Raw genomic sequence first — 56,821 nt, 5'->3', positions numbered from 1 at the left:
GTTAAGCCGCTTCGAACAACCCAGGAAACGAACTCCAGTATAAGGTAATTCATTGTGTAAATCACTCTGTAGTCTCATTCGTTTTCTGCACTGTATGAAGAAAATTCGTGTTCTGCGCTTGCAATCAAAAAAGTAGATCAAAGAATAAACCACAAGTGATTATTCATTAACCAACTTTGTTTGATGTGTTAATGCTGCATCGAGCTGCGACGTCAGCTCTCGCAACTGTTGCTCGTTAGAGCGTGCGTATTTTTGATTAGAAAGCATATCGTGAGTAATATTCAATGCTGCAAGTACAGCAATTTTTTCAAGTCCGACGATTTTCCCACCGGCCTTAATTTCGCGCATTTGATTATTCAAATACTCCGCCGCTTCTTTCAAATCAGCTTCGTGCCCTTTAGGGCAATTTATCTTATAAGTTTGTCCCAGTATGGCGACTGAAACGGTTGGCTTATCCATATTGACTCCATTTGATAGCAAGGCCCACAAAAAATGGTCTGTTTTTCCATCATTGGGTAGCGAATGGCATTTTATGCTGCGAGTAAATTCGTTACAATTCCGAATCACCTTTATCCACACTGTTTATAGCAAATTGACGCCAATATGGAAATAAACCCGATAGTTTCAAAGATAAAAGACCTTTCTTCTCGTGCTTTAACCCTACGGGGGTTTCTTTGACTACGAGTCAAAGAAAGAACGTCTAGAAGAAGTTAACCGTGAACTGGAAGATCCAGAGGTCTGGAACGATCCAGACTATGCCCAAAAACTAGGTAAAGAACGTGCCTCATTAGAAGCCGTTGTAGAAACGCTAGACAGTATGGAATCAGGTGTAAATGATTCCAAAGAGCTGTTGGACATTGCGGTCGAAGATAACGACGAAGATTCCGTGGAAGCGGTTCGACTTGAGCTGGAAGAGCTTGATGCTCTGTTGGCTAAGTTGGAGTTCCGTCGCATGTTTTCCAAAGAGATGGACGAAAGCAGCGCTTTCTTAGACATTCAGTCTGGCTCCGGTGGTACCGAAGCGCAAGACTGGGCCAATATCCTATTGCGCATGTATTTACGCTGGGGAGAAGACAAAGGCTTTAATGTCGAACTGATGGAAGTGTCCGCTGGCGATGTGGCAGGTATTAAATCTGCGACCATTCGCTTTGAAGGCGACTACGCTTTTGGTTGGTTACGCACTGAGACGGGTGTACATCGTTTAGTACGTAAATCACCTTTTGACTCAGGTAATCGTCGTCATACGTCTTTTGCGTCTGTTTTCGTATCGCCTGAGATCGATGATAACGTCGAGATTGATATCAATCCGGCTGATATTCGTACCGACACTTACCGCTCATCTGGTGCAGGTGGTCAGCACGTAAACACCACCGACTCGGCGGTACGTATTACTCACATACCAACAAACATCGTTGTGCAATGTCAAAACCAGCGTTCACAGCACGCTAACCGTGACTTTGCGATGAAGCAGCTTCGCGCTAAATTGTACGAATTTGAAATGATGAAACGTAACGAAGCCGCCAAAGCGGTAGAAGACAGCAAATCCGATATCGGTTGGGGCAGTCAGATTCGCTCCTATGTATTGGATGCATCGCGTATCAAAGATTTGCGTACTGGTGTAGAAAGCTCCAACACGGGTGCCGTGCTGGATGGCAACTTAGACCAGTTTATCGTTGCAAGTTTAAAGCAGGGCCTATAAAGCGCCGTCCCATTTTGAAAAATTTATAAGAGCAGATAGCAAAATCATGGCTAACGAAAATAACACAGAATCTACCGTACAATCTGATGACAACCGTTTAGTAGCGGAGCGCCGCGCTAAATTGGCGGCCATTCGTACAGAGCGCAATGCGTACCCAAATGACTTCCGTCCCAATGCTTACGCAGCGGATTTACAAGCGGAATTTGGTGACATTGAAAAGCCAGCATTGGAAGAAAAAGATCATAAAGTCAGCATCGCCGGTCGTATTGTACGTAACCGTGGCGCGTTCATGTTGCTACAAGACATGACAGGACAAATTCAAGCCTACGTAAACCGTAAAGCCTTGTCTCCTGAATTACTTGCGGATCAAAAAACATGGGATTTGGGCGATATCATTGGTATTTCTGGTCCTGTGCATAAATCTGGCAAAGGCGATTTGTATGTAGACATGCAAGAAGCACAACTACTAACCAAATCACTGCGTCCGCTGCCAGACAAGCATCACGGTTTGTCTGATATGGAAATGCGTTATCGCCAGCGTTACGTTGATTTGATTGTAAACGAAGAGTCTCGCGCTACGTTTCAGATGCGTTCAAAAATCATTTCTACCATTCGTCGCTTCTTAGAAGATCGACGTTTCATGGAAGTGGAAACGCCAATGCTACAAACGATCCCAGGTGGTGCCACGGCGCGTCCTTTCGTGACGCATCATAATGCCATGGACATGAACATGTACTTGCGTATCGCGCCTGAGCTTTATTTAAAACGTTTAGTTGTGGGTGGTTTTGAGCGTGTGTTCGAGATTAATCGTAATTTCCGTAACGAAGGAACGTCGACTCGCCATAACCCAGAATTCACCATGATCGAGTTCTATCAAGCATACGCGGATTACAACGATCTAATGGACCTGACAGAAGCCATGTTGCGTGATGTTGCTGAAAAAGTATTGAGCACAACAATCGTGACGTACCAAGGGTCTGAATACGACTTTGGCGTACCATTTGTTCGCATGACCATGCTGGAGTCTATTCTTCATTACAACCCAGAATTAACTGCGGCAGATCTTGAATCATTAGAAAGTGCAACAGCGGTCGCGAAGAATCTAAAAATCGACGTCAAACCGATTTGGGGCTTGGGCAAACTTTGGACAGAGATTTTCGAAGAAACGGCTGAAAGCAAACTGGATCAACCAACCTTCATTACAGAGTACCCAGCGGAAGTTTCTCCATTGGCGCGTCGTAATGACCATAATGATTTCATTACAGACCGTTTTGAATTCTTCGTGGGCGGACGTGAAATTGCTAACGGTTTCTCGGAGCTAAATGATCCAGAAGACCAAGCTGAACGTTTCAAGCGTCAGGTTGCTGAAAAAGACGCCGGTGATGATGAAGCAATGCATTACGATGCAGACTACATTAATGCGCTTGAGTACGGCTTACCACCAACGGCTGGTGAAGGTATTGGTATCGATCGCTTGGTGATGTTGTTTACTGATGCACCTTCGATACGTGACGTATTGTTATTCCCTCATATGCGCCCTCAAGATTAACCTTAGGCCATATAGGAAAACGTAAAGAAGGCCTCAATTGAGGCCTTCTTTTGTTTGAACTCTCTCTTTTATGAAGAATAATGGAGCACTCCATGAGTCGTTTTTGGACAGATAAAATCGCTTCTCTTGACCCTTACGTGCCAGGCGAGCAACCGCAAGATAAAAAATACATCAAACTAAATACCAACGAAAGTCCTTACGCGCCGTCATCTAAAGCATTAGCTGCTATGGCGGCTGAAGTCAGTGAGCGTTTACGTCTTTATCCAGATCCAAACGGCAGCGCACTGAAAAATGCGTTGGCAAAAAGCTACCAGCTAGAAGCGAATCAAGTATTTATCGGCAACGGCTCAGACGAAGTATTGGCGTTAGCCTTTATGGGGTATTTTGCTGGTGGTAAACCATTGGCGTTTGCCGACGTTACTTATAGCTTCTATAAAGTCTATGCGGGTTTATATGGTATTGAACCGAAGCTAATTTCACTCAACGATAATTTCGACATTGTACCAGCGGATTACCAAAATCTAGATGTATCGGGTGTGGTTGTGACCAATCCAAATGCACCAACAGGCAAAGCCCTTTCTTTGGCAGACATTGAATTCATTTTAAAAGCCAACTCAGATGTGGTGGTGTTGGTAGACGAGGCTTACGTCGATTTCGGCGCTCAAAGTGCTTCGACCTTGATCAACCAATACCCAAATCTATTGGTTGTGCAAACCTTGTCTAAGTCTCGCGCCTTGGCAGGTATTCGCGTTGGTTACGCATTGGGTCATCCAGAGTTGATCGAAGGGCTAGAGCGCTTGAAGAACTCTTTCAACTCCTACCCTGTGGATCGTATCGCCTTGGCTGGTGCTACTGCTGCGGTCGAAGATGAAGCCTATTTAAAAGAGATTTGCGACAAAACCATCGCCACCCGTGAGCAATCTGTCAAAGATCTCGAAGCGCTTGGTTTTAACGTACTGCCATCGGCTACTAATTTTGTCTTCGTTACGCATCCAGAAAAAGACGCCGAGAAAATTTACCTTGCGCTAAAAGACCAAGGTATTCTCGTTCGATACTTTGGTAACAAACCACGCATTGGTAACTACTTGCGGATTACCATAGGTACGAATGAAGAAATGGCGGCATTAACCGCAGCGCTAAAAACATTGTAAAAGTCGCCTTCCTTCACCACGCCTTGTGGGACATGGTGAAGGAGGCACGACCGTAACCTGGCGAAGAAAGCGAAGCTTTCATTGTGGGGTTCGGCTTTAGCGCGACGCTGAATTTATGCTCCATTCAAACGCTTTGTATCCCCGACCTTTTTTCCGCTTTTTAATTCAGAAAAAAGCTAAGCGTGTAACTTTTGCCCAGAGCCGCAAAAACTTAGGTTTAAAGGAAAGCAAAAATTCGCTTTAAGATCTTTAATGCCTGATTTTCTTCATCGATAAATAGCATTGCGACGCTCTGGGGCAGTAAGGCATAGATTGGCCTTGCTGTTCGAGAGATTCTTTCTGTTAATGACTCTGAAACGCCATAAAGTCGCGCAACTTCGTCGCGTCGAACTGACTATATCTGGGACACAGTGCAGAAAGTGATAATACCGAGGCTCTAAGTTTCTTCCCCTTTCTTCAAGGGGAAGACGGAAGATGGGGTTATTGCTCTTCTGTGTTCTGCTTTGTTTAGGGTAGGTCGAGGCTTTAGCCCGACGTGGAATTTAGGTTCCATTCAAACGCTTTGTATCCCTGACCTTTTTTACGCTTTTTTAATTCAGAAAAAAGCTAAGCGTGTAAATTTTTCCCAGAGCCGCAAAAACTTAGGTTTAAAGGAAAGCAAAAATTCGCTTTAAGATCTTTAATGCCTCCTTTTCTTCATAAGAGCATGATTGCTTCCTACGCTCCTTTTATCGTAAGGCATAGATTGTTTATTTGGTGAGAGATAGATCGCCAAACAATAACTTTGAAATGCCATAAAGTCGCGCAACTTCGTTGCGTCGAACTGATTTCTTCGGGATGAAAATCAAAACGCAATTAATGGGTAGATATACAGTCTACTTTTGAAATGATCGCATTTTTGCACGTTTAACTATTTTTAATAAACCAGTTGTATGTGTTTTGTACTGGTGAAAAATTAAAAAATCCTTTAGTGTCAATGGATAAGAATATTTTCAGCTTTGGCTTCTGCTTGTGCCTGTATTTATAGCTTTAAAATCAGTGACTTACAGGCATAAAAAGAGAGTTCTTAAATTGTCTAAACGCGCATGCGCATTAACAAAATGTTAGGCGTACACAGGAGCAATATGTCAGATTCAGGAGTCAATTATATAGCATGGTGGGGTGCGATTTTATCAACTTTACTTGCTTGTATAAAAGTTTGGGAAATTTGGAGTAATCGCTTCCGTATAGATATCGGTCATAACTTTACTTCTGATCCGATTCAAGGAAACGACATCCTTATTAGAAATTTATCTTCGAAACCGATCATTCTAGAATATTGGGAGCTTCATTATTGTTCAAGATGGTGGCCATTTCGTAAGTTTGAAGAATTCGAATCACCAGGTCCTGATGCATGTGACTCTAGGATTGATGCGCATTCAAGTAAAACACTACCCTTTAGAGGACAATATCATTTCAATTGGAGTAATACGTTTTTGAAAGGCAGAAGCATTTATATAAAAATATATATTGCAGGGCGAAAACCTTTTTATAGAAAAGTATTTCGGTAATGTACGCCTAACAAGTCATTGCAGCAGGACAAATAAAAGTGGGCTATCGCTCGTGCCTCACTCATTTTGGCCCACAATTTTTAGCCTGTTATTATGGGCGTTATAGCTAAGGAGGCTGTGTGCCTTTTAATTTATCGGAAGAGCAGCTGGCTCATGCGGAAAAAGAAATTGGGTTAAAACTGCCGCACGAATACCGTGAGGCTATGAAGCTTGATAATGGTGGCGAAGCGTCTATAGAAGAAGATGATTGGGAGTTCTACCCAATTAAAGATGCCTCAGATAGAAAGCGCTTGTCTCGTACCTGTAATCACATCATTAGCGAAACAAAGTCCTGTGGAGGTTTTGGCAATTTCCCTGAAAATGCACTGGCCATTGCTAGTAACGGGCTAGGTGATCAAATGGTGTTCATTAAAGAGTCGGGCAGGTTTCTGGATGAGATCTTCTTATGGCTACATGAAACAGGGGAGTTGCATAAGCTAGCAGACTCTTTTAGTAAAATTGAAAAGCTATAACAATGCCAGTAACGGCGAGCAACTTTTCCGTCGCTTTTTTGTGGCGAAAAAGACTGCCACAAAAAATCAACTACAAAGCGGCGCGTGTTGGCGGCATTGGTCTTCAAAGGAGTTATCATGCAGGCATTAGAGTTAAAAATTCCACCAGTTGTTCAGGTGTTTGTGACGGCAAGCCTTATGTGGGCATTGGCGGTTGCTGTGCCGAGTTTTGGCTTCACTTTGTCCGTGTCTTCGCTTGTTGCAATAGTGTTTGCGGCAATTGGTGTTGCTTTTGCGTTACGTGGCGTATTGGAGTTTCGGTCAGCGGGCACAACCGTCGACCCGCGAGTACCAGAGCAATCCGTTAGCCTTGTAGTTCGCGGAGTCTATCGAATAAGTCGAAACCCGATGTACGCTGGGTTCTTGCTTGTTCTGATTGCTTGGGGAATGTTTCTGAGCAATTTGGCAAGTTTTGTGCTGCTTCCAGCATTCGTTATTTATATGAACCGGTTTCAAATCGCTCCAGAGGAGCGGCATATGCGAGAGAAGTTTGGTGAGGCTTACCGCGAGTATGAAGCAGAGGTGCGCAGATGGTTTTGATGCTCAACAATTTTTTAAGTTCGTTTTCGACATAGTACATTAAGGTTGTTTTATGTCCGCTGGACTCAATGTGCGTAACGATAAGCTGATGGGGTAGTGGTCTGAAGAATGTATTTGCGTATGCACATGCGCATCGACAGTTTCTAATCCGCGACAGTAAATATGGTCAAGGTGCTGAAATAAATGGTTTAGTCTTGGCTGACGTGTCATTTCCACTTCTTCCAGCAAAAACGAGGTGGCGAGTTCATTAAAATATTTTAACCTTTTCCCATTCCACGTATTAAAATCCCCGGCTAATAATATGGGCCCATTATGATGTTCCAGCGTTAGAGAAATTTGATCCATATGTGCTTTGAACTTTTCGAAAGAAACAAAGTTGATCGCGTGGACATTGATAACAAGTAATGATTGTTTAAGGTGATCTAATGGATACACGGTTGCCAGCAACATTTTTTTTGTTTTTGTAATGGGTTCGCCGTGAGCTGACGCTGAAAAATAATGTTCTACTGCCGCAACAGTTGATCCGGTTTTAACGCCTGTTTCGATGCTGGTTTTGACGCTCATGAAGCTGCTCGCCATAATCCACTGATGCTCTGATGACGCATTAAAAAGGTTGTCGAAAGAGGAATTTAAAATGGCTTCCTGCAAGATAACTAAATTTTTATCATGAATGAGCGTTGTAAAATCCTTCAACCAGCCTTTTTTTCGACATTTAAAAACATTCCACACTAATATTTCGATGTTTGGCCCTAGCGCCTGATTTGGCGCGCTGCCCATGATTTTAAGCGACTCAACTTTGCTATATCGACTTTTAATCATGAGAATATGGGCCTTTATTAAAAATTATGATGGCAAGGTGCTACGCATTGCATTACAGGTAGGGTGAGAATAAACGAAACAAGTTATTACGAATTTTTTTGTAGATGGGCAATTTATCCATTTCATCCTCAATAACGAGGCTTGCGTTGCGTTTCTTTAAAGTAAACAGTTCGGTTAGTTGTGTATTAAGACCCGTATCAAAACATTCTAGGTTAATTTCAAAATTGAATTCAAGGCTTCTGGCGTCCCAGTTGGTGGAACCTATAAAGGACCAAATATCATCGATAATGACCACTTTACTGTGGTCAAAAGGCCGCTTGTTTTTGTATATCTGTATACCGTGTTCCATTATTCTTGAAAAATTGGCTTCCATCACCCAGTCGACAAAAGGAATGTTGCTGTGTTCAGGTACTATGATTTCGACTGACACTCCTCGTAATGCGGCGGCATGAAGCGACGTCATTAAAGTTTGGTCCGGGATAAAGTAGGGCGTTATGATTTTTACGCTTGTTTGTGCGCAAACTAATGCGTTGATTAATGTCCATCGTATTCTATTATGGTGTTCATCAGGACCATCTTGAATGACTCGGGCAACGACGGAGTGATTGTTTTTTTGTTCGAGTGTATTTGGGTTAAAATGGGGGAATTGAATTAATTCACCTGTCGCAAACCCCCAATCTTCTGTAAATACTTGACTGATCTGGTCAATCACGGGACCTGTGACTTTAAAATGCACATCATCTATGGGATGTGTTGCAGATTTTACCAGATTATTCTTACTGACGTTCAATCCTCCAATGTAAGCGACTTCACCATCAATACTGAGTATTTTTCTATGGTTTCTTAGATTGATAAAGCGAATGCCTGTCAACGAAATGGCGGGTAAAAAGCGGGCAGTATTAACCCCGAGTTTTTTTAACGCTCGGTCTGACTTGTGCCAGCTGTAGCCAATGCCAATGCCATCCAGCAAAACATTCACAATAACGCCTCGTTGATGAGCTTCTGCTAACGCGTTAACAAATTGGCGTCCAAGTGAATCGTAATCAAATATATAACTTGATAAGACAACATGAAGTTTTGCGTTTTTAATTGATTCAATCATTGAAGGGTAGGCTACATCTCCATTAATGAGCGGTTCAACTCGGTTATCAGCGACGTAATTTATAGGATGAATGTTATATCCTGCAATGATAGCTGAATTCCAATGTTTGGGTAGCTGATTGAATTTATTGATTTTTTTCGAGAGTCGGCAATATTGTTTAGACGCTTTAGGGTGTTTTTTTTGCGCTAAACGCTTGATGCGATTTATTCCAAACAACCAATAAAAAAGACTTCCGATAACGGGCGAAAATATGACAAGGCCAATCCAAGCCAGTGAGGTACGTTCATTTTCTTTAAATAATAGTACATGTAACGATGTGAAAAACGATAAGGAAACGTGCAAAATAACGATGATGGTGACCCAATGGAGGTAGACCCATTCAACCAATACTTCAATTATTTGCATAAAACTCACTCAAATGATGGATGACTAAATCCATTACGAAAAACAAACGATGTTAATAACGATATAGGCCACTAACGCTTATTTTATGATGTTAGGTTGTATCATTACACAAACGGATAAACCATGACATGATGCCCATAGAAAATTGGGACAGATAGAGAGCAATAAGGCTAAGCAGTTATAAAGTAGAGAGTATAAATGAATAATAACCGAGACATCATAGTGCGCCTGCGCGAGCATATACCATCGTTCGAATGTACACCGGGTTGCCACGATTGCTGCGGTCCAGTAACGACGTCTTCAGAAGAAATCTCGAATCTCCCAGTGAAAACAGACGCTGAACATGATGCAGCATTAGAGGATTTTACCTGCGTGCATTTGGGGCCTAATGGTTGTGAGGTATATGACGATCGTCCATTAATCTGTCGATTGTTTGGCACAACCCCGAATATGGCTTGCCCTAACAGTTGTCGTCCAAAAACCATGGTTGACCCTGATATTGAGGATCAGGTTCATAACTACATTGCTAACACACGACAAGTGTTGGTATAGATTATCATTTAGACGCTAGACCGATTCAACCAACCAATAGTATGTGTATCCTGCCATTAAGGCGGGAACAGTGGAATACACCGTGGCGATTAACGCCGCTTTTGGTGCCAGAGCGATGGCGGGAAAGAGTGCGTCGCCGTCGTTACTGATTGCATTGGCTATTTGTGCCGACAAGGGAATTGCGCCTTGTAGGTAAAGGCCAGTCACCATGATTTGTGGACCACAGCCGGGTAATAGGCCAACCATGGTCGCAAAGAATACAGTCGTGCTGCCCAATAGTTTTAATGAGTTGAGTAGGCCATCACCAACAAAAAGGAGGATGAGTTCGAACAGGATAAACGCGACGACAACCCAACTTGTTACAAATTGTGTGTCTTGAGCGACTTTTCGAATCCAATGTTTGGGAAGCGTATTATCATTTTCTTTTGTTAATTCAGAATAGCGATCATTTTTAGCGGACAACGCCCACAGCAATAAGCATATAAAACCGGCAATGGCGCCAAGGTATTTTATCGATTTATCTGGTAGCCCCAGTAAATCATTGACGTTGTATTGCATGGCAAGAAGCAGGGCGATGGCGCTGGCAGGAATAATGAGTAGGCACCAAAATACGATGCTTATACGGCTGACCCAGATGCCAAAAAGACTTGGATGTGGCAGTGATATTGTGCCTCTTTGACTGGCTGAGTGAACAAGTTCTTGTTTTGGTGCGGGCAAAAAAGAATCCGTCACAAGACCTGACACGATTCCGACCACGATGCTAATTGACAACACGATGACCGCGTCTTTTGGTTGTTGACTGATCAATAAGAATGCCGCGTCTCCCATTGTGCTAGTGAGGACAGCGACCACCGCGCCGAAGCTTATTTTCCCTTGGGTATATTGAGTAATCACGACAATCGCGCCACCACATCCAGGTAAAACGCCCATAAGGCCGGCAAAAACGATCTCGCGATAAGGTTTCTTCCGCATCCAATGCTGTAGAGGCGTGGCGTTTAAGTTGTGGCTTATTCCGTAATAGAGCGCGAGTGTTAGTGCTACGAAAGCAGAGACTTGCAAAAAGGCGTCAGCCAATACGGAGTAGACGATGTCACGTAAACTCGGAATAAGCCAAAGCATGACAAGTGCCATTGGAATTATCATCCGTTTACTGGTGAGTCCTTGTTGAAGGGTATGGTTTTGTTTTAGGGGGATTTCGGCTTCAGTTAGCATAAAAAGTGAGATGTAATTTAGTTGCAAATGATTATCGTTTATATGTATTGGGTTGTGCAAGAGGGAATAAAAAAATAGATAAGTGGATTTACTCATTTTTACTGAACTGAAAAGTATTTATTGACGTAAGAGCTCTCTATAACGATAAAGTTTAGGGAAGCGGTATGCAGTTTAGTGTAGACGAACAATCAAGAATATTAGAGATGGCTTGGGAAGATAGAACGCCATTTGAAGCGATTGAACACCAGTTTGGTTTGAATGAGCAAGCGGTTATCAAACTCATGCGAAAGAGCTTAAAACTCAGTAGTTTTAAATTGTGGCGAGAGCGTGCCAGCGGGCGAAAAACGAAGCATTTACTGCTTAGATCGTCTAGTGTGAGCAGAGGCTACTGCCCAACTCAATATAAGCAACGCTAGGCTTTGCACGTCTTGCGGTTGTTGATGAAGTTTAAGGGTTGGTATTTTTATAACCTTCAAACGTCAATGCAAGCAACGCCCGTTAAAATATTAACTAATGGATATTTCATTGCTATTTTCTTATGAATGAATCTTCTTTGTCAGAACAACACACGACAGAATCACTGGCGCACTTGCTCAGTAGAGTAGCTCAAGAAGACCGTCACGCTTTTTCTGAATTATATCAAGCCACTCACCGGAAACTTTTTGGTATTGTTTACCGTATCTTAAAGCGTCAGTCCTTATCCGAAGAAGTATTACAGGAGGTTTATCTAAGGATATGGGAAAAGGCATCGGCGTATGATACCCGTGTTGCCTCACCAATTACTTGGATGGCGACGATTGCACGCAATCGTACTATTGATGAAGTGCGAAAAAATCAACTCCCCGATAGCGATATCGATGTGGACTTTGACTTGATAGCCGATGATTCTATGACGCCAGACGACTCTTTTGCTAAGAGTCGAGAACTATTAACATTAGAGGCTTGTTTAGCTGGGCTCGAATCGCCTAGATCAGAGATGATTAAGGCGGCTTATTTAGACGGAGATTCTCGTCAGGAGCTTGCCGAGCGTTTTAATCAACCGTTAGGGACGATTAAAACTTGGCTGCATCGCGGCATTAAACAGCTGCAAGGTTGTATGAATCTATGAATAACGATGAAGAAACCTCTATCCACACGTTGGCAGCAGAATATGTGCTTGGTACTTTAGAAAAGACTGAGCGCGACGCAGTAGAAGTGCGCCGAGAAAGTGATCCATTGCTTGACCAAGCGATTGTCAGATGGCAGGCGCATCTTGCTGGATTAAACGAATATGTACAGGATGCAGAGCCAAGAGAAGGCTTGTTCGACGAGATTTTGATCAAGCTTGATCAAAGTGCCGAGAAAAGTACCGAGAAAAATACTGAGAAAAAAATCGCGAGTGAAAAGAGCGAATCTGCAAAGGCGTCGCCTGTTGTGGTTGAGATGGATGCTATGAGAGTGAAATTGAAACGCTGGCGTTTTACGGCGTTTGGTGCATCGGCCATTGCCGCATGTCTTGCTGTCTTTATGGTTGTGAATCCGACTATTGAGCCGACAGTTCAAGCGAATGCGCCTTTTGTTGCTGTTTTTCAAGCGGATGATAGCCAGCCAGCTTTTATTATGTCGCTCGATATTAATACTCGCCAGCTTACGGTTCGTCCTGTGATGGCTCAAGGCCAAGCTGGCAAAACCTATCAGTTGTGGATTAAATCTGATGACATTGGCCCAGCACCGCGTTCTTTAGGGTTGCTAGCGAATGTTGCCAATCCGATACAGAAGAAAATTGACTATGATCCTGCGATCATTCGTCATGCAACGTTTGGTATTAGTGTCGAACCAATGGGCGGGTCACCGACAGGGGTGCCAACGGGTCCTGCTATTCATGGCAGATTGTATCCAACGTCTTTGTGATCTGAGTAGATCATTGCCTGAGTAATACAAAGAAAATGTTAAATCTCTATTTTCTGAAACTTTTTCAGAGTGCTCCCGTAGCTAAAGATGTGAAACAAAATCATGCTATTTCAACGAGACACAATTTAGAGGTTTATTATGAAAAACACACTTGCACGCATTACTCTTGTTTTCGGTATTTTAGCAATGACTGGCGCGGTATTGGCTAGTGGAATGAATGGCAAACTAGCGGTTAAAGGCAGTGATCAGGATGTGTCTGGTGGAACAGTCAGTGCCGATATGATAATGGCGGAAAGCAACGGCTGGTTGGTTGTTCACCGTACTGACAAGTCTAAAAAACCAGGTCCTGTTGTTGCGTATGCGCCACTTAAAAAAGGCAAAAACCATGATGTTGCCGCCATTCTGACTGAACCAGTTAAGTCCGGAGATATGCTAATGTTGATGTTACATGGCGAAGCTGGTGGTATGAAAACCGGTATTTTTGAATACACCTTGGGTGCGAAAGAAGATGGCCCAATCAAAGTAGACGGTAAGCTAGTGATGGACGTGATCACGGCAAGATAAGGCAGAAGAAAAATTGCAGAGGCTGATACCTTGTGTGTCCGCCTCTTTTTTATGTTGTCGGTTGGGGGCGTTTACCCCAATACGGATCAGAATGACCAAAAAATTCGGACATAAATTCCAGAAAATACAGAACCTTTGACGACTTCATTCGATTGCCAGGGTATAGCGCATAAATACTTTGCGGTGTGTCCCGTTCCGATCCTTCCCAGCTTTCTAGCAAGGTAACTAACTCCCCTGTAGCCAAATATTGAAACACCAACCAGCGTGGAAATAAAATAATCCCCTGGCCAGCCAACGCCGCTTGTACCAATATATCGGCATTATTACTGCATAGGTTGCCAGTGACTTCGATGCATTCAAATGCTGGTTTGCCTTCTTGTCGAAAGAACCAGTTGCGACGCCCGTTATTACCCTTATACACCAAACAATTAAAGTCGAGCAATTGCTTAGGCTGGGATAGATTCTTAGTGTGTTCTTTTATGGTTTCTAAATAGCTTGGTGCAGCGCAGAGTACGAATTGTTCGTCAGCAATGGTTTGGTAATTCAGACTAGAGTCTTCAAAGCCACCAATGCGAATAACAATGTCAGAACCATTAGCGACAGGATCAACGTAGGCATCGGTAAGCATCAATTCAACATTAATGTCAGGGTAGCGTTGTTGGAACTGGCAGATTAATTGGGATAAGTGCAATCGGCCAAATGACACAGGCGCATTGATGTTTAAGTTGCCTTGAGGTGTAAGAAGGGAGCCTTTTACCTGCTCCGTAGCTAGATCTAAACTGGTTAATGCTTCTCTGACTTCGGCGAAGTAATAGTCGCCCACTTCGGTCAGTTTTACGGCCCGAGTGTGTCGATAAAATAGGCGTTGGCCGAGCTCTTCTTCCAGGCTGGAAATGTACCGAGAAACCGAGGAGGGCGGTAACTCCAACTCCCGTGCTGCCGCAACGAAGCTGCCGGTTTTAGCAACGGAAAGAAACACCCTAAGAGGTTTGATGCTCATAATGCAATTATCACTTGTCATCTATGTTATTGATTTAATTTAAGCATCAATCAACAATGTTCGCAACGAAAACGAGCGGAATAAAAGTATGCAAATTGTGGTGTATCTCTTGGTGTTGGCGGCGGGCATGGGGTTGTCAGTTGAGGCTGGTCTTTTGGGGCCATTAGGTGAGTTAGCCGGACATTTTTCAGCGACATTGGCTATTTTTATGATTGGTTCAATATTGCTGTCCTTGATTATGATTTTCTTTGCTAAGCCAAATTTACCTGAGCTATTTAAGCAGCCTAAATGGTTGCTTACTGGCGGTGTATTAGGACCTATTTATGTGGTTTTTCTGACTATAGCCACACCGATTATCGGTGTCGGTATGACGATGACGAGTGTTTTGTTAGGACAAATCGGCATGAGTCTGGTGATTGATCATTATGGTTTGTTGGGCAGTGAAAAGCGCGGGATTGACCCGTATCGAGCTTTGGCGTTAGTAATGATTTTAGCCGCCCTTTGGTTGTTGAGTCAGGAGTAGAATGATGACCGTATTTTTTGCAATTTTTATGTTGGTATTGGGTGGCATTGCTCTGTCTGTGCAATCTTCCATTAATGGACGTCTTGGTCATAATGTTGGTGTGATTGCCAGCGCTTGGCTGACTTTTGTAATTGGCTTTGCGATTTCGTTCTTGTTGTTTTTCTTCTTTGAATCGAATCATGAAGTCTCTCTTTTTAGTGCGCCTAAGTGGCAACTTAGCGGCGCTTTATTTGGCGTAATGTACATGTTAATTGTGGTCTTTGCTGTGCCTAAAATTGGTATTGCTGCCGCGACAGTGTGTACCATTTCCGGTCAGTTAATCATGAGCTTGTTGATAGACCATTTTGGTTGGTTAGAGAATAAAATCATTCCTTTGGATGATTACCGATACTTTGCGATTTTGTTATTAGTCGCTGCGGTTACAATGATTTATTTAAGTAATAAACGCATCGACAAAAAAGAGCAGCAAGTCCTTTCTGATTAGAACGCGAAGAGAGGGTATGATGGCGGGAGTCATGTTATTACCCTGGCACGTTTGCTAACGTGTTGGCGATGTCGTTTGTCAATATGAATGGGAATCTTCTTTTGCCTGAGTTAAAAACAGTGGGTCTTTTTATGGTGACAGCACTGGCAGAAATTGTCGGTTGTTACTTGCCTTATCTTTGGTTGCGTGAAGGCAAACCCATTTGGTTATTGGTGCCAGCGGCCTTAAGTTTGGCTGTATTTGCTTGGTTGCTGACATTGCATCCAACCGCTTCTGGAAGAGTGTATGCAGCCTACGGTGGCGTTTATATTTTCATGGCTGTTTTATGGTTGTGGGTTGTAGACGGTATTCGCCCAACGACGTGGGATATGATTGGGTCTGGTGTGGCACTGTTAGGAATGGCGATCATTATGTTTGCGCCACGCGGCGCCTAAATAAAAAGTAGAGCTTGATGAGTTCCATGTCATCGAGCTCTTGTAGTGTTCTATTTAGTAAGCGCCTTCACTGTATATAAGCTCATAGCTGTGGCTGTAGATTTCTAGAATATTACCGAATGGGTCTTCCATGTAAATCATGCGGTAAGGCTTAGTGCCAGGATAGTAATAACGAGGTTTTTCCATACGCTTTTTACCGCCCGCAGCAACAATACGTTCTGCCAGTTCTTCGACATTTGGATCTTGAACGCAAAAATGAAAGATGCCTGTTTTCCAATACTCAAAATTATTTTCTGGGTTAACTTGGTTTTTAAATTCAAATATTTCGACGCCTACTCGGTCGCCTGTTGATAAGTGGGCGATACGAAATTTCTCCCAGCCTCCACCAAAAACCTCAGTACACATTTCACCAATAGGGCTTTTGTCTTCTGTGATGTCTGTGGGTTTCATAATTAAATACCATCCCATGACTTGCGTGTAAAACTCGACGGCTTTGTCTAGGTCCGGTACAGAAATACCAATATGTGAAAAATTGCGTGGGTAAACATTGCTCATGATTTTTTCCTTTGTTGAGATTTTCTGTAGGTTACAAATCCATAAGCATTAAGTAAAATTATCGTTTGAAATGTCTATGAGTATATTTTGTAATGATCAATCCACTTTGGTTGCGTAGTTTTTGTACTTTGGTTGACGTTTCGCACTTTACTCGTACTGCTGAGCAGTTAAATATGACGCAATCTGGTGTCAGTCAGCATGTTCGTAAACTAGAAGAACAACTTGGGCGGCCGTTATTAATTCGTCATGGTAAACAGTTTACCTTGACGGATGCTGGCGAGCGTTTATATCAAGAGGGACGAATCGTTCTGAGTGGTTTAGCCGAGCTTGAAAAGCATGTTGGAGATGATCCTGCCTTTGAAGGATTGGTGCGTGTGGTATCGCCGGGCAGTGTTGGCCTTAAGTTGTATCAACAATTGCTGCTTCTGCAAAAGAAACACCCCAAGTTGGTCATAGATTATCGTTTCGCGCCAAATCGAGAAGTCGAACGATTGATTTCTGAACACAAAGTAGATATTGGTTTCATGACCAGTTCATCGATGATGAATGAGGTTCACATTCAGCCGATAGGAGAGGAGGAGTTGCTTTTGGTGACGCCTCACACTGTTCAATCACCAAGTTGGGCGCAATTACAAGCATTAGGTTTTATTGATCATCCTGATGGGGCTTATCACGCTGGTTTACTGCTGGGAGCAAATTACCCTGAATTTGAGGAAGGGCAAACTTTCGAGCGATCGGGTTTTTGTAATCAAATTAGCTTAATTCTTGAACCTGTTGCCATGGGATTAGGCTTTACCGTTTTACCTCGTCATGCCATTGCGGCCTTTAATAAGCCCTACAGTATTTGTGTCAATCAATTACCCAAATCGGTTACCGAGACACTTTATCTTGGCGTGCATCGAAACAAGCTGTTACCAAGTCGAGTTCACACGGTGTTAGATGAAGCGAAACGCTGTTTGAAATAAAAAAGCCACGCTTATCGTCAATACAAGCGTGGCCTTATGGTGAGAAGAGTAGGTTAATTGTTTTTTAGTTTGTCTTGGATACTGAGCAAAATACCGTCAGCATCCAGTCCGACGCGTTTTAACATGGACGCATGACTGGCGTGCTCTTCATATTGATCCGGTAAACCAAGTTGAAGCGTTGGAATGGTAATGTTGTTCGCCAGTAAAAACTCACTTACTGCAGAGCCTGCACCACCCATGATAGCGTTCTCTTCCACTGTCACGATGAGCTTGGCATCGCGTTGCGCCAATAAGGCGGCTTCATCGATGGGTTTCACAAAGCGCATGTCTAATAACGTGGCATCTAGGCTTTCGGCGGCGTTTAGTGCGTCGTAAGTTGGACGACCAAAACCACAGATGACAATGCCAGACTGGCCTGTTCGTAAGGTACGAGACTTACCAATAGCCAGCGTCGACAGCGTTGGCTCAATTGTTACCCCTTGGCCGGTTCCACGAGGGTAGCGAACCGCCGCAGGACCTTGGTACTCATACCCTGTTTGCAGCATTTTACGGCATTCGTCTTCGTCAGACGGCGCCATCACAACCATGTTTGGAATACAGCGTAGGTACGTTAAGTCGTAAACGCCAGCATGAGTCGGACCGTCTTCGCCCACTAATCCTGCACGATCAATGGCAAACAGTACGTCAAGGTTTTGCAAGGCTACATCGTGAATAAGTTGGTCATAAGCGCGCTGTAAAAAGGTTGAGTAGATAGCAACGACCGGTTTTACACCATCACAAGCCATTCCAGCCGCTAAAGTTACAGCATGCTGTTCTGCGATGGCGACGTCGAAGTATCGGTCAGGGAAGCGCTCTGCGAATTCAATAAGGTCGGAACCTTCTTTCATTGCTGGTGTGATCGCGACAAGCCTGTTGTCTTGCTCGGCGGCATCACACACCCAAGTTCCGAAGACATTACAGTACTTTGGTAGTTTGCTTTTTTCGTTGTTAGGCTTTGGGTCAGGTTCTATTTTATTGATGGCATGATAGCCAATCGGATCGCCTTCTGCTGGTTCAAAGCCTTTGCCTTTTTTTGTGATAACGTGCAAAAACTGAGGGCCAGAACGGTCTTTTAAATTGGCGATGGTTGTCAATAAATGGTCCATATCATGACCATCAATAGGGCCAATATAATTAAAACCTAGTTCTTCAAACATCATGCCCGGCGATACCATGCCTTTCATGTGTTCTTCAGCTTTGCGAGCTAGCTCAAGAGCGGAGGGAAGCCCAGAGAAAACTTTTTGACCACTTTTACGGATGTTGTCGTAGGTTTTACTCGCCCAAATGCGAGCGAAATAGCTAGATAACGCGCCGACTGGTTTCGAAATCGACATCTCGTTGTCATTTAAAATGACCAACATGTCCGCTTTGACATCGCCAGCGTGATTGAGTGCTTCGAACGCCATACCTGCAGACATGGCGCCATCGCCAATGATGGCTACCGCTTTGCGTCCGGTGTTGAGTTGTCGAGCGGCTAGAGACATACCAAGTGCGGCACCGATAGAGGTGCTGGAATGACCAACACCAAAGGTGTCGTATTCGCTTTCGTCACGTTTTGGAAAACCGGATATACCGCTTTCTTGACGAATATTCAGTAGCGCGTCTCGGCGACCGGTAAGGATTTTATGTGGATAAGCTTGATGGCCGACGTCCCAAACAATCCGGTCGTTTGGTGTGTTGTAAAGGTAATGCAGTGCAACGGTCAATTCTACAACGCCAAGTCCAGCGCCAAAATGCCCACCAGTTTGCCCTACACTATAGAGCATGAACTCGCGTAATTCGCGGACAAGCGCCGGCAACTGCTCTTTTTTAAAGGCACGCAAGTCAGCTGGTGAGTCGACTTGATCAAGTAGCGGTGTGTCGGGTCTGGCAGTAGGTATCTCTTCGAACATGGGCACAGGTTTGGTCACATTTAGTTAATCAAAAATAGCGGGTAAGTATATCAGTGGTTACGACCAATAATATAGTTCGCAAGCTCAACTAAAGGTTGAGCGGCATCCCCGAAGGGTGAAATTGATGTGATTGCTTGGTCATGCAAACTCAAGGCAAGTGCCTGAGCACCTTCTAAACCAAGCAGTTTAGGGTACGTCGGTTTGTTTGCTTCTTCATCGGAGAATTGAGTTTTACCCAGCGTCGTTGTGTCACTGGTGATATCAATAATGTCGTCTTGAACTTGAAAGGCCAATCCGATCGCGCTGGCATAGGCGTCTAATGCAGCGAAATCTTTTTCGTTTTGAGCGCCGGTACTTATGGCTCCCATGCGGATACTGGCTCGAATCAATGCTCCGGTTTTATGCTGGTGCATTTGTTCCAGTGCTTTGATATCAATGTTTTTCCCAACATTTGATAAATCAATCATTTGCCCCGTCACCATACCGTGTCGACCGGATGCGTGAACAAGTTCTTGTATCAACTTTAGTTGAGTTTTCGTGTTTTTGTGTGTTGTCAGACTCAATAGCTCGAAGGCAAACGTCTGTAACGCGTCGCCGGCGAGGATGGCGGTCGCTTCATCAAATTGTATATGGCAAGTGGGTTTGCCTCTGCGCAGATCATCATCGTCCATTGCAGGAAGGTCATCATGAATTAAAGAGTAGGCGTGAATGGATTCGATCGCGGCAGCGCTAGCGTCGGTTAAGTCGTTGGCTTCACCGAACAGTGATGCCGCCGCATAAGTGAGCATAGGTCGTACACGCTTGCCGCCATTAAATAAGCTGTAAGACATAGCGCTTTGTAAGTGTGCTGCGGGAGCGTATTGGCTTAAATTTTGCGTTAAATAGTTGTCTACTCGACGACGAGCATAAAGAGAAAAATCGTCTAAAGTCACGAATTAAGTTCCGGATCAAAAGGTTCTAGATGCTCACCATCTTGTTTTTCAAGTAAGATTTGAACTTTTTGTTCAGCTTGGGTGAGAACTAACTGACATTCTTGGCTTAGTTTAACACCTTTTTCGAATGCTTTTAGCGCCTCTTCTAGAGAAAGTTGATTCGACTCCAGCTGAACGACGAGCGTATCTAATTCACCGAGGTTTTCTTCAAAATGGCGAACACTTGTTTTTCGGGACATGGGGGTTACTCTTATTTTGAATCTATGTTTTGTAACAGAAAAAAGCTTACTGTTCGAGGACGTGTTAATGAAAATTACAAATATCTCGCAAGAAGATGTGATTCTTGGTCTTTCTTTCGTATAGAATCATACGCATGTATCGGTTGATTATAGCTTTTTGTTAGGAGACGTGTGTGGATATCGCAACGTTAATAGGACTTGTTGGATCTTTTATAGTTATTATCTCCGCCATTTTTGTCGGTGGATCAGCTGGGATGTTTGTGAATGTCCCATCAATACTGATCGTGTTGGTTGGTTCTATCTTTGTCGTGTTGATGCAATACCCTTTGGCTAAGTTTCTTAGTGCAGGGAAAGTAGCAGCGAAAGCTTTTATGTTTAAGAGTATCCCGCTGGATACCTTGATTGATGAAATCTACGGATTAGCGGATGAGGCACGTAAAGGCGGCTTGCTCTCGTTAGAAGGTAAAGAGGTAAGTCATCCTTTTTTATCGAAAGGCATTCAAATGCTGGTGGATGGCCATGATGGCACCGTAGTGAAGAACCAGTTGTCCCAAGATATGAATCAGTCTTATTATCGTCACATCTCTGGCGCTAAGGTATTCAAGGCTTTTGGTGATGTGGGCCCTGCGATGGGAATGATAGGAACATTGGTCGGCTTGGTGCAAATGCTGGCGAACATGGACGACCCTAAAGCCATTGGCCCTGCCATGGCCGTTGCGCTCTTGACAACATTATATGGTGCTATGATGGCGAACATGGTGTTCTTACCTATTCAGGTAAAATTAAATGTTCGAGCCGATGAAGAGCTGATATGCCAAAAATTAATTTTAGATGCTTTGCTTGCGATTCAGTCCGGCCAAAACCCTCGTGTCTTGGATGGCGCCCTTAAGTCTTATATGGCTGAAGGTAAGCGAATTGAGCGTGAATAATATGTTAGTTGTAAACGGATTCGACCATGAGTGATGAAGAAGAGCAAGATTGTCCCGAATGTGTAGAGGGGTTGCCTGCTTACATGGCAACCTTTGCCGATCTCATGTCTTTGTTGATGTGCTTTTTCGTGCTTTTACTGTCATTCGCTGAAATGGATGTCATCAAGTTTAAGCAGTTGGCAGGCTCGTTGAAGTTGGCATTTGGTGTACAGCGCGAAGTTCAAGCTGACTCTATTCCGATGGGAACGTCGGTAATTGCTCAAGAATTCAGTCCTGGTCGGCCAGAGCCCACGCCGATTAATGAAGTGAAGCAAAAAGCGGATAATACCCCCGAAAATACATTAGAAGTAATTTGTAAGCCTGGTGATGCCGAATTGAAAGAGCAAAGTGACTCAGGGGCTCCTGCTCCCGTTATCTTCGTGGATAAGTCTCATGCAGACCTTGAAAGAGAGAAAAAAATTCAAGAAACGGAAGGCGATGCACAAATGATTGCGTCTGTGATGCGTGAAGAAATTTCGAAAGGTACGGTGGAGATTGAAACACAAGAAGAGACGATTACGATTCGAATTAAAGATCAAGGATCCTTTGAGTCTGGTTCTGCTGAGCTGAATTACGATTTTATTCCCGTTATTGATTTAATTCGAGATGTACTTGTGGGTATTCAAGGTACCATTTCTGTTGAAGGGCATACGGATAATGTGCCTATTGATAGCCGCCGATTCCGTTCTAACTGGCAACTGTCTTCAGCTCGGGCTATTTCAGTGGCAGAAGAATTGTTTTCTACTGGGCAGCTTAATCAAGGCCGATTTGCTGTGACGGGGTACGCCGATACACGACCTTTGGTCGCAAATGATACTCCGTTTAATCGTGCAACCAATCGACGAGTTGAAATCGTTATTAAGCAAAATGATACATCACGTCCGAAAATGCGCAGTAGTGTTGACGGCTTTCCGACAGATGGTGTGATTGAATTTGACCTAGATAGTGTCGATGAATTGAGGCCGAACGAGATTTTTTAATCTGGATTTAATTTAGGTTTAGTAAGGAGCTTCGGCTCCTTTTTTGTGCCTGCTTGGTGGTTTTGTTAATTTTTAATGCTGAGATTAGAGTGTTTTTTTGCTATGGTTTGCGCAGATAAAATTGAGGAAGAAAATAAAATGCGAGTAGCCGTCATTGGCGCCTCTGGGCGCATGGGAAAAAATTTAATCACAGCCATCAATGACGCCGATGGCGTTTCTTTGGGTGCAGCGGTGTTAAAGCCAGGTAGCAGTTTAATTGGTGCTGACGCTGGGGAAATCGCCGGCATTGGAAAACTGGGCGTTGCTGCGGTTGCTTCATTGTCTGATTGTGTTAATGATTTTGATGTTCTGATTGATTTCACCACGCCGGCTTTAACCTTAGAGAATGCCGCTTTTTGTGCTCAACATCAAAAAGCCATCGTTGTGGGAACAACCGGATTAAATGATGACGAAAAAGGCAAGCTAAACGAAGCGGCTGAAAAATCTCCTGTCGTTTTTGCTCCGAACATGAGTGTCGGTGTGAATTTAACGCTTAAGTTGCTTGCGACAGCGGCACAAATTTTGGGTGATGATTATGATGTGGAGATTATCGAAGCCCATCATCGTCATAAAGTAGACTCTCCTTCAGGTACCGCGTTGCGAATGGGTGAAGTCGTTGCCGACGCACTAGGTCGCGATCTTAAAGAGTGTGCGGTCTATGGTCGAGAGGGCCAAACAGGCGCTCGTACGCAAAAAGAGATTGGTTTTGAAACGATTCGTGCTGGCGATGTCGTAGGTGAACACAGTGTTTGGTTTGCCACAGAAGGTGAGCGCATTGAAATTACTCATAAAGCCAGTAGCCGTATGACATTTGCTAAAGGTGCGGTACGTGCCGCTAGCTGGTTATCAGGCAAGTCTGCAGGGATGTATGATATGCAAGATGTGCTTAACCTGAAATAATAATGCATACGTTGATGTAAGCAAATGCTCAAAAAATGGCCGCTGATTGCGGCCATTTTTATTTTTGCTTAATAGTCATAAATAAAGAGACTTACGGCGAAAGAACATCCGCTAACTTACTAGATTCCAATCGCCCCTTTAATTCGCCTTTTTTATTAATCACAGGTAAATCAAAGCGTGTATTAAGAGAAAGAGGAATGACCTTTTGCAGCAGGTTTGTTTGACGCACAGGTTCTACATGGATGAGAACATCGTTCAATAAGTCGTCATCTTGTAGCTGATCTAAGCTCTGTTTAGTCAGTACGCCTTGGTAGCCTTCGCTGTTGAAGACAAAGGTGTATTCCTTGTCTTGAGGGAAGTTGTCCCTTACTTCTTTTGCTGTATTGCCTTCTACTTTAGCCGTATCTGCCGTCATGATGGTCTGGACGGTGAGTGCTCTTGCTCGATTCACATCTTTGGCAAAGGCTCTAACGTAATCATCAGCCGGTTTTAGGACGATATCGACAGGGGTGCCAACTTGTACCAGTTTGCCGTCTTTTAATACGGCAATACGGTCTCCAAGTCTTAGCGCTTCATCTAAATCGTGAGTGATGAAGATAATGGTCTTTTGTAAGTTTTCCTGCAGTTCCATGAGCTGCTCTTGCATCTCGCTTCGGATCAGAGGATCAAGAGCGGAAAAGGCTTCGTCCATTAGTAGGATTTCAGCATTGGTACAAAGCGCTCGAGCAAGACCGACGCGTTGCTGTTGACCACCGGAAAGTTGAGAAGGGTATTGGTCTTCGTAACCAGTCAATCCAACTGTTTCTAACCATTCTGTTGCTTTCGGTTTCCATTCTGCTCTTTTTTCGCCTTTGATAAGAAGACCGTAGCCAACATTATCAAGCACGCAGCGATGAGGCATAAGACCAAAATGCTGGAATACCATGGCCATTTTATGGCGACGGAAGGTGATTAAATCTTTTGGCGACAGTTCCATGATATTTTCGCCGTCGACTTTTATCTTACCTGCGGTTGGGTCAATAAGACGGTTAAAATGACGGATTAATGTGGACTTGCCTGAGCCTGACAATCCCATGATAACGAAGATTTCACCACGTTTTACTTTCAGGTTTATGTCTTGTAGGCCTATTGTATGGCCAGTTTCCGCTAAGATTTCGTCTTTAGACGCGCCTGCTTTTACTTTAGGTAATACATCGTTTGGGTTAGAGCCAAATATTTGATATAGGCCTTCAATCTCGATTAATGTTTCGCTGTTGTTATCCATTCTCATTACCTTCAAGGTGTTTTTGTGCGCGTTTTGCGTAGCTCTGAGAAACGCGATCAAAGATGATGGCAAGCGCTACAATAGCGAGACCATTCAATAGTCCAAGGGTAAAGTATTGGTTTGTAATGGATTTCAATACTGGTTGTCCTAAGCCTTTCACACCTATCATTGAAGCGACAACGACCATGGCAAGTGCCATCATGATAGTTTGGTTGATGCCGGCCATAATTGTTGGCATGGCAAGCGGGATTTGAACCCCAAAAAGTCGTTGTGTCGGAGTGGCCCCATAAGCGGTGGCGGCTTCGAGAGTTTCCTTATTTACCAGGCGAATCCCTAAGTTAGTCAAACGAATAACGGGAGGAATAGCGTAGATAACCACAGCGATGACACCAGGAATTCTACCTATGCCCAATAGCATAACTACAGGGATGAGGTAAACGAAAGCGGGCATCGTTTGCATGATATCGAGAAGCGGGGTGATGATGGATTTGGCTCTGTCTGATCTGGCCATCAAAATGCCAATGGGAATCCCCACACATATAGAAAGAATCGTACAGACGGTAATAATGCTTAAAGTTCGCATTGTGTCTTCCCACATACCGAAGTAACCAATAACAAGGAAAGAGGTGAGCACACCGGCACACAGCTTCCAAGATCGCGTTGCGGCATAAACCAATCCAACGATCGCGGCTAAAACAATCCACCATGGTGTTTGTATCAGCAGATTTTCAAACCATACAAGAAAGTGTAGAAGTGGGTCGAAGAAATTCTCGATGGATTCTCCATAAGCCCGAGAGAAGTCGCGGTAGGCGCCATCGAGTGTTTGTTTAATGGTGAGGAGGTTGCGCCGACTCATATCTGGAAACTCAGTCAACCAAGAGCTATCTGTCATAAATTAGTTCTCAAAGAGTAAAACGGAGTAGGGAGCCGTACCACTGGATGCAGTACGGCTTATTACTGTCTTAAAGTTACTGTCTAATAAATTAAAGTTACTGTCTAATAAATTAAAGTGACTGTCTAAATAAATTAAAGTGACTGTCTAAATAAATTAAAGGTTTTCTAGTGCACCATCGATTTTGGCTTGTATGTCTTTGTTAACCCATTTAGACCAAATGTCTTTATTGTTTAGCATGAAATTTTCAGCCGCATATTGGCCATCCGCTTGGTTGTCTTCCATCCATGCGAGCAACGAGTTCATTTTAGCATTAGTGAAAGAACGTTTAGCGGTGTACGCGTAAGCCAGAGGCGCTCTTTTTGCGAACGCCATTGTTGTAACCGTATAGACTGGAGAGGGTGGATACATGGTAACTTTTGGGTCCAAACAGCTGTTTTCAGCAATACAGTTAATATAGTGATCTTTATCTATGCCGGTGCCAAAGTCTACTTTTACCATTTCGTATTTACCGAGTATGGCAGTTGGTGCCCAGTAGTAGCCAAACCATGACTCTTCGCGCTCATAGGCGCGACTTAACGAACCGGATAAACCTGCAGATGAACCTGGGTCAATCAGCTCAAACCCTGCTTCTTCAAGCTTTAGAGCCGTGAATAGATTACCAGATGAGATTTGGCAACCCCAACCTGCAGGGCAGCCATAAAAAGCGGAAACAGAATCATCTTCTGGGTTAGGGAATTCTTTTGCGTGTTTTTTGATACCTTCGATTGTCGCCAAAGAAGGGTCTTTATCTACCATGTATTTTGGTACCCAAAAACCTTCTTCACCGCCATCCGATAATGATCTACCGGCGATACTTAGGCGCTTTTCTGCTACACCACGGTCAATCAGTGCTTGAACCGCGTTTGTCCACATTTCTGGCGCTATATCTGGTTGGCTTTTTTCAATCATTGAGGTACTGGTTGGCATTGTATCACCAGGTATTAGCTCTGCATCACAGTCAAAGCCATGTTCTAAAATGAATTTATCGATATTGGCAATGAGTGATGCTGAGTTCCAGTTCATATCAGCAATTTGAACCTTACCGCAACTGCCTGTTGCAGCGAAAGAAGAGGTTGCAGCGAGTGCCATAAGACTCGCAATAATACTTTTTTTATACATTATTATGTTCCTGTTATGATTTGTTTATAAGTAAACAATGTGCATTTAGTTTACACGTCTAATCAATTATATCAATTTGTTTGTCATTATCTCTGTTTTTTAAGCCTTATAAATCCATATAAAACAATAGTTTATGTATATATATTAGCTTTCTAAAAAGTATGAGTTCTATTTGTTTTTATGGTCGAAATGAGAGGGTATTCTATGAGGGGGCTATAAAAAGCTCGATTAACATACGTTGTTAGTCGAGCTTTAGGTGTTAGATAAAAGGGTGATTAAACGTGAGGAGGGTTGATATCCAGCATGGGGGCCGCGTCAATATGTTCGGCATCCATCATCATTGCGATACGTTGCAAGGATGAAAGAACTTGAGTTTGTTCCCAGCCTTCTAACGATTCAAATTCACCGATGAATTTTTCATGCAGTAAGGGCGGTGCCGTACTCAAAATAGCTCTACCTTCCGGTGTTAATCTTGCGTTGACAATACGTTTGTCTTTTTGCGCTCTGACTCGCTCTACCAGTTTACGATCTTCTAAACGATTGAGAATCGTTGTGACCGTTGCTTGGCTCAATGACACACTGTCGGAAATACGGCGAACGGTAACATCACCTAGTTCTTCAATAGAACGAAGTACCATGATTTGCGGAATCGTTAAACCGCAGGCTTTTACAACGCGTTTGGATTGTAGATCGGTTGCTCGGATAATGCGCCTTAAGTGAACAAGAACATCATGTAGGTGTTGCGGATTAGACATAGTGATAAATGATCCAGAAAATTTTACGGATTATATGGTTTTGTAGAGGTCTGTAAAAGCTAAGTTTTACGTTATTACAGTTCAAAGTATAGGTTTACTTTCCTATCTTAGAAAGGTCAACATGAAAAATCGAATTTGTAAAAATAGACGGTAACGTGATTTGCTAAAAAGGCTTTTTATTATCGCCCTTTTAGTTCATCAAAAGCAGCGATGGCTGCCAATCTTGCTGGTTTATAATCGATAACGGGCTCTGGATAGCCGCACTGTTTTCTCTGCTCAGGACTTGGATTATGGATGCATTTTGCGTCTAGCGTTGCGAGCTCAGGAACAAAGCGTTTGATAAAATCGCCACTCTTATCATAGGTTTGTGATTGTCTGGTTGGGTTGAAAACGCGAAAATAAGGCGCCGCATCGCAACCGGTCGATGCGCTCCACTGCCAACCACCGTTATTTGCCGCAAACTCACCATCAATAAGCTGACTCATGAAGTACGCTTCGCCTTTTCGCCAGTCTGCAAAAAGCAGTTTGGTAAAGAAACTCGCCGTGACCATTCTTAAGCGGTTATGCATCCAGCCAGTTTGATTAAGCTGTCGCATGGCGGCATCGATAATGGGAAAGCCTGTTTTACCTTCACACCACGCCGTAAATTCTGCTTCATTGTTTCGCCAAAGTAAGGCATTAGTTTCCTGTTTGAAAGGGCGACTCATAGAGAGAAAAGGGAAGTGTTCCATGAGTTGACGGTAGAAGTCGCGCCACGCCAATTCTTTTAACCAAATGCTGTCTTGCCAGCGTCGTTCTTCTTGGTTGCAAGTGTAAATGATTGCTTCTAAACACTGCCTTGGTCCTAATGCGCCTAATGCAAGATAGGGCGACAATGTGCTGGTGGCAGGCTGCACTGGGTAATCTCTGCTTTCTTGGTAATGGCGTTCTTTATGGTGACAGAATAGCCAGAGTTTTTGCTTGGCAATATCATGATCCGCTGGCCATAAGTCCTCCCGAAAAGGTTTCTCCCAAGTAAAGTTTAGCGATGGCTCCGGCAGGGGATCAGCTTGGGACTCCAGTGCTGGAAGTGGCGTTATATCTTGTTGTGCAAGGAGTGTGAGCCAACGTTTGAAAAAAGGTGTAAATACTTTAAATGGCGTACCTTGCTGACTAAAGACAGCCTGTGGAACGATAAGATCAGCAGACAGAGTATGGGTCTTAATTTGATGTTGGTGTAACTGTTCGCAAACCGAGTGGTCACGTTGTTGCTCGTGTATGGGCAAGTCACGATTAAACCAAAGATGCTTGATGCCATGATCTAGGCAAAACGCGGTCATGGCATCTGGCAACGCATCAAAGGTCTCTGCGTTAATAATATGCAATGGAATCCCAAGAGCCGCCAAGGTCTTTGCTAAGGTTTTAATAAGTCCTGCTCGTAAACCTGTTTTGGCATCCGATTCATTATGTTCGGACCATTGTGTTGGCGTGACGGTCACAACAACGCCAATGCCCTTGTTTAAGGCATTCGCCTCTAAAGACGCTGAATGCAGTGCGGGGTTATCTAGGCAGCGAAGGTCATTTCTGAGCCAAACAAGATGTTCTATTTTCATTGGATTGTTTGCCTTATACCGTATTGCGAATGCCAAGTGGCGATGGGTATGGGATGAAGTAACTTTGCTCGTTAATGTATTCGCTGCCGTAGTGTTTTAAGTAGTGACGCAACAGTGTGATCGGTGTCGCAAGATTGACTTCGCCGCGGCGGTATTGTTCGACCACATCCAGAATGTCTTTTCTGACCGACACATCGACGGCATGTTTTAAATAACCTACAAGGTGCATCAACACATTACAGTGATTCTTACGTTCTGCTGGTTGTGACAAGGTTGTCATTAATATTTCAAAATAGGCATCTTTTAACTCATCAACAGGCCTTGGGTCATTGCCTGACAGTAGACGACCAAGTTGTCGATAAACCGGTTGAGAGTGCGCCATAACCATATATTTATAACGGCTATGAAAGGCGATAAGGTCTTTCATTTTTGGTTTTTCCCCAACGCTATGACGAAAATCATGATGAGTAAAAACTCGTAATAAAAAATTCTCTCTGAGTATTGGATCATTTAAACGACCATCTTCTTCGATTGGCAATAATGGATAACGTCGTTGCAACTCTTTGGTGAATAAACCTGCACTTCTCTGCATGTGTGGATGACCGTTTTCTTGATACACCTTAATGCGTTCCATGCCGCAACTAGGGGACTTTTTCATCAATATGTAGCCGTCTAAATGAGATAGCTTTTCCAGATATTGATTAGACGCCGCCATGAAAGTTTCAGAGACATCTTCATCGGAGTTCTTAGTGAACGTCATTCTCGGTGAATTTGGGTCACCTTCTAGGCGTAATGTTGGTCGAGGCGTACCAAATCCTGCGGCCATTTCAGGGCAAAATTTTTGATAGTCAAAATACTCGCTTAGCACGTTGTCACAGTAATTAGAGTGGCTGTGGCCGCCATTGTATCGGACGTTTTCACCCAGTAAACATGCGCTGATGCCGACAGGTATTTTGTGTGTTAACTGGTCTGGTGTATTCAAAAAAAGTGGCATATTGATGTCCTCCAAAAAATAAAATACGTGCTTTATTTTGCGTTTTTTATCCAATTTGTTAGGGAAAGAGCGCTTAGCAAAGCGCCTTCTGCATCGCCTTGGCATAACCAGTCACCCGCTAAGCCGACATTGTGTTCTGGTGCCCATGCGTAATTATTATTGCCTTTATTTTCGACAAAGCGACTTAGGAACCAACGATGAGGTTCCCCATGGCTTAACACGCGTTGCTCTGTGTGCTCTGAAAATGCTTGCAGTAATTTTTTTGTTATCCAGTCTTTGTCGGTATCAAGGTGCTGCTTTGTCCAATCTGGGTTGGTTTGGATAACCCAGCGATCGACTTTGTCGCTGTTTCTCATGGGTTTGTAGTTGTCTTTGATCATGCGAGCGATAGGTGAGTTTTGTAGTTCAATAAGCGCATTAAGATTACTGTTTTCTGTTTCTAACCACATGGCCCATTGCGATTGGTAGGTTGCACAAGCTTGGTTCGCCCTGAGCAATAAGACCGCCAATTTTTCGTTAGTCGCAAGCATAGCCGCGGCTTGAGGAGCGGGTGCGGTGATGATGATTTTCTTGGCAATGACAACAGGCTGATATTTATCGTCTCTTAATAACCAATGCGTTTGATCACCTTCATCTTGTGATATTTGATCGAGGTGATGGATGCGAGAATTAGTGATAAACGTAGCATTACTGAGCCAATGGCGCGTTATTGCGCTCATTTTAGGCACACCGACAAAAGCTTGTTCGTCAGCTGTACTAAATTGCTTCCAAGGAGCGGCTACGCTGGCTTTGGTAAGCTCTTCAAAGAGCGCTAACGTGTCTGCATGCTTTGCATAAATATAAGGAGCGCCCAAGTCACAGCTGATGTCACCCTCTAATCGTTTACTACTGGCACGACCACCGCTGCCGCGACTTTTATCAATCACACAAACTGTCTGACCAGATTGAGACAACAAGTGCGCACATAAGCTGCCTGCTAGTCCTGCGCCAATAATGGCGATATCGAATGTTGGTGTCTGAACCTGATTTGTTGGTGTGTTCATCGTATGTCATCCCAGTGTCTTTGTTACTTTCTTATACAATATATAATTTTGTATAAGAAAAGCAACTACCTTGTACAAAAAATTATTTGTATAGTTTTTGGTAGTTGTATAAGTTTAGGTCACAATAGACGAATTGCCTTAGATGAATGATGATTTATTGGAAATGCTTATGAGTCAGTCGAACCAAAATATGGAAACAACAGATCTGCAAGCGTCAAAATCAGTGGATGAGCTGGTTCTTTTAGAGAGCTCAGCCTACTTTCCTATTCGTGAGTTATCGCTAAAAACGGGTGTGAATTCAGTGACACTACGTGCTTGGGAGCGACGTTATGGATTGCTCAAGCCTAAACGAACAGGTAAAGGCCACCGACTATACGATCAAGGTGACGTCCAACGTGTTGAAGGTATATTACGTTGGATTCAGCAAGGCGTCGCCGTGAGTAAAGTGCGAGCTTTGCTGGAGCAAGAAGTGGCTCCAGATGGCGTCGTACCTTCGAATGAATGGTTAGAGTGGCAAGTGGCGTTAGTGAAAGCGTCAAAGGCGTTTCAGGAAGATAAGATAGAGCAAATGTATCAGCAGATATTTTCTCAATATCCTGCCGAAATTGCGGTGCGCGATTGGCTATTACCAAGTTTTGAGCAATTAGGAAAAAGTGCTGAGTTGGCGTTTTGTGAATCGGTTCTGCTGCCCTGTCTTGTATCGCGTGTGATGAGTTTAAAGTCTCAGAAAAAGCAATATCAGGGTAAGAGTTTGCCTAAGGTTCTTATTGCAGGATTAACCTCTCAACGGGTTTTATGGTGCTATATGGCGGCCGCGATAATGCTTGATAAAGGACTTCCTTGTACCGTACTGCCTAATGCGTATCACAGCGATGATTGGTCGAGATTTGTTGAAACAACTCAAGTGCAATCGGTGTTGGTCTTTTGTGAAAATGAATTGGCGGCGAAAGCGTCTGACTTGATCAATCAGATGCAACAATGGCAAAGGCCTGTCGTCGTCGTTGGGGCGAGTTTTTGGTTATCAGCGCATGAGTTAAATATGACCCGTGCAGGTAATGTACAAGTGTATTCTGAGGCGCTTGAAGGTGTTATTGCCTTTATGAAGGCGACTGTGGGAAAGTAAAAAACTATCAGATGGATATCTATAATAAATTTTAAATATTAACAATTCTCATTTAATCTATTTTTTACATTAAACGAGGAGATTCAAATGACTAAAACAATCAGTTTTGCTGTTATGCATTTTACCATCGCATTCAGTGTTGCTTACTTAATCACAGGAAGTTTTATTGTGGGTGGTTTGGTCGCCATCGTTGAGCCAGCCATTAATACCGTGGCGTATTACTTCCACGAGATTTTTTGGAATAAAAAACAACAAATAAGCAAAGACATAAATAAAGAAAAAACGTTTACGGCAGGTTTTCAAACAGTAGGCGAAAGCTATGCGTTAAGAGCGATGTAAATAGCGGGTTGAATTTGGTTGTGTCGTACAGTTTTTGAACTCCTTGAAAACTCCGCTAACGCTGAGCGTTAGCGGAGAAGGAGGTCTGCGAATGTTACGTCAATGGATTAATCAAGAAGTATAAAACAACCGCCACAGCGATAGGTGCTGTGAATTTCATTGAGATATTCCACAATGCGTAAAGTGTGCCAGAAAGCTCTAACTCTTCTTTTGCAAACTTATCTTTAACAACCCAGCCGGCAAACAGAGCAATCAAGATACCGCCTAATGGCAACATGATATTTGCTGTGATGTAGTCTAAGAAATCAAATGTATTTTTGCCGAACAAGGTCACGTCAGACATAAAGCTGAATGACCCTAGACAAGCAATACCTAAAGCCCAAACGGCAACGCCAAGCGTAATCGCAGCGTTTGTACGTTTCATCTTGAAGCGTTCAACCAAGAAGGCGACCGTCGGTTCTAATAGAGATATAGCAGAAGTCCAAGCGGCAACGCCTACTAGGACGAAGAACAAGGTTCCGAATAATTGACCAAATGGCATTTGGCCAAAGGCAACAGGCAATGAGATAAACATCAAACCTGGTCCCGCAGCCGGATCCATTCCATTAGCGAAAATAATTGGAAAAATAGCCAAACCAGCCACTAGCGCAACCAGTGTGTCTAATGCGCCAATAGCCAATACTGTTTTACCAATAGACGCATTTTTAGTCATGTAAGCCCCGTAAGCCATGATAGTTCCCATACCCAAAGAGAGGGTGAAGAACGAATGGCCCAGCGCGATCAAAGCCGAGTTCCAAGACAATTTACTGAAGTCAACATTAAACATGAAGTTCCAGCCTTGAGCAAAGCCGCCCGTTGTCATGGCATAGCCCAACAAAATGATCAAAAGTACGAATAGGGCAGGCATCATAATACGAGTGGCTGTTTCAATACCTTTATTAATGCCTGCAGCCACAACCGCAATCGTCATAATGCTGAACAGAGTGTGCCAGCCTAATAGCGTTGCAGGATCTGCAAGAAGGGCGCCGAAGGCTGCTCCAGCTTGATCCGATGTGATGTCGGCCATTTCACCCGTCAGCATGACTTTAATGTAATGAAGAACCCAGCCGCCTACGACAGAGTAGAACGAGAAAATGAAAACGCCAGACAGCATTCCCATTACCCCAATGATGCCCCATTTCCTAGATCCTTCAGATTCTTCTGAGACATCCATTAATGCATTGATTGGGTTTTTGCGAGCACGGCGGCCAATAAACACTTCAGCCATCATGATCGGAATACCGACGAGTAAAATACAAGCCAGATAGACTAGAACAAATGCCCCGCCACCATTTTCACCTGTGATGTAAGGAAATTTCCAGATGTTACCTAAACCTACAGCGGAACCTGTTGCCGCCAAAATGAATATCCATCGGCTCGCCCACGAACCTTGGATAGATGTTTTATTTGTCATAGTTATCTCTAAGTTATTGAAATCAAATTATATAAACAGCAATCGGAGTCCGCTTTTTTATCCATACTTGCGACATCCACATAGCCTGTATGAATGAGTACTCGTCAGCAAAACTCCGAATAGGGGCGGGATTTTCCGAATTTCGTCGCGGATATGCAACAAAAAATGATGTTTTATCGTAATTCCTTCTAATACGTGTGATTTCGTTAACCTTGATAGGTTCTGGCCTGCAGGTAAGATTATGGCTGTAATAGTTAGTTCTCTAAATATATTTCTAGACTTGATTTTAGTTTCACGTATAATGTTTAGACATCAAATCATATTGAGTTAAATCTACTTTACATTGTTCTTATTGCTTATAAATCAGCTGTTCTGTGATTGTCTGGCAATAAGCCTTTAGATTTAGCCGTATTTTAATACTTTGTTTTCTAATGGGTATGATCATGAATTCAAAAGAAATTGTGTTTAATAAGCCTAGCGCAATAGATGGCATGGCGGTTCATAAGTTGGTGGGATCTTGTCCGCCACTGGATACGAACTCGGTTTACTGTAATTTATTACAAGCCAGTCATTTCAATGAAACCTCTGTTGCCGCGAGTTTTGATAGCGGTGAGTTAGTGGGTTTTGTATCGGGTTATATTCTTCCCAATAAAGTAGATACATTATTTGTTTGGCAAGTGGCTGTGAGTGAAAAAGCACGCGGCCAAGGTTTAGCAAAAAAAATGGTTTCATCACTGCTTGAACGATCCAACTGTTCGGGTGTGCGCTACATCGAAACCAGTATTACGGCTTCTAACCAAGGTTCTTGGGCCTTATTTCGAAGCTTAGCCGATCAGCTTGGTGCGCCTTTAGAAGAGTCTGTGATGTTTGACAAACAGGTTCATTTTAACGGATTGCACGATACCGAGCAGCTGGTCACCATCGGCCCCATCTCATTCTAGTAGAGAAAATACGATGAGCTAGAAAGCCACGCTTTCGCTCTCAAATTTTCTTTCAAGCCCCGTTTATTAATTTACAGGACGATAAAAATATGAAAATTTTTGAAGAAATTGAATCAGAAGTACAATCTTATGCACGCTCTTTTCCTCGTGTTTTTCACCGTGCGCTAGGCGCTCATTTATACGACCAAGAAGGCAATAAATACTTAGACTTTTTGGCTGGTGCAGGTACTTTGAATTACGGTCATAACAATCCGATTTTCAAAGAAGAGTTAGTGAAATACATTATGGAAGATGGCATTACTCACGGTTTGGATATGCACACCAAAGCGAAGGGTGAATTTTTAGAAGCCTTTAAAGAGCATATTTTAGTGCCTCGTGGCTTAGAATACATGATGCAGTTCACTGGCCCAACCGGTACGAACGCGGTTGAAGCAGCGCTTAAGTTGGCTCGAAATGTAACGGGTCGTGAAAACATCATCAGTTTTACCAATGGTTTCCATGGCTGTAGTTTAGGTGCTTTGTCTGTCACAGGTAACTCACATCACCGTGGGGCGGCAGGTCTAAGCTTGGGCGCCGGTGTATCGACGGTGCCATTTGATGGCTACTTAGGTGAAGGCATTGAAACGACGGAATATCTAGATAAAGTGTTGTCGGATTCTAGTAGTGGCGTGGACATGCCAGCGGCTGTAATTGTAGAAACCGTGCAGGGCGAAGGTGGTATTAACGTGGCCAGCTACGGTTGGTTACAAAATCTAGAGGCCGTTTGCAAGAAACATGGCGTTTTATTGATCATTGATGACATACAAGCGGGTTGTGGTCGAACGGGTACCTTCTTTAGTTTTGAAGACGCCGGTATCACGCCAGATATCATCACTATGTCTAAATCATTAAGTGGTTATGGTTTGCCGTTTGCAGTCGTTCTGATGCGTCCAGAGCTGGATGAATGGAAACCAGGCGAACACAACGGTACTTTCCGTGGTAATAATTTGGCGTTCGTTACAGCAAAAGTGGCGATTGAAACCTATTGGAAAGACGATGCGTTTGAGAAAGAAATCAAACGTAAAGGCGAATACATTCATCAACGTACGCAAGCCATTGTGAATGAATTTGGTGAAGGCAACTTTATCGTTCAAGGCCGAGGCATGATGCGCGGTATCAACTGCGTTAGCGGCGAATTGGCAAATAAAATCACGAAAAAATGTTTCCAAAATGGTCTGATGATAGAAACTTCAGGTGCGGATGATCAAGTGGTTAAGTTTCTTTGCCCTCTGATTATTAGTGATGAAGAGTTGAAAACAGGCATTGATATTTTAGAGCAAGCGATTCGAGAAGTCTGTGCCAAAGAAGACGACATGCCTGAAGCGAAAAGCTACTTTGATGAAAACTACGACATTGCGATCTAGTTCTATTTCAGTATAAGTCGTCTTTTTTATGAAGACGGCTTCTATTGAATACTTGAGTGACATAAATGGTAAGTTCAAAACCTCAAGCTTTTTTCGGTCGTTATTTGCCGATACTTTAAAGCGATCTAAAGATCATAAGGAGAGAATAATGTTTGCACGTGATTTAGCAGAATGTGAAAAAACCGACCGTCGAGTTGTGTCCCCAGATGGTAATTGGGAAAGCACTCGTCTGTTATTAAAAGAAGACAATATGGGTTTTTCTTTTCATATTACGACTATCTACGAAGGCAAAGATTTTGATATGCATTATCAAAACCACCTTGAATCTGTGTATTGCATCTCAGGTGAAGGCGAAATAGAAAGCCGTGAAGATGGTCAGAAACACCATATTAAACCGGGTGTTGTGTATGTGTTGGATAAAAATGATGCTCATACACTAAGGGCATTCAAAGAGTTAAAGCTGGCTTGCGTTTTCAACCCGCCAATTACGGGCAAAGAAGTACACAACTCAGACGGCGCTTACGAACTTCTAGATTAAGCTGATGAAATCGACTTTTGTAGATCATGTTGATCACTGTTAGAGGACAATAAAAGGAGGCGCGATAATGTCACCGTTGGCATCAGCTCTAGTGAATGAGCATCTTCATGATGAGACGCTTATTAATCGAAAACTTTCTAATCAAAAGGAAAGTGGACCTAGTGTCAGTGGGGATAAAAGGCAAGATCATTACCCATCTAGGGTCTATCTTTCGCCTACACATATTGACCGCCAAGATCCCATTATTTACTCGCACGACCGACAAAAAGCGCCTCTCGATGAAGCGCTTTTAGATCATTACGAAGAAAATGGTTTTCTATTTCTCGACCATCTTTTTGATGACGATGAAGTGCTCGCTATGCAACATCATATGCAGAGTTTGCGTGATAGTGACGAGATCAAGCAAAGAGAAGAAAGTATTACTGAAGCCAGTAGTGGTGATATTCGTTCTGTCTTTGATGTGCATAAATTGGATGCATTTATTCAAGGTGTGGCAGAAGATCCTAGATTGGTTAAAATCGCAGAATATCTGCTAGGTGATCGAGTATATCTTCATCAGACGCGTTTGAATTACAAACCGGGGTTTCGAGGTAAAGAGTTTTATTGGCATTCAGACTTTGAAACATGGCATGTAGAAGATGGTATGCCACGAATGAGAGCCTTGAGCATGTCTATTACCCTGACACCAAATGACCATAACAACGGTCCTTTGTTGTTGATTCCAGGTTCTCACCATACTTATGTTTCTTGTGTTGGTGAAACGCCAGATAAAAACTATCTATCTTCGCTTAAAAAACAAAATGTTGGCGTGCCAGATGACACATCGCTAGAAGCGCTTATAGCGTCTTCCGGAATTGAGGCCGCGATTGGTCAGCCAGGGCGAGTGATTCTATTTGACTGTAATGTACTGCATGCTTCAAATGGCAACATTACACCAGCACCTCGATCAAACTTATTTTTTGTTTACAACGCCTTATCGAATCGTGTGGATTTGCCATTTGGAAATACCGCGCCAAGACCAGAGTTTATCGCCTCTCGTGAGTTGATAAGAGCACTTTAAAAAAGCGATTAATGCTTAAATTCCCCGCAGGCTTGTGACAATATAGCGGCAGTTTTTTATTTTGGCCGGCATACAACCTTCGGCCCCTTAACAAAGTGGATAAATAATGGGACAACATACAGTTGAAAAAATCGGCGGAACGTCCATGAGTGACTATCGTTCGGTTCGAGATAATATTATTTTTAAGCCTACTCAAGAGAACAACATGTATCAGCGTGTTTTTGTTGTTTCTGCTTATTCAGGCATGACAGACAAGCTGTTAGAGCATAAGAAAACTGGCGATGCTGGTGTATTTGCTTTATTCGCTCAAGAACGTAAGCAGAATAACTGGTTCCCTGCGTTGCAAGACGTGCGCAGTGCCATGCTAGACATTAACCACTCTTTGTTTGAAGAAGGTGAACTGCGTCATAAAGCGGATGCTTTCTTAAATAGCCGTTTGCAAGAAGCTCAAGAATGTTTAGAAGATTTGCATCGCCTTTGCCAGCATGGTCATTTTTCGATTAGCGAACATCTCGCTACAGTACGAGAAATGCTTGCCAGTATCGGCGAAGCACACAGTGCATGGAATACCGCTCACCTTTTACAACGAGACGGTGTAAACGCCGTATACGTTGATTTGACTGGTTGGAATAGTCCAAGCCATATGTCACTTGATGAACGGATTATTGACGCTTTCAAAGAGGTCGACCTAAGCAAAGAGCTGCCGATTGCAACCGGTTATGCACACAGCGAAACAGGTTTGATGTCGACATTCGATCGAGGCTACAGCGAAATGACCTTCAGTCGAATCGCGGTACTCACTGAAGCTTATGAAGCGGTCATCCATAAAGAGTTTCACTTGAGCAGTGCCGATCCTCGTTTAGTAGGGGAAAGCAACGCCGTGCCAATCGGTCGAACTAACTACGATGTAGCGGATCAACTTGCTAACCTTGGGATGGAAGCGATTCACCCAAAAGCAGCTAAAGGTCTACGTCAAAGCGGCATATCATTGCGTGTAAAAAACACTTTTGAGCCAGATCATACTGGTACGCTAATCACTGGCGATTACGTAAGTGACGCGCCGTGTGTCGAGATCATTGCGGGTTGTCGGGGTGTGTTTGCCGTTGAATTATTTGACCAAGATATGGCGGGCGACATCGATAAATTTGATGTGGCGATCTTAAAGGTATTGAATCAGTTTCATGCTCATATTATTGCCAAAGACATTAACGCCAATACCATTACGCATTATTTAGCGATCAATCTGAAAACCTTGAAGCGTGTTATGCGAGCATTGCACGAGCGCTTTTCGGATGCTGAAATTACGCAACGTAAAGTGGCCATTGTGTCTGCGATTGGTAGTGATATGAAAACCACCGGTATGCTTGCGAAAGCGGTTAAAGCCATCGCGGAACAGAATGTGAATGTCTTAGCAATGCACCAATCTATGCGCCAAGTGGACATGCAGTTTGTGGTTGATGAAGAAGACTACGAAAAAACCATTTGTAGTTTACATAAAGAGCTTGTGGAAGTGCACAACCATGGTCGTGCAATTTGTTTAGCATCTTAATATTGTAAGCGAGCACATTGATATAAAAAGACCCCAAGTGTGATTACGCTTGGGGTCTTTTTGTTTAATTTCTTTGTTAATTTCCGTTGAAAGTTTTGTTCTCATTCAACGGATAAGCTCCAAAAAATATCTATTAGAGTTGGGCATCATCCCGATGAACAATCGGCAATCCTTGATTGAACTCGTCTTCAGTGACGGCTTTACTCACATAAAAGCCTTGGCCAAAATCACATTGAAAAGCGGCTAACATCTTCCACTGTGCTCTTGTTTCAATGCCTTCTGCCAGTACTTTAATATTCAACTTGTGTGCCATAGCAATAATGGCTTCGACGATTTTTCGATCGTCTGGGTCTTTTTCCAAATCCGTAACAAAGCTGCGGTCGATTTTTAGCAAATCAACGGGGAGGTTTTTTAGTTGAGCAAGCGAAGAATAACCTGTACCAAAGTCATCAATGGCAATGCCAATCCCCATATCTTTTAGCTTTTGCAGCAGGTCTCTCGCCAGATGAATGTCTTCAAGAATTGACGTCTCTGTGATTTCAAAGGCAATCGATGTGGCTGGAACTTGATATCGTATCAGCAGCTCTTGAACCAAAGTGACAAAGTGAGGGTCACAGAGTTGTTTCGAGGCAAGATTGATATGCAGTAAAATATTAGGCCTTCCTTCCTGCTTTCGTTTTGCCAAATATTTGATACTGTTTTCTAAAACCCAATAACCTAATGCGACAACTTGTCCTGTATTTTCTGCAAGAGGGATAAAGTCATTAGGGAAAATAAGGCCTTTTTGTGGGTGATTCCAACGAATGAGTGCTTCGGCGCCGAATACTTGATTTGTCTTTAGATCAAATTGCGGTTGGAAATATAATTCAAATTCGTTTTCTTGTAATGCTTGAGATAAATCGTCTTCCACTTGGATCAAATTATGTGTACTTATCTTCATTTTTTCAGTGTAAAAAGAGAATTGATTTTTTCCTTTTGACTTAGCCTGGTACAACGCCATATCTGCATTTTGCATAATGGTTACTAGGTCGTAACCATGTTCTGGAATCATTGCAATACCTAAAGATGTACTGAGTATGTAGTCTTTTGTGTCCATCTTTAATGGTGCGCGAATACTTTCTAATATTTTGTTTGCGTGCGTTTCAGCTTCTTTCTGATCGTTAATGTCTCCAATCAAAATACCAAATTCATCACCACCCAAACGTACCACTAAGTCGGATCTGCCTTTTAGCTTGTTTAGTCTGTCTGCAACAAGAGCAAGTACCTTATCGCCCACATCATGGCCTATTGTGTCGTTAATGCGTTTAAAGTTATCCAAGTCAAAGTAAATAAAAGCCGAAATGCGTTTTTGATTGCTATACAGAATCATGGGTAGTCTATCTTGTAAATATCGACGGTTTGGCAGCCCAGTTAATGGATCTTGATAAGCGAGTTGCTGAAGTTCTGTGGTTTTTTCTTTTACTAATTTTCTTAGTCTAAGCGGCTGAATTAAAATCGCGTACAAAGCAATGGAAAGTAAAAATGCCACAAGGAGGCTAATTACATATCCCGTTATACTACGTGCTGTTAATTGCGCATCCAGTGTTTTGCTGATACTGAGCGTCCAAGTTCCAACGGGAAGAATAAGGTCGGTCGATGCCTGAATATCATTCAGAGGGGTAAAAGAAGAAGACAATATTATTTCTTCATTCGTGCCTGCGTATTTTCTTGAAAGACTGTATTGGTAGCCTTCATTTTCGAGCTGCTTTAATTGTGTTGCTTCTAATAGGTTATCTAAATAAATAACGGCAGAAGCCAATCCCCAAAAAATCTCCCGTTGTGTACCTCGGTATAAAAATATTGGTGCACGACTAATAACCGCCACACCACCTTGTACAAGAGGCACAGGACCAAGTGCAAAAAGCCTTTTATCCTTAATGGCCAGCATGGCTTCTTCTCTGAGCCGAGGCATTGAGACGACATCTAACCCAATAGCGGATGCATTTCCTTCTAGAGGATAAATTTTTTCGATGATGCCATCTGGTGCAAGTTGAAGGTTTTCAATACCGCCAATGGATTGAATTAGGGTATTAGCGTATTCCTCAAACCACTCGTTATCGCCATTATTATGCTCTACTTCAAACGCTAAGATCTGAGCCGAAGTGAAAGCAGATGAAAGACGGCGTTCTAGAATAGACGCTTGTGTGCGAGATAGGCCATGCAAAAAAGACTTCTGCTGATCAATAATTGAATCATTCGTCGATTGTGTCCAATAGGTGCCGAATAAAGCAATAATGCAAAAAGCAATACAGGAAATGATAATGGCAGAGGGTTGCTTTAGCTTTGCTTCTTTCAATCAATTGTCCTTAATTAGGTTGATCAATGAATACATCAAATAATACTCATAAATGATTTATTGGTATTTCATTTTTTGTAATTTAATGTGCAAAGTGTCAGCGATGTAGGGTAATGCTATGGCTAAGAGTATCTGATTTTTAGCAAAGTGCTTTTCTGAAGAAAAAAGAGAGCTGCGAAGCGTTGTTCAGAAAAAACGCTTCGCAATTAGGTTAAGTTTATATTAGAGCTAGAAACAATCCTGCAATGGCAATTAGACTACCCGTAACGCGAGTTATAATAGGCGCTTGGAAGCGAGCAATGACCGCACCAAAACCGATTCCAACAAGATGCAATAATGCAGTCGCAGCAGCAAAGCCAAGTGCGTATTCTGCACCGTTCGCATTTAATGGCATTTCTAAGCCATGAGCAGCGCCGTGAAAAACAGCAAATAATCCGGCAATACCTGCGCAAATCGCAACAGGGAAACGTGCTGCGCCGACTAACAAAGCGCCCATTAGAATCACCGACAAGACAATGCCTTGTTCAATAAAAGGCACTTGTACGCCAGCAACGGCTAAACCACCACCCACCAGCATAGTGCCAACGAATGCCGTAGGAATAGCCCACAAAGCACGGCCGCCAAGACTTGCCGCCCAAAGACCAATCGCCAGCATAGCCAATAAATGATCCAAACCACCCATAGGGTGCATAAAACCAGACATAAAACTGGTGGTGTGTTCGTGTCCAGGGTGAGCTAATGCAAGAGCAGGTATTGTAGCAAACAATGCCACTAATCCCATTTTAAGCGTATGTAAACGCATGGTGTCGTCTCCTAAAGGAAAATGATTGAAGATATCTTTTTAAAAGATCTTCCTTAAACCACCGCTCTTGCGGCTGGATTCGTGAATTCTAGCATACTCACCGTAAGGATAAATTGAATGATATTGCCAAGTGCGCACGTTTTTTGCTTAAGAGGAAAGATATCAATACAAAAACGCTTATTATTTCGACTGTTTGTATCTCCCCACCTTCACTTTGCTTTGTTATATTATCTTGAATGGCAATGTTGGGATGAATAAGATGAAGACGATTGGAATGTTAGGTGGGATGAGCTGGGAATCAACGGCCAGTTATTACAAATCTCTCAATGAAGGCGTAAAAGCGGAGCTTGGCGGCTTACATTCTGCGAAGATATTTTTGTACAGCGTCGACTTTGATGAAATTGAAAAGCTACAGCATCAGGGTAAGTGGGCCGAAACAGCGACCATTCTATCCAACGCAGCAAAATCTTTAGAACAGGCAGGCGCTGATTTTTTAATGATTTGTACCAACACCATGCACAAAGTCGCCCCAGACATTGAGGCAAACATCGATATTCCGATCTTGCATATTGCCGATGCTACCGCTCAAAACTTGACTCTAGATGGTATTACTAAAGTGGGATTGCTCGGGACTCGATTTACAATGGAACAAGATTTTTATAAAGGTCGGCTGGTAGAAAAATTTGGCATAGAGGTTATCGTGCCAAACAAAGGTGATCAAACTATTGTGCACGACATTATTTATAATGAACTTTGCCAAGGGATAATACTTCCGCAATCGAAGGCGAGTTACTTAAATATTATAGAGAAGCTTTATGGGCAAGGCGTTCAAGCGGTTATCTTAGGGTGCACAGAAATTGCTTTGCTCGTAAAGCAAAACGACACAAAAATTCCTTTATACGACACGACAGACATCCATGCACAGCATGGTGTTAAATTGGCGTTATCTTGAATTGTAGGCATCACTTTTGAAAACATGGAGGTATGAGAATGTTAATGTTTTATTTAGGTTTGGCAATTATTGGTACGATTGTGCCATACGCGGCTTTTATTCCTTGGCTTCTTCAAAATGGCGTAGACATTACGCAGTTTTTTATTGAAGCCATTGCGAATCCTATTAGTATTTTTGCATGGCTGGATGTGATTATAGCAGCGGTTGCGTTATTGGGTTTTATTGTACACGACGGAGAAAAAAATCAAGTGAAGTGGCGATTTGTTGCGATAGCCGGAACATTGAGTGTCGGCGTATCGTGTGGGTTGCCTTTGTACCTTTACTTGCGCGAAAAGCAGCGCTGTGTAAAAAGTATTTAATTCGCTATTTTTGAGTACAGTTTAAGAGGGCTCATGTTATGGCCAGTGGTTGGGCGCAAGATGGTGCAGTACAAGATCAAATAGACGCGACTGTTGATTCTGAAGTGGAACGTGCGAAAAACAGCATGCCGAAAGGCGAAAGCCTGACTCACTGCGAAGAATGTGACGGCGTAATTCCTGAACCTAGGCGCAAGGCCATTACTGGCGTGCGTTTGTGTATTCAGTGCCAGTCCGAGGCGGAAAAGAAAGGTCGAACGGCCTTGTACAATCGAGCGGGAAGCAAAGACAGTCAGCTACGATAACCCTTTTTACATGATTAACTGCTTTGTTTTTTCTCTTTTGTATTAATCTACGTAGGGTAGCATTACCTACCTTTGACGTCTTTTCCATCGAATTTTTCCTGCTTGATCTTCTCCAATATGGTAAAGTTTCGCCTATTTAAAAGAGTGCTTATGACGGCAAGTCTAGCGCTCTGTTTCTTTCAGAATATATTAAGGATGAGGTTGTGGCAGACACTTACTCAACAGAGGTTAATAAATTAGAGAAACTTCGCGCGGCTTGGTTGCCGGCGGTTGAGTTTCTTTTTGGCGAAGCCGTTGCAGAGGCTAAGTTTGATGGTTTTGAAGTGCGTGATGATATCACTAAGCCAAGCATGGTCTTTGCTTACGTAGGCGAGCCGTACCGCTACACAATTCAGATGCCGGTCAGAGTCTTTACGAATGATGTGATGTTACTGGCGGATGTGATTCAGGAAATGGTACGAGGCTTGTTTCCTATCGGCACGCCAGATACTAAAACATCCGCACTTTGTGAAGGCGCCGCGGTGTTTGGTGCTATTACGGCGATCAAACAAGTGTTTGGCGAAGAGACTGTCGACTCTTATTTGAACGCATTGAAAGAGCAAGCGTTCCCTTTTTATGATGCGTTTTCATATGTCGCGGTTTTGTTAGCGGAAGATCCACAAGCGATCAAGAAACTACGTGGTGTGCAGCCTTTCTTGTACAAGATTGAAAGAGCAGATTTCGAAACAGCGGACGTAGAAATTGATCGAAAAATCAAAGACATTCTTTTGTTATCGTTTCGTGCGTAATAATTAGGCGGGGCAATGGAAGATTGAGTGATTGAAATGACGGCGCGATTAGAATAAAAAAACCGCCCAATATTCTGATATTGGGCGGTTTTTTTGTTATTTAGGTTGCAGTTCGTGTAACTCTTCACTGAACCATATTTTGCGTTTGAAGCGAGGATTTTTCGATGACATATCGATTTTATAAGGATTGGCTTCGTGATTTTGGGGTAAGTCGAGTATATTGCAAAGCTCTTGAGCGAGCCATTTTTCTACTTTTAGTACCACCATTTTCTTACGCAAACGACCTTGTTCATCACGGTTTAATATTGTTGGCAGCGTATTCAACGTTAGAATTTCGCCCAGTGCAGGGTGCGCCATACGTTCACGGCCTTCATCGCTGGCATAAAAATGCGATACGGCAAATACCATGCGTTGAGGGTTGATCTGCTTTAAAAATTGACAAGATTTAACCACGGTAGAACCCGTGCGGACCATGTCGTCGAATAACACAATACTGGCGCCGTCTAAGCCGTCGAATGTATGCTCACTTTCTTTGTGCAGAGTGATTTCAACCTTGCGCTCATCAGTGCGCTCTTTGTCGAGCATGATGAACTTAGCTTTTTTCAGGCCAAGTGTTTTGTACATTTCCTTTACGAAATCGCGCGCGCCCTTGTCAGGAGCACACAGCACAAGTCCTTCGCCGTCTTCGCCGTAATGCAAAATATCTGAATTCAGCAAATAGTGAGCGTAGATTTCATACGGGATTAGGTTGTGGAAATCGCCTTCGAAGACTTCGGTAAATATTTTTTGTACAGAATCAGAATGATTGTGGATCGTCATCACGGTGTCGACACCAGATAACTTAAGCATTTGTGCGTACAGTTTTGCGGTGAAAGGCTGGCCGTCAAATTTCTTAACGTCCTTTATATCACGCTCAAAATTGGTTTCGCCTAAGCTAATGTGCGGGCCACGATCTTGCGCACTGTAGAATAAATCTGGTTCCACCAATATCACGCGAGCCGCGCCGTTTTCTTTGGCTGCTCGAGCAATGATGAAATTCGACATTGCAAGTTCTTGGCGGCTTTTTACATGGCTGCCAGTACTGACAATAATGACAGACTTACCTTTAAGCTTGCGGCCGATATTAGCAAAATCTGCCTCATCAGAAATGAACCGAGGGCAAAATTCGGAATTCATGAATTGCTTCATACTGATCAAATCAGCGATGTCATCGTATTGACCCATTGCGTAAGCGACATCGATAGCAAATGGATTATCAGAAGAGTTACTAACAACTACGACATTGGTTGACTGACTGGTCGACAAAGTCATTAAATATCCTTAACGAAGGGGTAGGGGATTTGCGCAGATTTTAATACTTGTGGACTTGTTTCGATAGGGCTTATTGAGGATAAATGGTATTTTTATGTCGATTAGGTGTCACATAAGATTGCTCCTGAGCATGAATTCAAGTGAAACCTTGATGTCATTCTATTAATTCTGAAAACCCTTTAGTGGAATGCATAGATAGGGAGAGCGCTATCCTGCTATATTTTGAGTTCCATCAGCTGGATCAATATGTCTAAATTCTAGGGGAAGGAAGTATGAGTACGACGGACATTCGTAATATGGAAAAAACGTTGTTATCCGATAGTTGGTATACCTTAAATAAGTTTTCGTTTGAGTTGAAAGACAAAAATGGACAGTGGCAATATCAAGAGCGTGAAGCGTACGATAGAGGCAATGGTGCAACGATTTTACTCTACAACACTGAAAAAAAGACCGTAGTCCTAACACGACAATTCAGATTGCCCACTTACGTAAATGGCAATCATGATGGGATGCTGATCGAATCTTGTGCGGGCTTATTGGATCAAGACAACCCAGAAGAGTGTATTAAACGAGAGACGCATGAAGAAACGGGTTTTCATGTTGAGAGCGTCACAAAAGTCTTTGAAGCTTACATGTCACCCGGTTCAGTGACAGAAATGCTGTATTTTTTCGTTGCTCAGTACTCTGACCACATGAAGGTGTCTGATGGTGGTGGTCTTGAACATGAACAAGAAAATATTGAGGTACTTGAATTAGATTTTCAGCTTGCTTGTTCCATGATGGATTCTGGAGAGATTAAAGATGGGAAAACCATTATGCTGCTGCAATACGTTAAATTAAAAGGTTTGCTCTAATGTTGACTAACGTAGAAGGCAAGTTCGATGATTATCCTGATGAAGTGAAAACCATCATGTTAGGGATGCGGGAATTGATTTTATCCGTAGCTCAAGACAATCAACTTGGTGCGGTTGAAGAATCGCTAAAATGGGGGGAGCCGAGTTATTATGTTAAAGGTGGCAGTCCAATAAGAATTGATTGGAAGCCTAAGGCGCCAGACCAATATTGCTTTTACTTTAACTGTAAAAGTAAATTAGTCGATACCTTTCGAGAACTGTATTCCGATCAGTTTGAATTCGAAGGAAACCGTGCGATTGTGTTGAGACTGAATCAAGACGCCCCGCTTAATTGCCTACGGCATTGCATTGAAATAGCAATGACATACCAGAAAAATAAACACCTCCCTTTATTAGGGGCATAACGTTTATTGTCTAATTGAATAGGCGCGGTAATGGACACTGCATTTCCCCAACACTGCAACATTTTTTGTCTTTAAGGCGCTATCTTAGCTACATTTATGGGCGTCTCCAGTGTTCCTATACTTCTTTACCGCCTCTATCAGGAAACGTAGAAATTTTTTTCACGCGAGTGATGCTGATTGTTCTCAGTCCGTTAAATATCTCAATGTGGGGGTTAGGTGGGTTCTACCTGTCTTTAATGCCTTCAATGGTAGCCAAAGTTACAGGTTCTAGTTCTGTGTTATTAGGCGAGGTCACTGTTACTCTGCTGACTTTGTCTGGCTCGATCGCTATTGCTTATTCTTGTCAGCGCCAACTTACACATTGCTTGGCTTATGATGGCTGGATCGACCCTTGTGAGATTGGGTTTTTCTAGGGATCTTGGGAAGTTTAATGCCGCAGGTAGAGCCTCATCAACGAGAAGGGCTTATGGCTGTATATTATTTGGAAAGCTATCTGGCTTAGTTTGTATTGTAGACAGATGGTTGGCTAAGGGATGGCCTAACGTGATGCTGTATCTTTTCCGAAACTGCATAGGCGTTATATCAAAAGCGAGTTTAAATTTTTTGGCAAAATAGGCCGAGCAGTTGAATCCACTTTCATAGGCTATATCTGAGATTCGTTTATTGCTTTCGGTTAGTAGTTGGACTGATTTTCGTAGTCGGTAATTCAACAAATAGCTGTTTGGAGAACAGCCTAGGGTGTTACGGAACATACGATAGCACTCGCTCTCGCTGATGTTTGCTGCATTACTGATATCGGCAATGGAAATGCGTTCTTCATAGTGCTTGTGGATATAGTCGAGCAAAGAATGTGCGCGCTTTTCATTGCTCTTTGATGTGTTTTGATCTGACGCTGTGTTTAGCTGATGAGAGCAGAAAAGGTGCCAAAACTTCATTAAAGCGATGTTTATGTAAAACTCGCGGTCAGCGCTTTGTGTTTTCCAGACGTCAAAGGCATCGGATAGTTCTTTAATGGCAAGTGAATGCCACGTTTTATCAGTATCAGAAAATTTGTAGGCCTGAAGCTCTTTGTTGGTGATGACTGGCAAAATATTTTTTTTATAAATGAGCCCGTGATTCACTCCCCCAAGCATTTGTGGTTTAAACAATACATTGAGTATTCGGCATTCCCCCACGCTGGCGTTCGTGAGTTTATGTAGAATCCCTGCGTTTATAAAGATCATTTCTCCCGCTTGAACAATCTCGCTAGTGTTAATGCATTCGACTTTCGTCGCCCCTTCCGTTACCAGCACAATTTCAATTTCGTCATGCCAGTGCCAAGGGACCTCCCCACCAAAGAACTCTGAAAAGCACTCATCATAAATAGCACAAGGGAAGTCATCATTACCGTGAGCGGTAAGTTCCCTGCCATTTTTTTCTGTTTCTAATTTATAAATTTGCATATTTGATTTTGGTAGGATTGTTATAGTTTAAGAGAGTATATGCCTATAAGAATAAAGTTAAAGACAGTATTGTTTTAAAAATACTTTTTTGGGACACAGGTTTTTATGTTGTTACTGTTTATCATCTACTTAGCGTTTATTAGCTTAGGGTTGCCCGATGCGGTTTTAGGAGCGTCTTGGCCTGTGATGGGGCGTGATATAAACGCCTCGCTTGAGTTTGCGGGAGTTGTTTCACTTATAATCAGTGCTGGAACCGTTATTTCGAGTCTTTTAGCCACTAAAATGATCCACCATTTAGGCATCGGAAAAGTCGTTGCTTTTAGTGTATTACTAACGGCTGGAGCGCTACTTGGGTTCAGTATGTCTCATGTGCCTGTTGCCCTTATGTTATTAGCGGTTCCATTAGGAATTGGAGCGGGGGCGGTTGATGCGGCACTAAATAATTTTGTCGCAGTGCATTATAAGTCGAAGCACATGAACTACCTGCATTCATTTTGGGGTGTAGGAGCAACCGCTGGCCCGCTTCTCATGGCGAATTACTTAATCCTGAACGAAGGGTGGCGTGATGGGTACGTTGCGATTGCCAGCCTTCAATTCTTACTTGTTATTGTGCTTTTTTTGACGCTGCCACTATGGAAAAAAGTGTTGGTTAAGCCTTTGGGGAATGATAAAGAAGTCACTCCGTTTGTGAGTAATGTTTCGGCGTTAAAAATAAAGGGCGTGTCACTGCAATTGGTTATGTTTTTTTGTTACAACTCAGTAGAGACGGGTGCCGGACTATGGGCAGCGAGCTATCTGACTATGGAGAAAAATGTTTTTCCAGTAGACGCTGCCTTTTGGGTAGCGATGTATTATCTCGGTATTACGATAGGGCGTTTTTTTTGTGGCTTTATTGCGGAAAAAATCGCAGAAGAAACTCTCGTCCGCTGTGGTGTGGTGATTATGATATTCGGCTGTGTGATGCTTGTGCTTCCTTTGTCAGGATTATGGGCAAAAGCGGGGTTGATGCTTATTGGGCTAGGTTGCGCCCCTATTTACCCGAATACGATTCATATGATACCTAAGCGTTTTGGGTTGGCTGCATCACAAACCATTATTGGATTATCCATGGCAACCGCTTATATGGGAATGACCATTATACCGCCCATACTTGGTATGACGGCAAAAACGTTTTCCTTTGCTTCATTCCCCATTATCCTGCTGTTGCTTAGCGGCATTATTTTTGTGACCACTGAGCGGTTAAGGGAGTGTCGTGTCAATGCGTCTTCGATTAATCGTTCGTCCAATAGCGTTTAAGTTAAGCGCATTGATGAGCAAAGAAGTGAAGATGACTCAGCGTCGACAAAAAATATTGCTGTTGCTTGAGTTAAACGAACAAGTGTCATCGAGGGAACTCAGCCATCGACTTCATGTTTCGTATGACACCATTCGAAAAGATGTAATTAATTTAGAAAAACTAAGGATGTTAAAACGCGTTAAAGGCGGGGCAATTGTATTAGAAGAGGGTTCGGAGGTAGATGATAAGTAGTAGCTATTTTTTATTTAGTTGCTTTAGGCTTTTGTAATGAATTAGATACATCATGAGATGTTCTTTCTTTTTAAAAAAACTATAAATAACCCGATTCATTTTCTCTAAATAATTTTATTATTTTCTATTGGTGTATGAGAGTCATGTCTTGTGGCGTTTTGCGCTGACGACGTTAGTGACGCAAGTAAAACACCACAAGGCATGGCTTCCACCAATTTACTTTCTCCAACAAACTACCTAACTTCACATTGCTGATAACAACTCGGTGATCTTGGGCAGACTGCGCCACGTGAGCAGATCAGCCGAGCGTGGCTTTCTATGCCGCGCTCTACCCAATTAATATTAAGTATCTTAGCTACGCTCATCAGGTCTTTTTTGATGCTTTTCGGAATATGAGACGAGCCACCGCCAGCAACGCATGCTTGCTTTAAATCGTCTGCGATGGAAATGGCGTCTTTACCCTGCGCGTTTATCGCAGGGTTGAGGTCGATACCAGAGCAAAGTACGTGGCTGTTGCCGGCAAGGTCTTGCACCTTCACCGATTCACACGCGTAAATGCGCGGTTCGTTACCGACATTAAGGATAGATATTTGTGCGGACGATCCAGTGCTCGGCTCGCTGATTTTTCGAAACACCGCCCAATGTTGGCAAGGGTCTTCCACCATGCTCATGTTTCCCCAAGGTAATGGAATGCCATTTCCTCGGTACACGGCTTTGAGTTTGCCTGGTGCGTAAGCGTCGAAATAATGCCAATGAGGATAAGGCGAAGCGGCTGTCATACGGCGCATGGCAACGGATTCTGACACGCCAGCCAATTGCGCGGTGTTGATCTCGTAACCATTGCGATCCAGCATTTGTCGAAACGGCACTTTAGGGCAAAGCAACGCACCGGCAAAGAAGCTGCATTCAAAATCCCGCCATGCATGCAAAATATCTTGCGCGTCCATTCCTGAGGATTGCATCTTCGAGTTCTGAGCTTGCAGTGGCGAAATCTCATTGCGTCCTGTTACTAAGACATTTTTCATGCCGTCTTTGTCGTGCAACACCGCATGGCCAATGTGCACCGCGAGGTTGTATTTCAAACGCTGTGGTTGGGATTTCATGATCTGATTAATGTAAATCGTGTTTGGTGGATCAAAGAAAGAGGTGACGACATGGCTTTCATCAATGCCCATGCTTTCTAACACTGCCAATGGTGTTTTACGAAACCATTTGATCTGCAAGCCCATTTGTTTGGTGATGGCGACAATTTCGTCAAGGCTTAATGGCAAGCGCTTAAGGCCAACGTCTTCTGCCGCACGCTCCAAATCGGGAAAATGGTTTTGGTTATGTTCCTGATGGGCGCGGATGAGCAGGTGGGCGAACTGTCGGCCACTGGTGCCTGTTTGAGAAAGCATTTCTGGAATGGCGATCTGCAGTATTTCTTTGGAGAATAAAAAATTTGGTTCTAATGCCATGCCGCTGATGCCACCACCAGAACCTTTCGATGGCGTAATGGCGTCTTCTTCGGGAATATCATCCAAAAACCACTCGACATTTTTTTGAAAAACGTTGGCAATAACCTCCAAAACGTCTTCACTGGGAATGCGTTTCCCCCTTTCTATCATCGACAAATAAGACACAGACGGCGCAGATTCTGCGTCGATTTTTATGCATCTTGCAGATAAGTCTTCCATCGTCAAACGGTTACGTTTACGTAGGTTGCGGATTTTTGTACCCAGAAAATGGGCTTTGCGATTTAGGCTATTTTTATTTTTCATTTTTGTAAAATTTACACTGTGTAATTCTTATTGTGAAATTTTATCTTAGTTGCGCATAGACTATAAATCAAGCAAGCGGGAACGGTTTTCTCAGCGGCTAATTTTATAAAGATAAGAATAAAGCTCACTAAAGAAGGAAAGCGAGATGAATATGCCCTTACCTAAAAATAACAGTCTGATCCACACAGGGTTTTGCAACTTCATCAATGAAGAAGTGCTTCCCTTTCATACCCTCGAGCCAACAAAATTTTGGCAAGATTTAGAACAATTAATTTCTGATTTAGCGCCGATTAACCGCCAATTATTAACGAGTCGCGATGTTATGCAGCAGCAGATTGACCAATGGCATCTTGCTCAAAAAGGTCAGCCAATGGACATTCAAGCGTATGAGGATTTTTTACGTGAGATAGGTTACTTGGTAGAAGAGGGAGACGATTTCACCATCACGACGGATAACGTGGACGATGAAATTGCGACGCTTGCAGGACCGCAATTAGTCGTACCTGTTAAAAATGCACGTTTTGCATTGAATGCGGCGAATGCTCGTTGGGGCAGTTTGTATGACGCCTTTTATGGCACCGATGTGATTGCAAAAACCACGGGCCTGGAAACCAATAAAGGCTATAACGCTGCACGTGGTGAACAGGTGATTGCTAAAGCCAAAGCCTTTTTGGATGACGTATTTCCTCTTGAAAGTGGTTCTCATAAAGATGTGAGCAGTTATGTGGTTTATTACCACCATTTACTGGCTTTCTTTGACGATGGAAGCCAAACCGGTTTGAAACAACCTTCTCAGCTGGTGGCGGTTAATGGTCAGCGCAGCGATCCTGAAGCGGTCTTATTGAAGAATAACGGCTTGCATGTAGAGATCCATTTTGATCGTAACGGCCAAAATGGCGTGAAAGATAAAGCCAACATTAATGACATTATTATTGAGTCCGCACTGAGCGCCATTATTGACTGCGAAGACTCCGTTGCGGCTGTTGATGCTGAAGACAAAATTGATGTTTACCGCAACTGGTTGGGTTTGATGCAAGGCACGCTAGAAGCCAGCTTCGAGAAAGACGGACAAACGCAGACGCGTCGTATGAACCCTGATCGCTGCTTTACGGATTTGCATAACAAAGAGTACCGCTTGCATGGTCGTTCTCTATTATTGGTTCGAAATGTTGGCCACCTAATGGAATGCGATTTGATGCAGGATGAACTGGGCAATTTTGTACCAGAAGGCATTATGGATGCGGTGGTAACGGCTTTAATCGGCGCGCTGGATTTACAGCGTAACGAAGGCATACGAAACAGCCGAACCGGCAGTATTTATATTGTTAAACCTAAGATGCATGGACCCGATGAAGTGGCGTTTAGTTGCGAGCTGTTTGGTCGTGTAGAGCAGATGTTGGGCTTGCCAAAAAACACCATCAAGATCGGCATTATGGACGAAGAACGTCGCACGACGTTGAACTTAAAAGAGTGTATTCGTCAGGCTAAATCGCGCGTGTTTTTCATCAATACCGGCTTTTTGGATCGCACTGGTGACGAGATTCATACCAGTATGCAAGCCGGGCCATTTTTGCCAAAAGATCAGATTAAAAATCAGCCTTGGATTCAAGCGTATGAAAATCGCAACGTAGACATCGGTTTGCAATGTGGTTTGCCGGGTAAAGCTCAGATTGGTAAGGGCATGTGGGCCATGCCAGATGAAATGGCGGCGATGATGGAAGCAAAAATTGCGCATCCAAAAGCAGGCGCCAACACGGCTTGGGTGCCTTCACCTACCGCGGCGACACTGCATGCGTTGCATTATCACCAAATAAATGTGTTTGACGTGCAGGAGCGAATTAAATCACGCCCTAAAGCGAATCTAACGGATTTACTGAGTATACCGATAATTCCTCACAATCTGACCTTGTCGAGTGAAGTGATAGAACGTGAGGTTGAAAACAACGTTCAAGGCTTGTTGGGCTATGTAGTGCGCTGGGTAGAAGCAGGCGTTGGCTGCTCCAAAGTGCCAGACATCAATAACGTGGGTTTGATGGAAGATCGCGCCACCTTACGCATCTCCAGCCAACATTTGGCAAATTGGTTGCTGCATGGCATTTGCGATAAAGCACAGGTAGATAACGTGATGCAGCGCATGGCCGTAGTTGTTGATGAGCAAAACAAAAACACCGAAGGCTATCGCCCGATGATGTCTCATGAATCAAAGAATACCGGGTCATCAAGCCTCGCGTTCAAAGCAGCACAAGACTTGATTTACAAAGGTGTTATTCAGCCTAACGGCTACACCGAGCCATTGCTTCATGCTTATCGCGTGCAGATGAAAGAAACGAGTTAAGCGAGCGAATTGAAAGAGTTTAAACATTAGAGCGTTACAAATTGATTAATTTAGACAACCTAAAGAGTGAGAAATGCTATGCAAACTTATAACAATAAAACCCAGCAAGCGAGCAATACCATCAATCAACAAGGCCCAACGTGGGCGGCAATGAACCCTGAGTTTGTGGCTAGAATGCAATTGCAAAACCGCTTTAATACGGGTTTAGACATTGCTAAATACACCGCCAAAATTATGCGCGAAGACATGACTAGTTACGATAAAGACCCAGCAAATTACACGCAGTCATTGGGTTGCTGGCATGGTTTTATCGGCCAACAGAAAATGATTTCTATTAAGAAGCATTTTGGCACTACTCGCAGCCGTTATTTGTACTTGTCAGGCTGGATGGTCGCAGCGATGCGCTCTGAATTTGGCCCTTTGCCGGACCAGTCAATGCATGAAAAAACCTCAGTTCCAGCCTTGATTGAAGAATTATATACCTTCTTGAAGCAGGCCGATGCTCGTGAACTACAACATCTATTCAAAGAAATGGACGAAGCAAGAGAAGCAGGTGATCAAGTTCGCGAGCAAGCAGCGCAGAATAAAATAGATAACTTTGAAACTCATGTTGTGCCGATTATCGCAGACATTGACGCTGGCTTTGGTAATGAAGAAGCGACGTATTTGTTGGCTAAGAAAATGATTGAAGCGGGCGCGTGCTGTATTCAGATTGAAAACCAAGTGTCGGACGCGAAACAATGCGGACATCAAGATGGCAAAGTAACCGTGCCTCATGAAGACTTTCTAGCAAAAATTAACGCGGTTCGTTACGCCTTTTTAGAATTGGGTGTAGACGATGGTGTCATCGTTGCGCGTACTGATTCTTTGGGTGCGGGTTTAACGCAGAAAATCCCTGTATCGCAAAGCGCGGGTGATTTGGCAGAGCAATACAATGCTTTTATCGATGGCGAAGAAGTGACGTCGTTAGAACAAATGAAATCCGGCGATATGGCGATCAAACTGGGTGATCGATTGATCAAGCCAGCTCGTTTGGCGAATGGTTTGGTTCGTTTCAAACCAAATACCGGTGAAGACCGAGTGGTATTGGACTGCATTAACTCGTTGCAAAACGGCGCAGACTTACTGTGGATCGAAACGGAAAAGCCACACATAGGTCAGATCGCGTCGATTGTGAATCGTATTCGTGATGTGATGCCAAATGCCAAATTGGTTTATAACAACAGTCCGTCATTTAACTGGACGCTTAACTTCCGTCAGCAAGTGTTTGATGCATGGTTAGCAGAAGGAAAAGACGTTGCTGAGTACCAGCGTGAAAAGTTGATGTCACAAGACTATGACGCTACGCCATTGGCGGCCGAAGCAGATGAGCGCATTCGTTGTTTCCAAAAAGACGCGGCGGCGCAAGCGGGTATCTTTCATCATTTGATTACCTTACCGACTTACCATACTGCGGCATTGTCTACGGATAATTTAGCGAAAGATTACTTTGGTGAAATGGGAATGTTGGGTTACGTGAAAGAGGTTCAGCGTAAAGAAATTCGTCAAGGCTTAGCCTGTGTGAAGCATCAAGATATGTCTGGGTCAAACATGGGGGATGATCACAAAGAGTATTTTTCTGGAGCACAAGCGCTTAAAGCGTCAGGCAAAGACAATACAATGAATCAATTTGCGGTCTGATTAAGCGAAGAATAATCTGATTGTATTGATATCAAAGGTCAGCAGTCTTCCCCCTGCTGGCCTTTTTTATTGTGTTCTTAAAAAAGCGATAAAAATATTTTCAGGAAGCGCTTCTACGTTGATTATTTTAAGGCATAAAAATTTGCTTTTGTATCTCCGTTTCTTGTAGCCTATTCCGTCAATACAGCAAGAATGCTGGTTATCAAATATTAAGGAGTAATGGATTATGCCAAGTGGAGTCAAAGTTGGTGATGTCGGAACGGATCATGATGGATTTCCACCAACACCAGTGACTGCAGGGTCACCTGATGTGAATTACGATGGATCA

Annotated in this window: 58 protein-coding genes and 1 other RNA gene (2 of these 59 cut by a window edge); 36 read left to right on the top strand and 23 right to left on the bottom strand. The window is 43.2% G+C overall.

What is annotated here, in order from left to right; translation table 11 throughout:
• Both ssrS and MP3633_RS14225 read right to left on the bottom strand, forming a co-directional pair.
• Positions 1–30: non-coding RNA, 6S RNA (ssrS, locus tag MP3633_RS14230), on the bottom strand (it extends 148 nt beyond the left edge of the window).
• A gap of 129 nt (positions 31–159) precedes the next feature.
• Positions 160–459 carry a cell division protein ZapA gene (locus tag MP3633_RS14225; RefSeq protein ID WP_112140691.1) on the bottom strand — a complete coding sequence of 100 codons (300 nt, stop codon included), beginning with the start codon at positions 457–459 and terminating at the stop codon, positions 160–162.
• 144 nt (positions 460–603) lie between these two features.
• Between MP3633_RS14225 and prfB the strand changes: the two genes are divergently transcribed.
• From prfB to MP3633_RS14195, 6 genes are all read left to right on the top strand, one after another.
• Positions 604–1,699, top strand: a protein-coding gene (gene prfB, locus MP3633_RS14220; RefSeq protein ID WP_176336033.1) for a peptide chain release factor 2 whose coding sequence is annotated in 2 segments (ribosomal slippage) — positions 604–675 and positions 677–1,699 — 1,095 coding nt in all. Because the reading frame shifts where the segments join, the coding sequence is not laid out codon by codon here.
• A 46-nt stretch (positions 1,700–1,745) separates the two neighbouring features.
• A complete protein-coding gene (gene lysS / locus MP3633_RS14215) occupies positions 1,746–3,248 on the top strand; it encodes a lysine--tRNA ligase (protein ID WP_176336032.1) in 1,503 nt (500 codons plus the stop codon).
• 92 nt (positions 3,249–3,340) lie between these two features.
• A complete protein-coding gene (gene hisC / locus MP3633_RS14210) occupies positions 3,341–4,399 on the top strand; it encodes a histidinol-phosphate transaminase (protein WP_176336031.1) in 1,059 nt (352 codons plus the stop codon).
• A gap of 1,124 nt (positions 4,400–5,523) precedes the next feature.
• A complete protein-coding gene (locus tag MP3633_RS14205; protein ID WP_176336030.1) occupies positions 5,524–5,949 on the top strand; it encodes a hypothetical protein in 426 nt (141 codons plus the stop codon).
• Positions 5,950–6,068: 119 nt separating this feature from the next.
• Entirely contained in the window at positions 6,069–6,461 is a 393-nt protein-coding gene (locus tag MP3633_RS14200; RefSeq protein WP_176336029.1) for an SMI1/KNR4 family protein, read from the top strand.
• 117 nt (positions 6,462–6,578) lie between these two features.
• Complete coding sequence (locus MP3633_RS14195; protein WP_176336028.1) at positions 6,579–7,040, top strand: methyltransferase family protein; 462 nt, start codon at positions 6,579–6,581, stop codon at positions 7,038–7,040.
• 39 nt (positions 7,041–7,079) lie between these two features.
• Here MP3633_RS14195 and MP3633_RS14190 read toward each other — a convergent pair whose 3' ends face one another.
• Together MP3633_RS14190 and cls are read right to left on the bottom strand one after the other, a co-directional pair.
• On the bottom strand, positions 7,080–7,859 hold the full coding sequence (locus tag MP3633_RS14190) for an endonuclease/exonuclease/phosphatase family protein (RefSeq protein WP_176336027.1): 780 nt from the start codon (positions 7,857–7,859) through the stop codon (positions 7,080–7,082).
• A 52-nt stretch (positions 7,860–7,911) separates the two neighbouring features.
• On the bottom strand, positions 7,912–9,366 hold the full coding sequence (gene cls, locus MP3633_RS14185) for a cardiolipin synthase (protein ID WP_176336026.1): 1,455 nt from the start codon (positions 9,364–9,366) through the stop codon (positions 7,912–7,914).
• Between the two features lie 198 nt (positions 9,367–9,564).
• Between cls and MP3633_RS14180 the strand changes: the two genes are divergently transcribed.
• A complete protein-coding gene (locus MP3633_RS14180) occupies positions 9,565–9,918 on the top strand; it encodes a YkgJ family cysteine cluster protein (protein WP_176336025.1) in 354 nt (117 codons plus the stop codon).
• Between the two features lie 15 nt (positions 9,919–9,933).
• On the opposite strand, the gene MP3633_RS14175 is transcribed toward MP3633_RS14180, so the two are convergent.
• Positions 9,934–11,037, bottom strand: a complete 1,104-nt coding sequence (locus MP3633_RS14175; protein ID WP_244959664.1) for a putative manganese transporter — start codon at positions 11,035–11,037, stop codon at positions 9,934–9,936.
• Between the two features lie 257 nt (positions 11,038–11,294).
• Between MP3633_RS14175 and MP3633_RS14170 the strand changes: the two genes are divergently transcribed.
• The 4 genes from MP3633_RS14170 (at position 11,295) to MP3633_RS14155 (ending at position 13,584) form a co-directional block, all read left to right on the top strand.
• A complete protein-coding gene (locus MP3633_RS14170; RefSeq protein WP_176336024.1) occupies positions 11,295–11,546 on the top strand; it encodes a TIGR03643 family protein in 252 nt (83 codons plus the stop codon).
• 137 nt (positions 11,547–11,683) lie between these two features.
• Complete coding sequence (locus MP3633_RS14165) at positions 11,684–12,238, top strand: sigma-70 family RNA polymerase sigma factor (protein ID WP_244959662.1); 555 nt, start codon at positions 11,684–11,686, stop codon at positions 12,236–12,238.
• Complete coding sequence (locus tag MP3633_RS14160; RefSeq protein ID WP_176336022.1) at positions 12,235–13,020, top strand: anti-sigma factor; 786 nt, start codon at positions 12,235–12,237, stop codon at positions 13,018–13,020. Before MP3633_RS14165 ends, MP3633_RS14160 begins: the two co-directional genes overlap by 4 nt.
• 138 nt (positions 13,021–13,158) lie before the next feature.
• Positions 13,159–13,584, top strand: a complete 426-nt coding sequence (locus MP3633_RS14155; protein WP_176336021.1) for a DUF7282 domain-containing protein — start codon at positions 13,159–13,161, stop codon at positions 13,582–13,584.
• A 49-nt stretch (positions 13,585–13,633) separates the two neighbouring features.
• Here the strand turns inward: MP3633_RS14155 and MP3633_RS14150 are convergent, their stop codons facing one another.
• Complete coding sequence (locus tag MP3633_RS14150; RefSeq protein WP_244959660.1) at positions 13,634–14,584, bottom strand: LysR family transcriptional regulator; 951 nt, start codon at positions 14,582–14,584, stop codon at positions 13,634–13,636.
• A gap of 88 nt (positions 14,585–14,672) precedes the next feature.
• Between MP3633_RS14150 and MP3633_RS14145 the strand changes: the two genes are divergently transcribed.
• The 3 genes from MP3633_RS14145 to MP3633_RS14135 all read left to right on the top strand — a co-directional run bounded on the left by MP3633_RS14145 (position 14,673) and on the right by MP3633_RS14135 (position 16,025).
• Positions 14,673–15,107, top strand: coding sequence for a DMT family transporter (locus MP3633_RS14145; RefSeq protein ID WP_176336019.1), 435 nt, complete (start codon positions 14,673–14,675; stop codon positions 15,105–15,107).
• A 1-nt stretch (position 15,108) separates the two neighbouring features.
• On the top strand, positions 15,109–15,591 hold the full coding sequence (locus MP3633_RS14140; protein ID WP_244959658.1) for a DMT family transporter: 483 nt from the start codon (positions 15,109–15,111) through the stop codon (positions 15,589–15,591).
• 101 nt (positions 15,592–15,692) lie between these two features.
• Positions 15,693–16,025: a YnfA family protein gene (locus MP3633_RS14135; protein WP_176336821.1), complete on the top strand. Its 333-nt coding sequence runs from the start codon at positions 15,693–15,695 to the stop codon at positions 16,023–16,025.
• Between the two features lie 54 nt (positions 16,026–16,079).
• On the opposite strand, the gene MP3633_RS14130 is transcribed toward MP3633_RS14135, so the two are convergent.
• Positions 16,080–16,580 (bottom strand): lactoylglutathione lyase family protein, encoded by a 501-nt coding sequence (locus MP3633_RS14130; RefSeq protein WP_112140664.1) that lies wholly within the window; start codon positions 16,578–16,580, stop codon positions 16,080–16,082.
• A 92-nt stretch (positions 16,581–16,672) separates the two neighbouring features.
• On the opposite strand from MP3633_RS14130, the gene MP3633_RS14125 reads away from it, so the two are divergent.
• Positions 16,673–17,545, top strand: coding sequence for a LysR family transcriptional regulator (locus MP3633_RS14125; protein WP_112140662.1), 873 nt, complete (start codon positions 16,673–16,675; stop codon positions 17,543–17,545).
• A gap of 53 nt (positions 17,546–17,598) precedes the next feature.
• Here the strand turns inward: MP3633_RS14125 and dxs are convergent, their stop codons facing one another.
• The 3 genes from dxs to MP3633_RS14110 are packed head-to-tail and all read right to left on the bottom strand — an operon-like array spanning position 17,599 to position 20,647.
• On the bottom strand, positions 17,599–19,476 hold the full coding sequence (gene dxs, locus MP3633_RS14120; RefSeq protein WP_176336820.1) for a 1-deoxy-D-xylulose-5-phosphate synthase: 1,878 nt from the start codon (positions 19,474–19,476) through the stop codon (positions 17,599–17,601).
• Between the two features lie 50 nt (positions 19,477–19,526).
• Positions 19,527–20,408 carry a (2E,6E)-farnesyl diphosphate synthase gene (gene ispA / locus MP3633_RS14115; protein ID WP_176336018.1) on the bottom strand — a complete coding sequence of 294 codons (882 nt, stop codon included), beginning with the start codon at positions 20,406–20,408 and terminating at the stop codon, positions 19,527–19,529.
• Positions 20,405–20,647 carry an exodeoxyribonuclease VII small subunit gene (locus MP3633_RS14110; protein ID WP_176336017.1) on the bottom strand — a complete coding sequence of 81 codons (243 nt, stop codon included), beginning with the start codon at positions 20,645–20,647 and terminating at the stop codon, positions 20,405–20,407. The genes ispA and MP3633_RS14110 overlap by 4 nt, the downstream gene beginning before the upstream one ends.
• Positions 20,648–20,820: 173 nt before the next feature.
• On the opposite strand from MP3633_RS14110, the gene pomA reads away from it, so the two are divergent.
• From pomA to dapB, 3 genes are all read left to right on the top strand, one after another.
• Entirely contained in the window at positions 20,821–21,576 is a 756-nt protein-coding gene (pomA, locus tag MP3633_RS14105) for a flagellar motor protein PomA (protein WP_176336016.1), read from the top strand.
• 26 nt (positions 21,577–21,602) lie between these two features.
• Positions 21,603–22,595, top strand: coding sequence for a flagellar motor protein MotB (locus MP3633_RS14100; protein WP_176336015.1), 993 nt, complete (start codon positions 21,603–21,605; stop codon positions 22,593–22,595).
• Between the two features lie 138 nt (positions 22,596–22,733).
• Positions 22,734–23,534, top strand: a complete 801-nt coding sequence (dapB, locus tag MP3633_RS14095) for a 4-hydroxy-tetrahydrodipicolinate reductase (protein ID WP_112141559.1) — start codon at positions 22,734–22,736, stop codon at positions 23,532–23,534.
• 91 nt (positions 23,535–23,625) lie between these two features.
• On the opposite strand, the gene MP3633_RS14090 is transcribed toward dapB, so the two are convergent.
• The 7 genes from MP3633_RS14090 to MP3633_RS14060 all read right to left on the bottom strand — a co-directional run bounded on the left by MP3633_RS14090 (position 23,626) and on the right by MP3633_RS14060 (position 31,235).
• Positions 23,626–24,798, bottom strand: coding sequence for a quaternary amine ABC transporter ATP-binding protein (locus MP3633_RS14090; protein ID WP_176336014.1), 1,173 nt, complete (start codon positions 24,796–24,798; stop codon positions 23,626–23,628).
• A complete protein-coding gene (locus tag MP3633_RS14085; protein WP_112137106.1) occupies positions 24,791–25,690 on the bottom strand; it encodes an ABC transporter permease in 900 nt (299 codons plus the stop codon). Before MP3633_RS14085 ends, MP3633_RS14090 begins: the two co-directional genes overlap by 8 nt.
• A 156-nt stretch (positions 25,691–25,846) precedes the next feature.
• Positions 25,847–26,851, bottom strand: a complete 1,005-nt coding sequence (locus MP3633_RS14080) for a glycine betaine ABC transporter substrate-binding protein (protein WP_112137107.1) — start codon at positions 26,849–26,851, stop codon at positions 25,847–25,849.
• Positions 26,852–27,126: 275 nt separating this feature from the next.
• Positions 27,127–27,606 carry a MarR family winged helix-turn-helix transcriptional regulator gene (locus MP3633_RS14075; RefSeq protein ID WP_112137109.1) on the bottom strand — a complete coding sequence of 160 codons (480 nt, stop codon included), beginning with the start codon at positions 27,604–27,606 and terminating at the stop codon, positions 27,127–27,129.
• 179 nt (positions 27,607–27,785) lie between these two features.
• Positions 27,786–29,198: a cryptochrome/photolyase family protein gene (locus MP3633_RS14070; protein ID WP_176336013.1), complete on the bottom strand. Its 1,413-nt coding sequence runs from the start codon at positions 29,196–29,198 to the stop codon at positions 27,786–27,788.
• A gap of 13 nt (positions 29,199–29,211) precedes the next feature.
• Positions 29,212–30,192 carry a YbgA family protein gene (locus MP3633_RS14065; protein WP_176336012.1) on the bottom strand — a complete coding sequence of 327 codons (981 nt, stop codon included), beginning with the start codon at positions 30,190–30,192 and terminating at the stop codon, positions 29,212–29,214.
• Between the two features lie 32 nt (positions 30,193–30,224).
• Positions 30,225–31,235: an NAD(P)/FAD-dependent oxidoreductase gene (locus MP3633_RS14060; protein ID WP_176336011.1), complete on the bottom strand. Its 1,011-nt coding sequence runs from the start codon at positions 31,233–31,235 to the stop codon at positions 30,225–30,227.
• 169 nt (positions 31,236–31,404) lie between these two features.
• Between MP3633_RS14060 and MP3633_RS19045 the strand changes: the two genes are divergently transcribed.
• Both MP3633_RS19045 and MP3633_RS14050 read left to right on the top strand, forming a co-directional pair.
• The gene (locus MP3633_RS19045) at positions 31,405–32,358 is read left to right on the top strand and encodes a MerR family transcriptional regulator (RefSeq protein WP_280526380.1); all 954 of its coding nucleotides are present in this window, start codon (positions 31,405–31,407) and stop codon (positions 32,356–32,358) included.
• Between the two features lie 87 nt (positions 32,359–32,445).
• Positions 32,446–32,697, top strand: coding sequence for a DUF2061 domain-containing protein (locus MP3633_RS14050; protein WP_176336009.1), 252 nt, complete (start codon positions 32,446–32,448; stop codon positions 32,695–32,697).
• Positions 32,698–32,791: 94 nt separating this feature from the next.
• Here the strand turns inward: MP3633_RS14050 and MP3633_RS14045 are convergent, their stop codons facing one another.
• Positions 32,792–34,150, bottom strand: coding sequence for a sodium-dependent transporter (locus MP3633_RS14045; RefSeq protein WP_176336008.1), 1,359 nt, complete (start codon positions 34,148–34,150; stop codon positions 32,792–32,794).
• A 443-nt stretch (positions 34,151–34,593) separates the two neighbouring features.
• Here MP3633_RS14045 and ectA point away from each other — a divergent pair, with 443 nt between their 5' ends.
• The 5 genes from ectA (at position 34,594) to MP3633_RS14020 (ending at position 39,641) form a co-directional block, all read left to right on the top strand.
• The gene (gene ectA, locus MP3633_RS14040; protein ID WP_176336007.1) at positions 34,594–35,091 is read left to right on the top strand and encodes a diaminobutyrate acetyltransferase; all 498 of its coding nucleotides are present in this window, start codon (positions 34,594–34,596) and stop codon (positions 35,089–35,091) included.
• Between the two features lie 89 nt (positions 35,092–35,180).
• The gene (gene ectB, locus MP3633_RS14035) at positions 35,181–36,494 is read left to right on the top strand and encodes a diaminobutyrate--2-oxoglutarate transaminase (RefSeq protein ID WP_176336006.1); all 1,314 of its coding nucleotides are present in this window, start codon (positions 35,181–35,183) and stop codon (positions 36,492–36,494) included.
• 148 nt (positions 36,495–36,642) lie between these two features.
• Positions 36,643–37,032, top strand: coding sequence for an ectoine synthase (locus tag MP3633_RS14030; RefSeq protein ID WP_112137125.1), 390 nt, complete (start codon positions 36,643–36,645; stop codon positions 37,030–37,032).
• A 67-nt stretch (positions 37,033–37,099) separates the two neighbouring features.
• A complete protein-coding gene (gene thpD, locus MP3633_RS14025) occupies positions 37,100–38,092 on the top strand; it encodes an ectoine hydroxylase (RefSeq protein WP_176336005.1) in 993 nt (330 codons plus the stop codon).
• Positions 38,093–38,198: 106 nt separating this feature from the next.
• A complete protein-coding gene (locus MP3633_RS14020; RefSeq protein ID WP_176336004.1) occupies positions 38,199–39,641 on the top strand; it encodes an aspartate kinase in 1,443 nt (480 codons plus the stop codon).
• Positions 39,642–39,774: 133 nt separating this feature from the next.
• Here MP3633_RS14020 and MP3633_RS14015 read toward each other — a convergent pair whose 3' ends face one another.
• Positions 39,775–41,976 carry a putative bifunctional diguanylate cyclase/phosphodiesterase gene (locus MP3633_RS14015; protein WP_176336003.1) on the bottom strand — a complete coding sequence of 734 codons (2,202 nt, stop codon included), beginning with the start codon at positions 41,974–41,976 and terminating at the stop codon, positions 39,775–39,777.
• Positions 41,977–42,193: 217 nt separating this feature from the next.
• Positions 42,194–42,778 (bottom strand): HupE/UreJ family protein, encoded by a 585-nt coding sequence (locus MP3633_RS14010; RefSeq protein WP_176336002.1) that lies wholly within the window; start codon positions 42,776–42,778, stop codon positions 42,194–42,196.
• A gap of 259 nt (positions 42,779–43,037) precedes the next feature.
• Here MP3633_RS14010 and MP3633_RS14005 point away from each other — a divergent pair, with 259 nt between their 5' ends.
• From MP3633_RS14005 to MP3633_RS13990, 4 genes are all read left to right on the top strand, one after another.
• Positions 43,038–43,730 (top strand): aspartate/glutamate racemase family protein, encoded by a 693-nt coding sequence (locus tag MP3633_RS14005; RefSeq protein ID WP_176336001.1) that lies wholly within the window; start codon positions 43,038–43,040, stop codon positions 43,728–43,730.
• Between the two features lie 38 nt (positions 43,731–43,768).
• Complete coding sequence (locus tag MP3633_RS14000; RefSeq protein ID WP_112137133.1) at positions 43,769–44,089, top strand: DUF2834 domain-containing protein; 321 nt, start codon at positions 43,769–43,771, stop codon at positions 44,087–44,089.
• Positions 44,090–44,127: 38 nt separating this feature from the next.
• The gene (locus MP3633_RS13995; RefSeq protein WP_176336000.1) at positions 44,128–44,391 is read left to right on the top strand and encodes a DksA/TraR family C4-type zinc finger protein; all 264 of its coding nucleotides are present in this window, start codon (positions 44,128–44,130) and stop codon (positions 44,389–44,391) included.
• Positions 44,392–44,594: 203 nt separating this feature from the next.
• The gene (locus MP3633_RS13990; RefSeq protein ID WP_176335999.1) at positions 44,595–45,179 is read left to right on the top strand and encodes a hypothetical protein; all 585 of its coding nucleotides are present in this window, start codon (positions 44,595–44,597) and stop codon (positions 45,177–45,179) included.
• A 96-nt stretch (positions 45,180–45,275) separates the two neighbouring features.
• On the opposite strand, the gene MP3633_RS13985 is transcribed toward MP3633_RS13990, so the two are convergent.
• A complete protein-coding gene (locus MP3633_RS13985) occupies positions 45,276–46,490 on the bottom strand; it encodes a phosphoribosyltransferase family protein (protein WP_112137139.1) in 1,215 nt (404 codons plus the stop codon).
• Between the two features lie 272 nt (positions 46,491–46,762).
• Here MP3633_RS13985 and nudK point away from each other — a divergent pair, with 272 nt between their 5' ends.
• Positions 46,763–47,344 carry a GDP-mannose pyrophosphatase NudK gene (gene nudK, locus MP3633_RS13980; protein WP_176335998.1) on the top strand — a complete coding sequence of 194 codons (582 nt, stop codon included), beginning with the start codon at positions 46,763–46,765 and terminating at the stop codon, positions 47,342–47,344.
• Positions 47,344–47,748 (top strand): DUF1801 domain-containing protein, encoded by a 405-nt coding sequence (locus MP3633_RS13975; RefSeq protein ID WP_112137143.1) that lies wholly within the window; start codon positions 47,344–47,346, stop codon positions 47,746–47,748. Before nudK ends, MP3633_RS13975 begins: the two co-directional genes overlap by 1 nt.
• Before the next feature lie 464 nt (positions 47,749–48,212).
• On the opposite strand, the gene MP3633_RS13970 is transcribed toward MP3633_RS13975, so the two are convergent.
• Complete coding sequence (locus MP3633_RS13970) at positions 48,213–49,190, bottom strand: AraC family transcriptional regulator (protein WP_176335997.1); 978 nt, start codon at positions 49,188–49,190, stop codon at positions 48,213–48,215.
• Positions 49,191–49,295: 105 nt separating this feature from the next.
• On the opposite strand from MP3633_RS13970, the gene MP3633_RS13965 reads away from it, so the two are divergent.
• Together MP3633_RS13965 and MP3633_RS13960 are read left to right on the top strand one after the other, a co-directional pair.
• On the top strand, positions 49,296–50,486 hold the full coding sequence (locus tag MP3633_RS13965) for an MFS transporter (RefSeq protein WP_176335996.1): 1,191 nt from the start codon (positions 49,296–49,298) through the stop codon (positions 50,484–50,486).
• Complete coding sequence (locus MP3633_RS13960) at positions 50,449–50,718, top strand: DeoR family transcriptional regulator (RefSeq protein ID WP_176335995.1); 270 nt, start codon at positions 50,449–50,451, stop codon at positions 50,716–50,718. Before MP3633_RS13965 ends, MP3633_RS13960 begins: the two co-directional genes overlap by 38 nt.
• Positions 50,719–50,951: 233 nt before the next feature.
• Here MP3633_RS13960 and MP3633_RS13955 read toward each other — a convergent pair whose 3' ends face one another.
• Positions 50,952–52,478: a DUF3612 domain-containing protein gene (locus MP3633_RS13955; RefSeq protein ID WP_176335994.1), complete on the bottom strand. Its 1,527-nt coding sequence runs from the start codon at positions 52,476–52,478 to the stop codon at positions 50,952–50,954.
• 145 nt (positions 52,479–52,623) lie between these two features.
• On the opposite strand from MP3633_RS13955, the gene MP3633_RS13950 reads away from it, so the two are divergent.
• From MP3633_RS13950 to MP3633_RS13940, 3 genes are all read left to right on the top strand, one after another.
• Positions 52,624–54,813, top strand: coding sequence for a malate synthase G (locus MP3633_RS13950; RefSeq protein WP_176335993.1), 2,190 nt, complete (start codon positions 52,624–52,626; stop codon positions 54,811–54,813).
• 78 nt (positions 54,814–54,891) lie between these two features.
• A complete protein-coding gene (locus MP3633_RS13945) occupies positions 54,892–56,493 on the top strand; it encodes an isocitrate lyase (protein ID WP_176335992.1) in 1,602 nt (533 codons plus the stop codon).
• A gap of 226 nt (positions 56,494–56,719) precedes the next feature.
• On the top strand, positions 56,720–56,821 hold the 5' end (the start) of the coding sequence (locus tag MP3633_RS13940; RefSeq protein ID WP_176335991.1) for a type VI secretion system PAAR protein. It continues 186 nt past the right edge of the window; the window shows 102 of its 288 coding nt (coding positions 1–102); the start codon lies at positions 56,720–56,722; its stop codon lies off the right edge, out of view.

Source organism: Marinomonas primoryensis, assembly GCF_013372285.1.
GTDB lineage: Bacteria > Pseudomonadota > Gammaproteobacteria > Pseudomonadales > Marinomonadaceae > Marinomonas > Marinomonas primoryensis.
The sequence above is the reverse complement of the archived record's forward strand: the minus strand, read 5'-3'. Positions and strand labels throughout refer to the sequence as shown.

Excerpts from the sequence above, each read along its gene's own strand:
- hisC (WP_176336031.1), top strand. The coding sequence starts at position 3,341 with ATGAGTCGTTTTTGGACAGATAAAATCGCTTCTCTTGACCCTTACGTG.
- MP3633_RS14065 (WP_176336012.1), bottom strand. The coding sequence starts at position 30,192 with ATGCCACTTTTTTTGAATACACCAGACCAGTTAACACACAAAATACCT.
- MP3633_RS13985 (WP_112137139.1), bottom strand. The coding sequence starts at position 46,490 with ATGACTTTGTCGACCAGTCAGTCAACCAATGTCGTAGTTGTTAGTAAC.
- MP3633_RS14075 (WP_112137109.1), bottom strand. The coding sequence starts at position 27,606 with ATGTCTAATCCGCAACACCTACATGATGTTCTTGTTCACTTAAGGCGC.
- MP3633_RS14045 (WP_176336008.1), bottom strand. The coding sequence starts at position 34,150 with ATGACAAATAAAACATCTATCCAAGGTTCGTGGGCGAGCCGATGGATA.
- MP3633_RS14145 (WP_176336019.1), top strand. The coding sequence starts at position 14,673 with ATGCAAATTGTGGTGTATCTCTTGGTGTTGGCGGCGGGCATGGGGTTG.
- MP3633_RS13995 (WP_176336000.1), top strand. The coding sequence starts at position 44,128 with ATGGCCAGTGGTTGGGCGCAAGATGGTGCAGTACAAGATCAAATAGAC.
- MP3633_RS13945 (WP_176335992.1), top strand. The coding sequence starts at position 54,892 with ATGCAAACTTATAACAATAAAACCCAGCAAGCGAGCAATACCATCAAT.
- MP3633_RS14100 (WP_176336015.1), top strand. The coding sequence starts at position 21,603 with ATGAGTGATGAAGAAGAGCAAGATTGTCCCGAATGTGTAGAGGGGTTG.
- MP3633_RS14160 (WP_176336022.1), top strand. The coding sequence starts at position 12,235 with ATGAATAACGATGAAGAAACCTCTATCCACACGTTGGCAGCAGAATAT.
- MP3633_RS19045 (WP_280526380.1), top strand. The coding sequence starts at position 31,405 with ATGAGTCAGTCGAACCAAAATATGGAAACAACAGATCTGCAAGCGTCA.
- ectB (WP_176336006.1), top strand. The coding sequence starts at position 35,181 with ATGAAAATTTTTGAAGAAATTGAATCAGAAGTACAATCTTATGCACGC.
- MP3633_RS14125 (WP_112140662.1), top strand. The coding sequence starts at position 16,673 with ATGATCAATCCACTTTGGTTGCGTAGTTTTTGTACTTTGGTTGACGTT.
- MP3633_RS14205 (WP_176336030.1), top strand. The coding sequence starts at position 5,524 with ATGTCAGATTCAGGAGTCAATTATATAGCATGGTGGGGTGCGATTTTA.
- MP3633_RS13955 (WP_176335994.1), bottom strand. The coding sequence starts at position 52,478 with ATGAAAAATAAAAATAGCCTAAATCGCAAAGCCCATTTTCTGGGTACA.
- MP3633_RS14020 (WP_176336004.1), top strand. The coding sequence starts at position 38,199 with ATGGGACAACATACAGTTGAAAAAATCGGCGGAACGTCCATGAGTGAC.
- MP3633_RS13960 (WP_176335995.1), top strand. The coding sequence starts at position 50,449 with ATGCGTCTTCGATTAATCGTTCGTCCAATAGCGTTTAAGTTAAGCGCA.
- MP3633_RS14175 (WP_244959664.1), bottom strand. The coding sequence starts at position 11,037 with ATGCTTTGGCTTATTCCGAGTTTACGTGACATCGTCTACTCCGTATTG.
- MP3633_RS14050 (WP_176336009.1), top strand. The coding sequence starts at position 32,446 with ATGACTAAAACAATCAGTTTTGCTGTTATGCATTTTACCATCGCATTC.
- MP3633_RS14010 (WP_176336002.1), bottom strand. The coding sequence starts at position 42,778 with ATGCGTTTACATACGCTTAAAATGGGATTAGTGGCATTGTTTGCTACA.
- MP3633_RS14110 (WP_176336017.1), bottom strand. The coding sequence starts at position 20,647 with ATGTCCCGAAAAACAAGTGTTCGCCATTTTGAAGAAAACCTCGGTGAA.
- MP3633_RS14130 (WP_112140664.1), bottom strand. The coding sequence starts at position 16,580 with ATGAGCAATGTTTACCCACGCAATTTTTCACATATTGGTATTTCTGTA.
- MP3633_RS13950 (WP_176335993.1), top strand. The coding sequence starts at position 52,624 with ATGAATATGCCCTTACCTAAAAATAACAGTCTGATCCACACAGGGTTT.
- MP3633_RS14085 (WP_112137106.1), bottom strand. The coding sequence starts at position 25,690 with ATGACAGATAGCTCTTGGTTGACTGAGTTTCCAGATATGAGTCGGCGC.
- nudK (WP_176335998.1), top strand. The coding sequence starts at position 46,763 with ATGAGTACGACGGACATTCGTAATATGGAAAAAACGTTGTTATCCGAT.
- MP3633_RS14000 (WP_112137133.1), top strand. The coding sequence starts at position 43,769 with ATGTTAATGTTTTATTTAGGTTTGGCAATTATTGGTACGATTGTGCCA.
- MP3633_RS14155 (WP_176336021.1), top strand. The coding sequence starts at position 13,159 with ATGAAAAACACACTTGCACGCATTACTCTTGTTTTCGGTATTTTAGCA.
- MP3633_RS14190 (WP_176336027.1), bottom strand. The coding sequence starts at position 7,859 with ATGATTAAAAGTCGATATAGCAAAGTTGAGTCGCTTAAAATCATGGGC.
- MP3633_RS14195 (WP_176336028.1), top strand. The coding sequence starts at position 6,579 with ATGCAGGCATTAGAGTTAAAAATTCCACCAGTTGTTCAGGTGTTTGTG.
- MP3633_RS14030 (WP_112137125.1), top strand. The coding sequence starts at position 36,643 with ATGTTTGCACGTGATTTAGCAGAATGTGAAAAAACCGACCGTCGAGTT.
- MP3633_RS13975 (WP_112137143.1), top strand. The coding sequence starts at position 47,344 with ATGTTGACTAACGTAGAAGGCAAGTTCGATGATTATCCTGATGAAGTG.
- MP3633_RS14140 (WP_244959658.1), top strand. The coding sequence starts at position 15,109 with ATGATGACCGTATTTTTTGCAATTTTTATGTTGGTATTGGGTGGCATT.
- dxs (WP_176336820.1), bottom strand. The coding sequence starts at position 19,476 with ATGTTCGAAGAGATACCTACTGCCAGACCCGACACACCGCTACTTGAT.
- MP3633_RS14180 (WP_176336025.1), top strand. The coding sequence starts at position 9,565 with ATGAATAATAACCGAGACATCATAGTGCGCCTGCGCGAGCATATACCA.
- MP3633_RS14005 (WP_176336001.1), top strand. The coding sequence starts at position 43,038 with ATGAAGACGATTGGAATGTTAGGTGGGATGAGCTGGGAATCAACGGCC.
- MP3633_RS13970 (WP_176335997.1), bottom strand. The coding sequence starts at position 49,190 with ATGCAAATTTATAAATTAGAAACAGAAAAAAATGGCAGGGAACTTACC.
- lysS (WP_176336032.1), top strand. The coding sequence starts at position 1,746 with ATGGCTAACGAAAATAACACAGAATCTACCGTACAATCTGATGACAAC.
- cls (WP_176336026.1), bottom strand. The coding sequence starts at position 9,366 with ATGCAAATAATTGAAGTATTGGTTGAATGGGTCTACCTCCATTGGGTC.
- MP3633_RS14225 (WP_112140691.1), bottom strand. The coding sequence starts at position 459 with ATGGATAAGCCAACCGTTTCAGTCGCCATACTGGGACAAACTTATAAG.
- MP3633_RS14080 (WP_112137107.1), bottom strand. The coding sequence starts at position 26,851 with ATGTATAAAAAAAGTATTATTGCGAGTCTTATGGCACTCGCTGCAACC.
- MP3633_RS14060 (WP_176336011.1), bottom strand. The coding sequence starts at position 31,235 with ATGAACACACCAACAAATCAGGTTCAGACACCAACATTCGATATCGCC.
- thpD (WP_176336005.1), top strand. The coding sequence starts at position 37,100 with ATGTCACCGTTGGCATCAGCTCTAGTGAATGAGCATCTTCATGATGAG.
- MP3633_RS14170 (WP_176336024.1), top strand. The coding sequence starts at position 11,295 with ATGCAGTTTAGTGTAGACGAACAATCAAGAATATTAGAGATGGCTTGG.
- MP3633_RS14150 (WP_244959660.1), bottom strand. The coding sequence starts at position 14,584 with ATGAGCATCAAACCTCTTAGGGTGTTTCTTTCCGTTGCTAAAACCGGC.
- MP3633_RS14070 (WP_176336013.1), bottom strand. The coding sequence starts at position 29,198 with ATGAAAATAGAACATCTTGTTTGGCTCAGAAATGACCTTCGCTGCCTA.
- dapB (WP_112141559.1), top strand. The coding sequence starts at position 22,734 with ATGCGAGTAGCCGTCATTGGCGCCTCTGGGCGCATGGGAAAAAATTTA.
- ectA (WP_176336007.1), top strand. The coding sequence starts at position 34,594 with ATGAATTCAAAAGAAATTGTGTTTAATAAGCCTAGCGCAATAGATGGC.
- MP3633_RS13965 (WP_176335996.1), top strand. The coding sequence starts at position 49,296 with ATGTTGTTACTGTTTATCATCTACTTAGCGTTTATTAGCTTAGGGTTG.
- MP3633_RS14090 (WP_176336014.1), bottom strand. The coding sequence starts at position 24,798 with ATGGATAACAACAGCGAAACATTAATCGAGATTGAAGGCCTATATCAA.